A 57,671-nucleotide genomic window follows, 5' to 3' on the forward strand; every position below is an offset into this window, starting at 1 on the left:
GGATTGTGCTTGTAGGACACGCCTTCGTTGCGGAAGGTGCGGCCAAGCTCGAAAACCCGTTCCACTCCCCCGACGCAGAGCCGCTTCAGGTACAGCTCCGGGGCGATCCGCAGGTAGAGCCGCATGTCGTAAGCGTTGATGTGGGTGACGAACGGGCGGGCGTTCGCGCCGCCGTGCACCGGCTGCAGCATCGGCGTCTCGACTTCGAGGTAGTCCCGGCCGAGCAACGTCGCCCGCAGTGCCTGGACCGCCGCGCCGCGAGCGCGCAGCAGCTCACGGGACCGCGGGCGGACGACCAGGTCGAGGTAGCGCTGCCGGACGCGGGCTTCGGGGTCGGTGAGGCCGGAGTGCTTGTCGGGCAACGGGTGCAGGCACTTCGCGGCCAGCGTCCAGCTTTCGGCGAGGATCGACAGCTCACCACGCCGGGAGGTGATCACCTCGCCGCGGACCGCGACGTGGTCGCCGAGGTCGACGTCCGCCCGCCAGCCGCGCAGGGCGTCCTCGGCGGTGTCCGGTGCGGCGAGCATGACCTGGAGGTCGCCGGACCAGTCCCGCAGGGTCGCGAAACACAGCTTGCCGTGGTCGCGCATCAGCATGACCCGCCCGGTGACAGCGACGCGCTCCCCCGTGCGGGTGTCCGGAACCAGGTCCGGAAAGCGCGCCGCCACCGCCGCGAGCGTGGTGTCGCGGGGCACCAGGACGGGATAGGGATCGACGCCGCGGGCCCGCAGTTCGTCCAGCTTGGCCAGCCGGATCCGGGTCTGCTCGGAGGCGGGCACCGGCCGGTCGTCGACGATGCGCTCCGCCGTCTCGGCGTCGCGGACCGCGGCCAGCAGTGCCGGGTCCCTGTCGTGCGCGGGCGTGGTCGAGCCACCGCCGAGGAAGCCTTCGGCGATGGCGGAGGCGAGCCCGACCCGCGCCAGGTCGTGCCGGTCCCCGAAGATCAGGAACCGCGGCTCCCAGTGCGGGCGGTACTTGACGTTCGACCGGTACAGCGATTCGAGCTGCCACCACCGGGAGAAGAACAGCAGCAGCCGCCGCCAGGCCCGCAGGACCGGGCCGGCGCCGATCCGCGCGCCTTCCTCGAAGACCGCGCGGAACACCGCGAAGTTCAACGACACCCGCCGGACACCGAGCGCGGGCGCACCGGCGGCCAGCGCGCTGACCATGAACTCCATCAGGCCGTTGTCGGCGTCGCGGTCGCGGCGCATGAGGTCGAGGGACAGCCCGGTCCGGCCCCAGGGCACGAACGACAGCAGCGCCCGGACGTTCCCGGCCGCGTCGAGCGCTTCGACCAGCACGCACTGCCCGTCCGTGGGATCGTTCAGCCGGCCGAGCGCCATCGAGAAGCCGCGTTCGGACTCGGTGTCGCGCCAGCGCTCGGCCAGGGCGGCCGCGGCGGCGAGCTGCTCGGGCGGGACGTCGGCGTGCCGGCGCACGCGTGCGGTGTAGCCGGCCCGCTCGATCCGGGTGACGGCCTGGCGCACCGGGCGCATGTCCGGCCCGGCCAGGGTGTACCCGGCGACGTCGAGGATGGCTTCGTCGCCGAGTTCGATCGCCTTCAGCCCGGCCCGCACGTATGCCTCGGCGGCTTCTTCCCCGGCCCCCATCACCGCCGGGCTCCAGGTGTACTCGGCGCACATCGCCAGCCACCGCGCGATGGCGGGCTGCCACGCGTCCGGCGCGCCGAGCGGGTCGCCACTGGCCAGGCACACCCCGGCCACGACCCGGTAGGTGATCGCCGCCTCGCCCGAGGGCGCGAACACCACGGCCTTGTCCCGCCGGGTGGCGAAGTAGCCGAGTGAATCGCGCTCACCGTGGGCGGCGAGCAACCGCCGGACGGCGAGCTCGTCCTCGGTCGTCAGCAACGACGTCATCCGCTGCGCGCGCAGCATCCACAGCAGCGCGGCGAACAGGGAAACCACGCCGAACAGCGACACCGACAGCGCGACCCAGCCCGGTGCGTCACCCACCCGGGTGATGTCCAGCTGGATCGCGCCACCGATGACCGTCTCGACCGCCCAGCTCCACCGGTCGCCCGCCGACCGCAGCGAGCCCGGGAACACCTGGACCAGCGCGCCACCGAGCAGGATGGAGACCCCGAGCAGACCGGCGAACAGCACCACGGCCTTGCGCAGGGCGGCCGGCCGCGTCCGCCCGTAGAACTCCCGCTTGGCGGCGACGAGCACCCCCAGCGCGACGACCGCGACCGCGCAGGACTGCCAGAGCGACCACAGGTCCCAGCCGCGCAGCGCGAGCGGCTGCCCGTCGTCGTCGACCAGGAAGCCGTCCGGGTCCAGCGCCACCAGCAACCCGGTCAGCCCGCTGGCCGCCGCCTGGGCCAGCAGCAGGCAGATCGAGATCGTCCTCGCCGCCCGCTTGCGGCCGGCCACCGCGCCCGCCAGCACCGCGAGGAACAGGCCGTAGGCGACGTTGGGCGGGGCGGGGAACACGGCGTCGTCGACGAACTGCCGCACGGGCTGGAAGCCCCGGCCCAGCGCGGCGCTCACCGCCGAGAGGACGCACAGCGCGGCGATCACGCCCAGCGCGGTGGCGAACACCCGGGGCACCGCGCTGAGCCGCGATCGTGCGCCCGGCCCGGGAATCCGGACGGGGACGTCATGCATGAGCTTGCCTGCCACGCGCCGACACTATCCGGCAGCCCGCTGAACTGCGCTGTCGCCCGTGAGCAGCTGGGTGGCGGCGAACTCGGCGTACAGCGGGTCGCTCGCCACGAGCTGTTCGTGGGTGCCGGTCGCCCGGACGGTGCCCTCGTCCAGCACCACGATCCGGTCGGCCCGGGTGACCGTGGAGAGCCGGTGGGCCACCACGAGCACGGTCGTGGTCTCGGCCGCGGCGGTGACGACGTCGCGGATCGCCAGCTCGTTCACCGCGTCGAGCTGCAAGGTGATCTCGTCCAGCAACAGCAGCCGAGGACGGCGCAGGAGCGCGCGAGCGAGCGCGACCCGTTGCCGTTCGCCACCCGAAAGCATGCTTCCGCGGTGCCCGACCGGGGTGTCCAGGCCGGCCGGCAGCCGGTCCACGAGGCCGTCGAGCCGGGTCTGCACCAGCGCCTCCCGGATCTCCTCGTCGGTGGCTTCCGGGCGGCCGTAGGCGAGGTTGTCGCGCAGCGTGCCGGAGAGCAGCGACGCGTCCTGCTCGACGTACCCGATCGAGGCGCGCAAGGCGGCCAGGTCCCAGTCCGCGAGGTCGGTGCCGTCCAGCCGGATCCGGCCCGACGACGGTTCGTGGAACCGTTCGAGCAGCGCGAACAACGTGGACTTCCCGGCGCCGGAGGCCCCGACGAACGCCGTCATGCCCCGGGCGGGGAGCTCGAGGTCGACGCCACGCAGGATTTCCGGGGACTCCGGGCTATACCGGAAGCGGACGTCCTCGAACACCAGCCCGGCCGCGTCCCGGCCGCCGGCGGTGTGCCCGGCCGGAGCCGGTTCGGCGGGCATCTGCTCCACTTCGGACAGCCGGCGCACGGCGGCCAGCCCGATCTGCAGCCTGCTGCCCGCGTGCAGAAGCTGCCCGATCGGCTCCTCCAGGTAGAACAGGTACAGCAGGAAAGCCACCAAAGTGGACAGCGGGATGGCGCCGGTCACCACGCGCGCGCCGCCGACCCCGAGCACCGCGAGGAACGACGCCTGGATCGCGAGCGCGTTGGAGCCGTGCACCAGCGACTCCCAGCGCGCCGAGCGGACACCGGCGCGCCACGCGCGTTCGGCACCCTCTTCGATCGCCCGGGTTTCCCGGGCTTCCGCGCCCGAGGCCTTGACGGTCCGGAAAGCGCCCAGGACCCGCTCCATCCGCGTCCCGGTCTCGCCGACGGCTTCCTGGGCGGCGCGGGTGGCCTTTTCGATCATCGGCATGCCCGCGAGCGCGAGCAGGCCGACCACCAGCAGCACCGCCGCGGTGACCCCGAGCAGGACGAGGTCCATCGTCCCCATCAGCACGACCATCACCACGGTCGTCACCGCACCGGTGACCAGGCCCACCAGTGCGTGGGTGCACACCTCGCGCAACAGGGTCGTGTCGCTGGTGAACCGGGACAGCAGGTCCCCCGGTTCGGTGCGCTGCACGGCGGGCACGCGCAGCCGGAGCACCCGCCGGGCGAACCGCTTCCGCGCGACCAGCACGACCGACTCCGCGGCGCGCTCGAGCAGGTAGTCACCGGCCATCCGGACCGCGGCGCCGGCGAGCGCGAGACCGACCAGCACCGCCAGCAGCCCGGTGATCACCCCGCCGGTGCCGAGCTTGTCGACGAGCGTCTTGGCCGCGAGAGGCTGCGCCGCCGCGGCCAAGCCGCCCAGCAGGACGAGCAACCCTCCGAAGAGGACAGTCCGGCGTTGGGGCCGGACGTAGCCCGCCAGCGTCCGCCAGGTCGCGCGGTCGATCCAGGTGCGCACGGGAAACAGCTCCACATTCCGTCGTCGTCGAAAAAGGCTCTTCGATCGTCGACGACGGCCCGGGCGGGCGGTACCGGTGAACCGGCCGGACGGCCCAGCCGGGTGGCCGGCCCCGCACCGCCACCCGGCGGGCCGGGCCGGGTCAGCCGCGGGTCAGCAGGCGCGTCAGCGGCTTGGCGCCCATCCCGTGCAGGACCACGCTGCCCAGGACGCAGACCACGGTGATGACCAGGATCGTGTCGGCGGCCGGCCCCTCGGGCAGCTTGTTGAAGGCCAGGAGCCCGAACACGATCGTGGTCGTGCCGCGCGGTCCCAGCACGCCGACGAGCAGGCGTTCCCGCCCGGCCAGCTTCGACCCGGTCAGCGAGAGGAGCACCGGGATCACGCGGACCACGGTGAGCACCGCGGCGCAGAACAGGACGACCTGCCACGAAACGCCCAGCGTGAAGGCGAGGATGGCCGCGATGCCGACGACGAACCACATGGTCGTGGTCAGCAGGGTGGTCACGTCCTCCAGCAGGTGCAGGTCCTTGCTCAGGGCGTCGGCCCGGACCTCCGCGCGGTCGGCCCGGCCGTCGCGGACCCGGCGGGCCTTGAGCAGCCGGTGCAGGTAGCGGAAGGCGGTGCCGCAGACGAAGGAGGCGACGAAGCCGTTGCCGTCGATGGCGACGGTCGCGGCGTAGGTCAGCAGCGGGGCCAGCAGCACGACGAGGCGCCCGGACTGGGGCGTCACCCAGCCGGCGTGGTGGGCCCGGTCCAGCAGCCAGGCGAGGAGGCTGCCGAGCACGACGCCGGCGACCAGTGCCTTGGCGGCGAAGGGCAGCGCGGTGGCGAGCGCGTCGAGCGGCGTCCGCTGTTGCGTGTGGTCGCCGGCCAGGATCAGCGCGAAGAGGAACAGCGGCGAGACGATCCCGTCGTTGTAGCCGCTTTCCACGTTCAGCACACTGCGGACCCGCATCGTCAAAGTGCGGTCGCGCACGAGCTGTTCCGCCGGCGCGAAGTCGGTCGGCATGGTGACGCCGGCGATGAGCAGCAGCACGGCCCACGGCAGGCCGGGAAACAGCAACCAGCCCAGCAGGGCCGCCAGCGCGAGGCTCACCGGAAGGGCGACGAACAGCACCCTGGCCACGAGCCCGGGGTAACCGCCCCACAGCCGTCCACCGCGCACCTCGGTGGCGTCGACGAACAGCAGCACCGCGAGGATGATCTCCGCGACGTGCTGCACGGCCTCGGTGTTCAGCACGGCCGCGATGGAGTTCTCGTACAGCAGCCCGACGAGGACCCCGGCCAGCACCATCACCACCGGCGCACCCAGGTTCCACCGGTCGAGCCGGGCCGCCGCCAGCGCCCGGACGACCATGGCGAGCGCGGCGGCGAGGAGCAACAGGTTCATGCGCCCATTCTCACCGACGGTCCTAAAAGGAACGCACCGGGCTCGGCCGTGCTCGGGGAGGAAACCTCCGGTCCACCGGGCACGCTTCCCTCGAGGAGATCGGGTTCGCCGAGCGGCGGCAGCGGACCCACGACCTCGAGGGATCCCGGTCCGCAAGAGTCGTCGAACCGCGTGCGCAGCCGGCGTGCGTCGTCCGGGCTCCCGGCACCGTTTCGCCGCGTTGCCCGGGAGCGCCGATCTGCCGCGCGCGAGCGCCGGCGACGACGGTCGAGCGCGGTCGTGTCACCGAAGCTCCCGCAACGCGGCGACCGGGCACGAAGTCACGGCCGTCCGGGCGGCGGCGAGCTGCTCCGGCGGGATTTCGACGCCTTCGAAGTGGTGGACGAGTTCGGCGTCGTCGTCGAGGTCGAAGATCGCGGGGGCCTGTTCGGCGCACAGGCCGTGGCCTTCGCAGCGGTCGCGGTCGACGGAGATCTGCACCGTTGTCCCCTTTCAGGCCGGGATGAGTTCGATCGGGAGCCGCCCGAGGCGGTGGATGATGTTGTTGGGTGCCCACTCGGGTGGCCCGGCCGGCTCGATCCGGTCGACGCGGGCCACGAGCGCGCGCAGCATCGCCTGGGTCTCCAGGCGGGCGAGGCCCTGCCCGGCGCAGCCGTGCGTGCCGTGCCCGAAGCCGAGCTGGCGGGCGGCGTCCCGGCGGATGTCGAACGTGTCGGGGTCGTCCCACGCCAGCGCGTCGCGGTTGGCGGAGGCGTAGAGGACGAGGACACGGGAGCCCGCCATCAACACGGTGCCTGCCACCTCGGTGTCGCGCGCGACCTTGCGGCTGAAGGCGCGCAACGGGGATTCGTAGCGGACGATCTCGTTGACCGCGTTGGGGATCAGGGCCGGGTCGTCCTTGAGGAGCTGCCACTGGCCGGGGTGGGTGGCGAACAGGTGCAGGGCGCTCGCGATCGCGCTGAGGGTGGTGTCCAGGGACGGCGCCAGGTAGTCGATCATCAGCGCCGGGCACTCGGCGTGGCTGAGCTTGCCCTCGTCGGCCGCGCGCAGCAGGTCGTCGCCCATGCTGCCGGGCAGGACCTTCCGCCGCTTCGCGACGGAGTGCGCGAACCGCGCCATGCCCAGGCCGGCCGGGACCGCCCGCGCCGCCTGGCCGTTGAGGGGACCCAGGATGTCGAAGGTCGCCGCGCCCCACCGCAGCAGGTTCTCCCGCCCCTCCGCCGGCCACCCGACGAGGTCGGGGACCACCGCCGCGGGCAGTGCGGCCGCGACTTCGACGCCGTCGACGGTGCGCCGGGCCACCGCGGCGTCGACGATCTCGGCGGCCTGGCTGTCCACGACGTCCCGCATCGCGCGCAGCGCCCGCGGGGTGAGCCGGTGGGCGACCAGGGCCCGGCGCCGGGCGTGGTCTTCGCCGTCGCTGTTGAGGGTCGTGCCCCGGGAGAGCCGGTTGGCGATCGCGTTGAGCGCGACGCCGTCACCGGAGACGAAGGTCTTGTCGTCCAGCAGGACGGCCTTGCACTCGGCGTAGCGGGGCAGGGCGTGGACGTCGTGGTGGGGCAGCCACACCACCGGCCCGAGTTCGCGCAGGTTCGCGTAGTGCGGGTAGGGGTCCAGGATCGCTTGCGGTGAATAGATGTCCGGCCGGTACACCGGCACGTCGTCGTGTTGGGGCATCGTTGCTCCTTTGTCAGGGGTACCGGCACCGGGAAAGGCTGCTGGCGGCGCTCAGCACCGTGCCGTCCGGGCGGACGACGGCCGCGCCGGTCCGCAGCCACCGGTGCAGCTCGCCGGAGCGCCGGGTGGTGACGAGGACCGCGCCGGACGCCCGGATGGCGGCCCGCTCGGTCTCCGACGGCGTGCTCGTGGTGACGACGGCGAAGCGGCCGCCGGCCACGTCGTCGAACCGGGTTCCGTCGTCGAGCAGGGCGTTGGGGCACAACCGGCCCGCCAGGGACCGTCCGAAACGGGGCCGCACGACCAGGTCCGTGCGGCGCAGCGGCGGCGTCGCGCTGTCGAGGACGCGGCCGTTGAGGTGCGGCGCGACCACCCGGCGGACGAGGTCGCCGAACCGGCCGCCTTCGGTCATGGCCCGGCCGACCAGCACCGCCCGCCGGATCATCGCGCGGGCGTGCGGCTTGCGTTCCGCCTCGTAGGTGTCGAGCACGGTCTCGGGCAGGCTCCCGTCGAGGACACCGGCGAGTTTCCAGGCCAGGTTCAGCGCGTCCCGCAGCCCGGCGCCCATGCCCTGGCCGATGAACGGCGGAGTGAGGTGGGCGGCGTCGCCGAGCAGGAACACCCGGCGGTCGCGCCACCGGTTCGCGAGCTGCGCGCGGAAGGTGTACTCGGCGACGCGGAGGATCTCCAGGTCGGCCTCTCCGGTCCACGGCGTGATCAGGGGGTGCAGCCGGTCCGGATCGTGGAAGCCGGCGCCGGACTCCCCCGGCAGCAGCCGGAACTCCCAGCGGTGGCGGGTTTCCCCGATGCGCATGTAGGTCGCGGCCCGGCCGGGGTCGCAGACCTGGTGCACGCCGTCCCACCGGCCGAGGTCGGCGGTGGTGGCGCCGTCGACCACGAGCCAGCGCTGGTCGAACTTCAGGTCCGCCATCGTCGCGCCGATCGCCGTCCGGGTGCGGCTGTTCGCGCCGTCGCAGCCCAGGACGTAGTCCGCGTGGATCGTCTCGCACGCGTCGGTGCCGCGGTCGGTCATGTCGAGGCGCACGCCGGTCCGGTCCTGCCGGATCCCGGTGACCTCGGCGTTGCCGCGCAGGGTGACGGTGCCGAGCGTCGCCAGGTGGGTGCGGAGCAGGTGCTCCAGGTCGGGCTGGTCGAACATGTTCGCCTCGGGGTAGCCGTGCCGGCCGCCGCCGGGCGACCGGCGGAACTCGGCCAGCACCCGCAAGCCCGGGTCGAGCAGCCGCAGCCCGTGGCAGGGCCGGGCAATGGCGGCGAACGCCCCGGCCAGCCCGAGCCGGCCGAGGATGCGGTGCACCTCGTCGTCCAGGTGCACCGCGCGGGGCTGCGGGTAGACCGACGCCCACCGCTCCAGCACCAGGCACTCGACGCCGTACCGGCCGAGCAGCGCCGCGGCGGTCAGTCCGGCCGGGCCCGCCCCGACGATGACGACGGGCACCCTCACGGCGACACCCCGAGGGCCACGAGGTAGCCGGCGACGAGCCCCGCGCACACCACCGCCGGGACGAGGTCGCGGCCCCGGTCGTGGCTGCGCACGTGCGTGACGAGCGCGCCCACGAGCAGGAGCAGCAGGCCGGCACCGGCCAGGGCGCCCAGCAGCGGCACCGACAGCCCCAGCAGGACACCCGCGGCTCCGGCGATCTCCAGTGCGCCGATGCCGCGGTAGGCCGTGACGGAGAAGCCGGCGTGCGCGGCGCGTTCCCGCATGGGCGCGAGCGCGAACAGCTTGGCCGCGCCGGTGAGGAGGAAGACGGCGGCCACGAGGACGGACAGGACGATCATGGCTTTCCTTCGGTGGTCAGGCGGGCGGGGACGGCGTAGCGGGCGAGCGCCGCGGCCACCTCCGGTTCGTCCACTTCGGACGGAAGGGTGACGACGGCGAGCACGGTGCCGTCCTCGATCACCGCGTCGACGGTCACGCGATCGAACGCCACCAGCGCCTCGGCGATCGCGCGGCGGGTCGCGTCGGCGCGCAAGGCGAGCTTGTAGGGCTTGCCGACGTCGGTCACCGGCAGCGCGTCGAGCACGGTGACGGCCTTCGGCGCGGCGGCGCGCTCGGGCACCCGGCCGGCGGCCCAGGCGAGCAGTTCGGCCTCGCTCGCCGTGGCGCCGGGCGTCAGGGTCACGTAGGCGACGGGCACCTCGCCGGCGTGCTCGTCGGGACGGCCGACCGCGCCGGCCGCGGTCACCTGCGGATGGGCCAGCAGGGCGTCTTCGACCAGCGCCGGGTCGATGTTGTGCCCGCCGCGGATGATGAGGTCCTTGGCCCGGCCGGCCAGGTGCACGAACCCGTCGGCGTCCAGCCGAGCCAGGTCACCGGTGTCCAGCCAGCCGTCGCGGAGCTTGCCGAGGCCGTCGAGGAGGTAGCCGGTCCGGTCCCGCCCGACGACGTAGCCCAGGAACACGGTGGGGCCGCTGATGGCCAGTACGCCGGTTTCGCCGCCGGGCAGCTCCTCCCCCGTTTCCGGGTGCACGACCTTCATCCGCTGGTACGGCAGGCGCTGGCCGACAGTGCCGGGGCGGGGGACGTCCGGGAAGCTGCGTGCGCTGGCGCAGGTGGCTTCGGTCAGCCCGTAGCCCTCGACCAGTGTGACGCCGGTGTGCGCCTGGAAGGCTTCGCGCACGGCGGCCGGCAGCGGTGCAGCGCCGACCATGGCGTAGCGCAGGCTGGTGATGTCGGCGTCGACCGGGCACTGCGCGAGCACCGCGTACACGGTCGGCACCGCGCTCATCGCCGCGATCCGGTGGTGCTCGACGATCTGCCAGAACTGCCCGTACAGCTCGGGTTCCCGGTAGCCGAGCGGGCCGGCCCACACCGCGTGCTGGCCCCGGAACAGCGGCGCGAGCAGCGTGACCACCAGCGCGTTGACGTGGAACAGCGGCAGCGCGGCGAAGACGACCGAGCCGACGTCGAGCAGCGAGTTGGCCGCGATCATCCACGCGTCGGCGACCTCGTTGGCGTGCGTGTGCGCGGCCAGCTTCGGCGCCCCGGTCGTGCCGCCGGTGTGGAACAGCGCGGCCAGGTCCGCCGCCACCGGGGGTTCACCGGCGAAGTCGGCAGAGTCCATTGTGGAGGCGAGCTCGGCGAGGTAGCCGACGCGCACCCCCTCGACGGCGGGCAACGCGGCCGGTGCGCCGGGCGCGCCGGTCGGGCGCAGCACGAGGACGACGTCCAGCTCGGCGGCCAGCGACCGGGCGGTGTCCCAGACCTCCGGCGCGAGTTCCGGCCCGGCGGTGATCAGCACGCGGGCGCCGGACAGGCGAAGCAGCTCGCCGAGGTGGTCGCGGGACAGCCCGCCGTTCAGCGGGGCCGCGACGCCGGCGAGCTGCGCGGCCAGGGTCGCCGGCACCAGGTCGGCGCAGTTGGGCGCCATCAGCGCGACCGCGTCGCCCCGCCGGACGCCGAGCTCGCGCAGCAGGTTCGCGTAGCGGTGGACGTCGGCGAGCAGCTCGCCGAACGTGCGGCAGACAGGCTCGCGCCACCGCGCGGCCTCGGGCAGCACGGTGGTCGCCGGGTGCTCCGGCCACCACGCGGCGGCCCGCTGCAGCAGGGCGTAGGTCGACTCCGGCAGATTCCGGTCGGCGAGCGGGACCGCCTCGATCACGGCCAGGTCGGCCGGCCCGGCGTAGCGCGGCCACAGGGAAGCCCCGCTCATCGCCGGTACCGCACGACCGTGCGCTGGGTGCCGAGGTCGAGGGCACCGTCGTCGGTCGCGACCGACGCCTCGACGACGTCGCCGTCGGCGAGGTACTTCGGGTTTTTGGCCTGTCCCTTGAAGAACAGCTTCCACTTGAGCGCCGGGGGCAGCAGCGCGGCGATCTTCTCCACGACCTTCGGCGGTGCGGACAACGCGGTGCCGGCCGGGGTCCCGGTCAGGACCAGGTCGCCGGGATCCAGCCGCTGGAACCGGGCCAGCGCCCGCAGGGCCTCGAGCGGGCGGTGGATCATGTCGTCGCCGACGACCGCGTCCTGGCGCACCGCGCCGTTGACCGCCAGCCGCAGCCGCAGGTCGGCGAACCGCTTCAGCTCGTGGCCGTCCAGCAGCACGAGGGCGGGCCCGGCCGGGGTGAAGGTCGGGTACGACTTGGCTTCGTAGAACTGCGTCTGGGGCAGCTGGATGTCGCGGGCGGAGACGTCGTTGGTCACGACCAGGCCCGCGACACACTCCGCCACGTCGGTGATCTCGCTGCCGACCGGGATCTCCCGGCCGATGACCAGCCCGATCTCCACCTCGTAGTCGAGCAGGGACACGTGGGCCGGCTTGACGACATCGTCGAACGGGCCGCTGATCGACCCGGACGCCTTGCGGAAGAACGTCAGGGGCACGGTTTCCGGGTCCATCCCGGCGTCCGTGACGTGCGAAGCGAAGTTGGTCATCTGGGCGACCACGCGGCAGGGCGCGGTCACCGGCGAAACCAGGTCGAGCGAGGCGACCGGCACGGTGTCCCCGGTCGCGGCCGTGATCGCCGCCCGGTCGGCGAGCAGTTCGGCGGTGGTCGTCGCCGTCGTGGGGATCTTCGCAGCGCCGTCCGGGGTGGCGAGGTACCAGGCGTCGGCGGTGCGCAGGACGGTGAGGCTCATGCGCACACCTCGCTGGCGCTCGGTGCCGCCTGAGCCGGAAGCGCTGTGTTGAATGATTCACTCGCAAGCTCGTTCATGAACGGGCCACTTTCAGCAGGCCCAGCAGGCGCCGGGCGTCGAATTCGTTGTCTTCGCGAAGCGCCGCGAACACCGCGCGCAGTTCGCGCAGGGACTCCTTGCCGGGCTTGACGCCGAGGAAGTCGGCGGTGGCGGGCGGCCCCCACTGGGCCAGCCCCGAGCTGGTCAGCGGGGCCCAGCCGGGCTCGACGGTGTTGTCGAACAGGTCGCCGTCGCTGAAGTGCTCGACCATGAACCCGTCCGGGTCACGCCAGTAGTCGAACAGCTGGCTGCCTTCGACATGCCTGCCGATGCCCCATGAATGGTGGTAACCGTGCTCGCGCAGGTATTCGCCGCCGGCGGCCAGGGCGTCGAGGTCGGCGACCTGGTAGGCGGAGTGCACGTAGCGGTCGGCCGGGCCGAGCACCATGGCGAGCGTGTGGTGGTCGGCCGGCGTGGCGCCCCGGTCGCACCGGAGGAAGCTCATCACCGGCCCGCGCTCGCGCTGCCCGGGGTAGTACAGGAAGTCGCTGACGATCAGGCCCAGGTGGTCCAGGTACCAGTCCAGCGCCTCGCGGTAGCGGGTCGTCTGCAGCACCACGTGCCCCAGCCGCTGCGCCAGGGCCGGGGCGCGGGGCGGCCGTTGCGCGGCGTTGACCCGCCGGACCTCGTGGCCGAAGTTGAGCGGGTGCGGGTCCTGCGGCGGCAGCGCGGGCAGGACGTGGGTGTCCGCGACGACCCGGACCCGCAGGCCGCTCGGGTCGGGCAGGTCCACGACGACGCCGCCCAGCGTCTCCGGCAGCCTGGTCGCCCGCCGGCCGGTGGCGTCGGCCAGCCGGAGGACGTCGCCCGTGGTCGCGGCCAGGAACGCCGGTCCCAGGAACTTCGACCGGGGACCCTTGCGGATGAGCACGCACGGCGCGCCGGCGTCGGTGCCCCGCAGGTGCAGCTCGCGGCCGGTGCCGAGCACGGTGGTGAACCCGAAGGCACCGGCGAACACCTCCGCCCGCGCCAGGTCCGGCTTCTCGAACTCCAGCCAGGCCAGGTCGTGCACCTTGATCACCGGGTTCGCCGCCCGGCCGGGGTGTTCACGGGCGAGCGCGCCGTGCTCGCTGTGCAGCCCGCTGTGCGGATCTCCCACGGCTCCTCCTTCCACGTTGTTGACGACATCGTCAGTTACGAGCATGTCATCAGTCAAGGGTTTCTGACGAATTCCTCAGCAGTGACGTGATGGGCTACGATGCGGCGACGACCAGCGAAGACGGGAGCACGGATGCCGGAGCAAGCTCCGAGCCGACTGGAACGGCGCAAGGCACGCACCCGCGCGGCCCTGGTCCGGGCGGCCCAGGCGCTCATCGCCGAGGGGAAGACCGCGGTCCCGATCCTGGAGATCACCCAGGCCGCGGACGTCGGAATGGGGTCGTTCTACAACCACTTCGAGACGAAGGAGCAGCTCTACCAGGCGGCGGTCGAGGACGCCCTCGACGTCCACGGCGCCCTGCTGGACGAGCTCACCACCGGCCTGGACGACCCGGCCCAGGTCTTCGCGCAGAGCTTCCGGCTGACCGGTCGCCTGCACCGGCGGCACCCCGAACTCAGCAAGGTCCTCCTGCACCACGGTCTCGAACTCGCCACCTCGCAGAGCGGACTGGCCCCCCGCGCCCGCCGCGACATCGAGGCCGCCGTCCGAGCCGGCCGCTTCACCGTCACCGACCCCGAACTCGCCATGATCACGGTCGCCGGGGCCGCGCTGGGTCTCGGCCACCTCCTGCACCGGCAGCCCGAGCGCGACGACGCCGCCACGACCGACCAGGTGACCGAGGACCTGCTGCGGATGCTCGGCCTCACGGCCGCGGAGGCTCACGAGATCTGTGGTCGTCCACTGCCCGAGCTCGACACCACCACCGCGACCGGCGCCGCCTGATCACGGCGTCCGGCGCCGAGAAACTTACAACCGCTGCCGTGGCGGCTGTGTATCGTATGGGAGCGCTCCCATACGACGGCGTCAGGAGTTCCCCGGTGGCTGCTCAGCGACGGAATCGCCCACGGTCCGGCAAGCCCCTCGCCGCGACCGGTTGCCTGGTGGCGGCGCTCCTGACCACCGCGGCACCACCGGCTTCCGCGGCCGGGCTCAGCCTGTCGGTCAACCTGTTCGCGGCGCGGCACGCGATCAGCCCGGACATCTACGGGATGAACGGCGGCGATCCCGCGCTCGTCGCCGAGCTCGGCATCCCGGTGTCGCGCTGGGGCGGCAACGCGAGCAGCCGCTACAACTTCAAGAACCACACCTACAACACCGGCAGCGACTGGTACTTCGAGAACATCGTGGCCGGGCCGGACAACACCCTCGAGGCCTTCGTCCAGCGCAACCGCGACCGCGGGATGAAGCAGGTGGTCACCGTGCCGATGTCCGGCTGGGTGGCGAAGGATTCGCCCTCGTCGCACCCGTTCGCCTGCGGGTTCCCGGCCACCCGCTTCCCCGCCCAGGACTCGTTCGACCAGTGGGACGCCAACTGCGGCAACGGCCGCCTGAACAACACCGATCTCACCGGGGCCGAGCCCACGGACACCTCGATCCCGGCGGACGCGTCCTTCGCCGGCGAAATGGTCTCGCACCTGGTGAGCCGGTTCGGCCCGGCGGCGCGGGGCGGCGTCCCGATCTACGAACTCGACAACGAACCGGTGCTGTGGAGCTCCACCCACCGCGACGTCCACCCGCAGCCGGTGAGCGACGACGAACTGGGCAGCAAGAGCACGGCGACCGCCGCGGCCATCAAGGCCGCCGACCCGCGGGCGGCGGTGCTCGGCCCGTCGGGCTGGGGCTACTGCGAGTGGGTCGCGTCCGGAGTGGACGGTTGCGGCCCCGGTCCCGACTCGGCCGCGCACGGCGGGCTCAACCTCTCCCAGTGGTTCCTGAAGAACATGAAGGACTACAGCGACGCCCACGGCGGCAAGCGTTTCCTCGACTACTTCGACCAGCACTTCTACCCGCAGATCAGCGGCGACAAGACCCCCGAGGCCAACGCGCTGCGGCTGCGGTCCATCCGGTCGCTGTGGGACCCGAGCTACGTCGAGGAGTCCTGGATCGGCCCCAGCGGCGTCAACGCGCCCCCGCTGCAGTTCATCCGCACGATGAAGCAGTGGATCGCCCAGTACAACCCCGGCACCAAGACGGCCATCACCGAGTACAACTGGGGCGCCCTCGACGACATCAACGGCGCGCTGGCCGAAGCCGACGTCCTCGGCGTCTTCGGCCGCGAAGGCCTCGACCTCGCCACGATGTGGGGCGAACCCAAGCCGACCGACCCGGCCGCGTACGCGTTCCGGATGTACCGCAACTACGACGGAGCCGGCAGCCAGTTCGGCGACGTGAGCGTCTCGGCGGCCAGCACCGACCAGGGACAGCTCGCGATCTACGGCGCCCAACGCCGCTGCGACGGCGCACTCACCCTCATGGTGATCAACAAGACCGGCACCGACCTGAACTCCCCGCTGTCGATCACGGGCACCGGCACCGGCAAGGCCCAACGGTTCACCTACAGCCCGGCCGACCTCTCGTCGATCGTGCGAGGCGGCGATCTTCCGGTGAACCGCGGCCGGGTCACCACGACGTACCCGGCGAATTCGATCACCCTGCTGGTCCTGCCGCAACACCGCGGCTGAGAGCCGGGCTAGGTTGGTGCGGTGGGCCTGTCGGTGCAGTTCGGTACGGTCGCGGCCGTGGTGGCCGACGTCGCGCGGCAGGAGGTGCTGAGCCGGTTCCGCCGGTTGCGGGCGGCGGAGATCTGGGAGAAGGCCGCGGGCGATCTCGTCACCGCCGCGGACGTGGCGGCCGAGCGGCGGCTGGCCGAAGAGCTCCGCGGCCTGGTCGCCGGGTCGGTCTTCGTGGGGGAAGAGGGCGTCGCCGCGGACGGGCGGCTGCTGGAGCTGCTGCGGGGTGACCGTCCGGTGTGGATCGCCGACCCGCTCGACGGGACGGCGAACTTCGTGCGCGGGAACGAACGGTTCTGCGTCATGGTGGCGCTGGCCCTGCGCGGAAGCGTGCTCGGCGCGTGGCTGTGCGCCCCCGCGCTCGGCCTGAGCGCGATGGCGCGCGCGGGCGGCGGCGCGGTGGCCGGCGGCCGCCCGCTGCGGCTGCCGGACCGCGACCGGGACCCGCTCCGGGTCGTCGTCACCGATCCGGCGTACCGGACCGCCGAGGACGACGCCGTGATCGCGCGGCTCGCCGGGGCGGGCCTGAGCCTGGTGCCGTGCAGCGGAGCCGGCGTCGTGTACCTCGAGCTGGCGCTCGGACGGCACGACGCGGCCGTGTTCGGCTGGACGAACGTGTGGGACCACGCCGCCGGCGTCCTGTTGCACCAGGAGGCCGGCGGCTACGCGGCCACGGCGGACGGGCCCGGGTTCCCGGCCGCCGCGGGCCGGCGGCCGCCACTCGTGCTGGCGAGGACCGCCGCCACGGCCGCGCGGCTGCGCCGGATCGCCGCCGGCTGACCACCGGGAGCGTCAGCCCCGGTCGCCGGTTCCGGCACCCGGGCGGTGCGGGCCGGCCACGATCCGTCCACAGTGGACGACGACGCGCCGCGGGTCGCGGTCGGCCACCGCGCCTCGCACGTCCCGCGCCGGGATGGCCAGCAGCTCGGCGGGGAAGCCCGGCGCTATCCGGACCTCCGGCAGTCCCAGCACCCAGCGGGCCTTCTCGCTGACCGCCGCGTACGCCGCGTCGACCGGCAGGTGGCCCGCGAGCACCAGCAGGACGGCGGTGTCGAGCGGGTCGCCGCGGCCCAGCGGGTTGAACGGGTCCTGGATGTTGTCCCCACCGCCGGCGACGGTCACCCCGGCCGCCGCCAGCGGCCCCAGCGCCGTCAGGCCGCGTGGGGTCGCGACCGGGTGGTCGCGGCCCTGCAGGTAGAGGTTGGTCGCGGGGCAGCAGACCACGCCGATCCCCGCCGCCGCCAGCCCGGCCCCGATCCGCCGCACCCGGTCGGGCGCCTGCACGCCGAGGCTGACGCAGTGGCTCGCGGTCACCCGGTGCGGGAATCCCGAGCGGGTGACCTGCGCCGCCAGCTCCCCGAGGCACGAGACGGACTCGTCGAGCGTCTCGTCGGTGTGCAGGTCCACCGGCGCACCGTGCCGCGCGGCCACGGCGAGCAGCTCTTCCTGGCACGCCACCGGGTCCGGGTCCCGGTACGGCGCCCCGCCGACGACGTCGGCGCCGCGTTCCATCGCCTCGGCCAGCACCGCCAGGTTGCCCGCGCCCGCCTGCCCCGAGGAGGGCACGTCGACGAACGCGGCGATCTCCAGGTGCAGCCGCCCGCGCAGCTCCTCCCGGGCGGCCACGACCGCGTCGAGGAAGCGCAGGCCGGTCCGGGTGCCGACGTCGAGGTGGGTGCGCACCGCGGTGCAGCCGTGCCCGAGCATCCGGAGGCAGGCCTCGAGCGCCCGGTCCGCGATGTCCCGGAACGGCGCCGTCGCGCGGAAGCGGTACCAGGAGTCGACGGCGCCTTCGAGGTCGCCGGTGGCGTTGTCGATCAGGCCCGCGGTGAGCACCTTGTCGAGGTGGGCGTGCGGCTCGGCCGGCGCCGGGAGCAGCAGGTGATCGCGCAGCTCGACCCGGACGCCGGCCGGCCCGGCAGCCGGTTCGGCCGGCTCGGTGACCGCGCTGATCCGGTCACCGCGGACGGCCACGTCGGCCCGGCGCCCGTCCGGCAGGGTCACGCCGCCGAGGACGAGCGAGGGCGGCTCACCCATGCGGCCGCCGTCCCACGGCGTCCCCCGCCGGCTCGGCGACGGCGCCGCCGTCCGCGAACACCTCGCCCGCGTCGAGCCGCCCGAAGTCGGGCGCGACGACCCCGCTCGTCTCGGCCTCGTCGAGGCTGAAGCCGATCACCTGCAGCCCCGCCGCGTGCAGGGCCCGCGTCGCGGTCGTCGCGGCGCAGACCACCGCCACGACCTCTTCGGCGGCGTGGCAGCTCGGCGTGATCGTCCGGCGCGCCGCGAAGACCGTGCGCCCGGTCGCGGCCACGCAGTCGAGGTAGACGATGCGGTCGTAGGCGCCGCCCGGGACTTCGGTGCGGTACTCGGTGACCACGTCGCCGCCGACGCGGCGCAGCCCCAGCATGCAGAACGCGGCGTCGCCGAACTCCTCGGCGAACGCCGGGTACAGCAGCGCCCCACCTCGCAGCACGACGACGCAGAGCACCCGCTCGCCGGGCCTGCCCGCGGCACGGACGGCACGGGCCAGTCCGCGGCCCAGCAGGCCGATCCGCCGGCGCAGCAGCGCTTTCGGGATGTCCGCGACGGTGATCGCGGCGTACAGGCCTTCGCTGTCGGGGAGCTCGACGACCCGGGCCGTCACGCCGTCTCCCCCGCGATCGCGTGGCGGCACGCCCGGACGAGCTCCGGCTCCGGCAGCAGGAGCTCGTGCCCGGGCGGGAGGCCGTCGACGCTCAGCCTGTCCTCGCCCAGCAGCCGGTGCAGCGCGACCAGTGTCACGGCGAGCCGGACCGCCGGGGCCGCCAGCAGGTCCTCCACCAGCGAGGCGACGTCGTTCTTGGCCACCGCGGCGGTGCAGCAGAGCGGGTCGAGCTCGGCGACGACGTCCGAGAGCGCCCACACGCCGTCGTCGACCAGCAGACGCGTGATCGGGTCGGCGAAGAAGTACTCGATGGCGCCCGCGAAGTCCGTTTCGCCGAGCATGAGCCGCCGGTCCGGGGCGGTGCCGCAGAAGATCCAGAAGCTGCCGTCGCTGTTCATGGTGATCGCGAGCCCGCCGGTGTCGGTGTAGCTGCCGCGGATCGCGTCGTTGACCGCCGTCGCCAGGACCAGCTGCCCCTGGCGCTTCTCGAACGGCCCGTAGTACTCCCGGATCGTCTTCGAGTGCGTGCTGAGTTCGGCGCCTTCGACGAGTTCGCCCGCCTTGCCGCTGAGCCGGAACACGTTGAACGTCAGCGGCGCCGACCGGCCACCGGGCAGCGTCAGCCGCCGGTTCCACTCGTCGATCTCGGTCAGTTCGCCCCCGACCTCGTCGGCGAGCAGGCGGTCGACGTGCCCGAGGTCCGGCTGGATGCCGCGGAAGCCGAGCAGCATGTCGTGGCCGCCCCGGTCCCAGGCGCGGGCGATGTTGCCGTAGTGCTCGATCAGCACCGGGTACGGCGCGTTGAGGTGGTAGCGGTCGAGGCTCAGCCGCAGCATGAGCTCCGGTTTCCGAGGGTTCTTCGCCAGCGCCCCGACGAGCCGGTCGAGCATCCGGTCGGCCGCGGCCTGCGTCTTCGCCCAGTAGCCGGCGGTGACCAGCTCGATCCGCGGCACCCGCACGGTTTCCAGGAGCCGGAGGATGCTGGGCAGCTTGAGGAAGGGCTCGCCGCCGCCGGTGATGTTGAGCTTTTCCGACCCGGTCTCGTCGATGAAGGCGATCGCTTCTTCCAGCTCCTCCGGGCTCAGTGAGTCCTTTTCGGACTTGCGTTCCAGGTCGGAGGAGTACATGCAGTGCTTGCAGGCGACCGGGCACAGCTCGCTGAGGTGGATGAAGAAGCTCGAACCCCGGTCCGGCAGCGGGCCGGGACGCCAGCGGGTCCGCCGGATGAGGTCCGCCCGGGCTTCGCCGGGAGCCGCGAACAGCTCTTTCACGCTGGGCAGGGTCATCGGTTCCCTTTCTCCTCGGTGATTTCCGCGTGCTCGGGGTGTCCGGCACCACGGGGACGCCGCGCGGTGGCGCGGGCGAGCAGGGCAAACCCGGCCACGGCGGCGGGCAGCACCAGGAAGGCGGCACGCTCCCACTGCGCAAGCCCGGTCACGGCGGCGAACAGCGGCGGCGCGAGCAGGGTCCCGGCACTCCCGAGCTGGACGAGAACGCCATTGGCGGCGGGCAGGGCATCCGCCCGCACCACGACGGACGGCAGCGCACCGTACGCGGCGCCCACCCCGATCCCCGCCGCGAAGAGCAGCAGGACCGCCAGTGCGACCGCGCCGCCCGGCGGCAAGGCGCCACCGAAGACGAGGCCGGCGAACACCGGACAGGAGAGGGCGGCCGCGCCAACCGCGCGGGGAGTGGCGCCCCGACGCAGGAGGGCACCGGCCAGCAGGCTGCCCGGCACACTCGCAACGGCAACGGCCGAGGTGAGCGCGCCGGCCGTACCCGGCGGAAGGCTGAACCTCGAACTCAGGTAGAGGGGGAACAAGGAGAGGACCGCGACGCTGATGAGAGCGGTCAGCGCGAAGCCGGCTCCGAGCAGCAGCGGCCCGGCTGTGACCCGGCGCCCCGGCGGACTGGGCGGCGGCGATCCGGCCGACCCCCGGTCTCTTGGCGGGCTGGGCAGCCCGGCTGTCACCCGGCGCCCCGGCGAGCTGGGCGGCAGGGACCCGTCCGCTACCCCGCGCCCCGGCGGGCTGAGCGACGGCGCGGCCGCCACCCGGCCTCCCGGCGCGCTAGGCGCCCCGTCCGCCACCCCGCGCCCCAGCGGGCTGAGCGACGGCGCGGCCGCCACCCGGCCACCCGGCGCTTTAGGCGGCCCGTCCGCCACCCCGCGCCCCGGCGGGTCGGGCGACACTGCCCCGTCCGTCACCCCGCGCCCCGGCAGACCGGGCGGGCTGGGCGGCGACGTCCGGCTCGTGCCCGCCGCGGCACCAGCGACAACGGCCAGCACCGCGCACACCACAGCCAGCAGCAGGAACCAGCCGCGCCATCCCCAGGCCGAGCCGAGCACTCCGCCCGCGACCGCGCTCAGTGCCAGCCCCGCCGGGACGCATGCGCCCCACACCGCCAGCGCCGGTGCCAGCCTGCGCGGGGACACCTGGGACGCCAGCACGACCGGGGCACCGACCATCACCAGCAGGTAGCCCGCTCCTTCGGCAACGCGCAGCCCGACGAGCACGCCCGTGGCCGGCGCCACGGCGACCATCAGCCCGCCGGCCACCGCGAGCACGGCCAGCCCGGCGGCCACCCACCCGCCCACCGCCCGTGGCCGCAGCCATTCCCCGGCGGGCAGCGCGAACAGGGCGGCGACGAACGTGATCGTCGAAATCACCAGCCCCAGCCACGTGGCCGACAGCCCGAACGCCCCGCGCACCGCGTCGGAAACGGGCGCGACCTTCCCCAACGCGGCCGCCGCCGCGACGCCGGCCGCGATCGTCGTCGCGGGCGGCACCCACCCTCGTCCTCGCACCATTCCCCCGCACAACCCCGGCAGCCTGCCGCGGATCCGCCAGTCGACCCCGGCCCGTGACGCTACGCAATTTCCACTGCCGCCGGGACCGCCAGGCGGGTAAACGATTCACCGGCACCGCCGGTGAGGCCGCCGGACTGAGGAAAACGTTGTTGCGGCGGAAATTCGACCCGCTTTTCCCACCGATCGCCGCCGGCGCCTCACTGTCCTCTGTAGACTATGGCCGGAGAAATCAGCGGGTTGGGTGCGCAATCCCGCCGCCGTCGTGCGCGTTCCGCAGCAGGTAGACCGCGCTGATCGGTCCCCGTCGTTCACGGACACCTCCGCTCGTAGGCGCCGATGTCGAAGCCCGCGCCGGCCGGCCGGGCGACGCCGTCGAGGTCGAACGCGGGCGCGTGCTCGGGGCTGCCGGCGTCGACCGCCGGCGAACCCGCGGCGAGGTGGTAGTCGCCGCGGGCCGGGTCGGCGAAACCCGGGTCTCCGGTGAAGTTGTGGTCGGCGGCGAACGGGCCGGCCTCGACCGGACCATCGCCGAACACGTTGTTGCGCAACGTGTTCCGGCCGGCGAACCGGTCGGCGTCGATCAGCACCGAGCCGCGGGCGTTGCCGGCGAAGGTGTTGTTGACGATCTCCAGGTTCCGCATCGTCCCGGTCGACTCGACCCACAAGCTCAGCCCGGCCTGCGCGTTGCCGGTGGACAAATTGTCGAAAACCCTGACCTCCGAGAGCAGCCGGGTTTCCGAGTAGTCCTCGACGGCGAGCCCGATCCCGGCCTTGCTGCCCTCGCGGGTCCCGCCGACCACGTTCGCGTAGACGTCCACCGCGGACGAAGAGTCGACATAGATGTTCGGACCCCGGTTGCCGGTCACGACGTTGTGGTGGATCTTCACCCGGGCGGCGGAGTTGTACTTGACGTCGATGCCTTCCTCGCCGTTGCCGTGCACCCGGCAGCCGGACACCTCGACGTCCGACGAGCCCGAGGCGATGCTCAGCGCTTCGTGGTCGGCCGAGGTGCCGCGGGCGTTCGTGCCCCGGATGTCGCAGTGCGTGACGCGCACCCGCCGGGTGCCGACCAGCACGAGCCCGCCGTCGCGGGAGCCGTCGACGCCGAACCTGTCGAACACGAGGTCGTGTGCCCCCGCGGCGTACACGCCGAAGCCGGTCGAGCCGGCCACGGTCACGTCGGTGAACTCCAGCCAGCCGTGCCCGCCGACGGCGAGGCCCCCGGCGCCGGTCAGCACGGCGGTTCCGCCGGTGCCGGCGAACCGGATCGGGCGCCCCGGGGCGCCGTCACGGCGGATGGTCAGGCCACCCGGGTACACGCCGGCCTCGATCGCGACCGTGTCCCCGGGCCGCGCCACGTCGGCCGCGGCCTGGACGGTGGCGTACTGCCCGTGCGGTCCGACACGCCACGTGCGCGGCGCGGGCCCGGCAGCCCCCTCGGCAGCCGGGCCGCCGACGGCCATGACCAGGAGCGCCACGCCGGCCACCATCCGCATCGCCACGTCCCGTCCCGTCTCCTCCGGCCCGCGAGCCCGGCCGGGCTCGCGCCTTTCTAGCCGGGGCCGGCCGGGGACCGGTCCCCGGCCGGCGTCACCCGATCGGCGCAACTACCCCCTCTTCGGGATTCGTGCATGTCTTGTCGTGCCCTGATGCCGCCTCCTGGGAGATGAGGCAGGATCCGCCCGCTTCCTAGCATCCAGTGACGGCAACGGGAACTAGCGGCGAGGGGCGGGCTTGCGGTGGTCAACGTCGCGGTCATCAACTACGGGCAGCTCAACGACTACGCAGCCATGCTGCCCGAGCACGTCAGCGGCCTCCACGTCTTCAGCCACAACCCCCTCGAGAGCACCGCCGGGTTCGCGCACTACGAACACGTGCCCGACTGCGAGTTCGTCCCCTACGCCGAACTCCGGCTGCGGGAGCTCGCCCGCGATCGCCTCTTCGACTACGTCGTCACGGACAACGAGTACGACCTCGAACGCGTGGCCCGGCTTCGCACCCACCTCGGGGTGCACGGGCAGACTCCGGACAGCGCACTGTCCTTTCGCGACAAAGTCGTCATGAAAGAAGTGGCGGGCAAGCGGGTCCGCACGCCGCGCTTCGCCGGGCTCGACACCTTCGCCGACCTGCTCGACTTCATCGACGACGTCGGTTATCCGGTGGTGGTCAAGCCGCGGAAGCAGGGTGGCTCCCGGGACATCACCGTGCTGCGGGACGCCGGCGAGTTGACCGCGTTCAGCCGCCGGCACTGGCGGGACGACCTGCTGGCCGAGGAGTTCGTCGACGGGGAGGTCCACCACGTCGACGCCGTGCTTGCCGACGGCTTCCGGTTCGTCTCCTGCTCGCGGTACCTGCGTAGCTGCCTCGGCGTCTTTTCCGGGCAGAACAACGGATCGCTGCAGCTGCACCCCGACGACCCGGTCGCGGTCGAGCTGACCGCCTTCCTCGACGAGTGCCTCGCCGCCTTCGACACGCCTGCCGTGTCCGCCTACCACCTCGAGGTCTTCCGCACCGCGGACGGGGAGCTGCTGCTGTGCGAGATCGCGTCGCGGGTGGGTGGCGCCCGGATCCCCGCGCTCACCCGCGCGACCTACGGCCTCGACCTGCTGCCCACCTGGCTGCGGCTGTCCACCGGGCTGCCGGTGGCCGACCCGCCCCGGGCGGCGCCCGACCGGCTGCACGGCGCCGTCGCGATCGTCCCCCCGGGCCGTGCCGTGCGCGCCCCCGGACGGCCGCCCTTCGAGTGGGTCACCGAGTACGAGGTCAACACCGCCCTCGCCGCCGGGGCCGTCGCGCAGAACAGCACCTCCCACGTCTGCTGGGCCATGGTCGAGGGCCGGGACACCGCCGAGGTCGAGGCCCGGCTGTGGGAAACCGAGACGTGGCTGACGGCGAACCTCGTGGCGGACACGCCGTGACAGCGTGGCGCGAGACCTCCCCGGACGGGCGGGCCCTGCTGGTCACGGTGCTGCTGACCGGGCTGACCACGTTCATGTTCCTGCCGCTGCTGGCGATCGAGCTCACCGGCCGCGGCGTGGCGGCGGCCGAGGCCGGGTTCCTCGTCGGCCTGCTCGCCTTCTCCAGCCAGGCCTTTTCGCTGCTCACCGGATTCCTGGTCGACCGGCTCGGCACGCGAGCGGTGCTGGCCGCCGGGTTCGCGCTGCGGATCGCCGGGTACGTCCTGCTCGGCCTCGGCGGCCCCGGCCTGGTCGCCGGGGTGGTGGCCGTCGGGGTCGGCGGCTCGCTGCTGGGCCTGGCCATCAAGACCCGGCTGGTCTCCGAAGACGGTCCCGGGCCGCGGGCGATGCTGGCCCTGCGCTCGACGTTCGTCAACATCGGCGTCGTCGCCGGGCCCGCGCTCGGCGCGGCCGTCTACCCGCTCGGCTTCCGGTACATCCTGGGTGCCTGTGTCCTGTCCCACCTCGTGCTCGGCATCCGGCTGGTGGCCCGCGCGGGACGCCGGGCCGCGCGGCCCGGCCCGGCCGTCGCGGTCGCCGAGCCGCCGCCGGAGAACCGGTGGGGCCGGGCGCACTGGCTCACGCTGCTCGTGCTCGGCGTGGCCTACTGGGCGATCTACAGCCAGCTCAACGTCGTCGTGCCGATCGCGGCACTGGCCATGACCGGGAGCACGGCGGCGATCGCGGTCGTCTTCACGGTCAACGGCGTGCTCGTCGTGCTCTGCCAGTACGCGCTGCTGCGCCACGTCTTCGCCCGCGCCGCGAACCGCACCCTGCTCGCCCTCGGCTTCCTCTTCTTCGCCGGCGCCTACGCGGTCCTGCTGGCCCACGCGGGGTGGTTCTCCTTGCTGGTCTTCGCGTTGCCGGTCACCGTCGCCGAGATGCTCATCGGGCCCAGTCTCGACGAGCAGGCCATCCGCGCGAGCTCGGTGCGCCGCACCGGGATCGCCCTCGGCGCGATGAGCGCGGCCGGGGCCGTCGGCAGCCTCGCCGGCGCCAGCCTCGGCGGCGTTCTCGTGCAGCTGCTCAGCGGCGACGGCGTCTGGCTCGTGCTGATCAGCGTGTCCGTCGCCGCGGCCGCCACCAGTCTCCTCCTGCCGAAAGCGCGGGTCCGGCATGCCTGAAACGGTCGTCCTGCTCAACCCCCGTGACCTGGTCGTCGACGCCGCGCGCCGGCTCGGGCTGACGGTGGTCGTCGTCCTCGCCCCCGGCGGGGCCGACCCCGGCCCCGTGCCGGGCCTGCTCCTGCACAGCCCGTGGACCACCGATCCGGGCGGGCTGGTGGCCCGCCTGCGGGAACTGGACCTGCCCGGGCCGGTCTCCTGCTTCGGGTTCGGCGAGGCCGGCTCCTCGGTGGCGGCGGTGGTCAACGAGCGGCTGGGCTGGCCGGGCACCCGGCCGGGTGCGCTGGAGACGTTCCGGGACAAGGCGAAGCTGCGCGCCGCGGTCGGCGACCGGGCCGGCGTCCCGGTCGCGCACGCGGTCTGCGACACCCTCGCCGAGCTCGGCCGGGCGATCGCGCACATCGGGTTCCCCTGCATCGTCAAGCCGGCCGACGGCACCGGCAGCGCGGGCGTGACCCGGCTGGACGGCCCGGCCGACGCCGCCGCGCGGCTCGCCGGCCCGGAGCTCGAAAGCCCGCACCTGGTCGAGGAGTTCCTGCAGGGCACCGAATACAGCGTCGAGGCGATGAGCTCGCCCCGGGGCCACCGCATCCTCGCCGTCACCGAGAAGGCGACGACCGGTGCCCCGCACTTCGTCGAGACGGGCCACACCCTGCCAGTGGACCTCGGTGCCGGGCCGGCCGCGGCCGTCGCGGACCTCGTCGCCGCGACGCTCGACGCCGCGGGGTACCACTACGGCGTCTCGCACACCGAGGTGATGCTGACCGGCACCGGTCCCCGGCTGATCGAGTCGCACGGCCGCCCGGGCGGCGACCGGATCAGCGACATGCTCCGCCTCGCGCTCGGGGAAGACGTCTTCGAGCAGTCGATGGCGGTCGTCTTCGGCCGTCCGACGCCGGACGGCCCGGCCCGGCGCCGCGTCGCCGGAATCCGCTACGTCACGTTCCCCGGCGACGCACCGGTGCCCGAAGTCGACGTCGCGGCGATCGCGGCGCTGCCCGGGGTCGTGGAGGCCCACCTGTCGGCCACGCCCGGCGCCCGCCCGCCGTCGGTGCGCCAGTCGCGGGACCGGCACGGGTTCGTCGTCGCCGCCGGCGACACCCGCGAAGAACTCGAAACCCACCTCGCCCGCGCTGTCGCGGCGTTCACCCGCGGGTCGTGAAACCCGCCACCCGAAAGGACCGGCTCGTGCCCTACAAGATCCTCGTCCTGGTCTCCGAAGTCGCGAAGTTCCGGCTGGACAACCACTCCATCATCCCGAGCGCGTTGCACCGCGAGGGGCACGACGTCCACATCGGCGACATCGACACCCTGTCGATCCACGATTCGGTCGTCGTCTGCGACCGGGTCCGGCTGACCGAGGAGTACCTGACCGGGCACGACTTCCCGGCGCTGTCGGAAAGCTACGCCTCGGCCGAGGACTTCGACCTCGTGTGGGTGCTCGCCGGCACCAACCCCGAAGTGCAGGCGGACAACTTCCAGCTGCTGTGGGTGCTCAACCAGCGGGTGCCGTTCGTCAACGAGGCCGCCGCCCTGTTCTACCTCAACTCCAAGACGGCGCTCGGCTCCGTCGTGCCGCGGGAAAACCTGCCCGCGTCCTACGTCTCGAACGACTTCGACTTCCTGACCGGGCTGGTCGAGTCGGACGCCGGGCGCACCTGGGTGCTCAAGCCCACCAACGAGGGCTGCGGCGCCGACGTCTACTTCCTGTCGAAGAACGAGCGCAACCGGGCCGCGCTGCTGCAGTCGGCCACGGGCAACGCCGTGCCGCGGTACGAGATGTACAGCCGCGAGATCATCGGCCTGGCCAAGCGGTACGCCGCCGTGCAGGAGTACATCCCCAACGTGCGGGAGAACGAAAAGCGCGTGATCATCGCGGGCGACGTCCCGGTGTGCGGCTTCCGCCGGTTCCACTTCGAGCACGACGACCGCGCCAACGTCACCCTCGGCACCAGGTTCGAGGGCCTGACGCTGACGCCGGAGGAGGACGGCTTCGTGCGCCGGCTCGGCAAACGGCTGATGGAGCACGGCGTCTTCTACTCGGGCATCGACCTGGCCTACCCGTACGTGATGGAGTTCAACCTGGTGAACCCGGGTGGGCTGAACTACTCCTTCCGCGCCACCGGCGTCGACCAGTCCTCGGAGGCGGTCACCACGGTGCTCAACGCGCTGCGCGCCCAGGGCCGCCTGCCCTGACGGCCAGGCGCCGCCCGGCACCCCTGCCGGGCGGCCGCCCGGTCACGCGGCCCGCGGTACCTGGCGCCATTCGGGCAGGTCGTCCTGGACGTGGAACGGCCGCCGGGCCCAGTCCATCGTGGCCCACGGCCCGGCGAGGTCGTCGAGCGAGCTGACCCGCACCGGCCGGTAACCGGGATCGGGGGCGTCCGCGGCCTCCACCGGGTAGACGAGTTCCACGTACCGGTGGCCGGGGTCGGCGGCGAGGAAGACCACCGGTCCGCCGCCCGGCTCGGTCTCGCGCACGTGCCGCGCCACCTGCCAGCCGGCCCCGCCGGACAGCCCGGCGAAGACGCCGGTGGTGGCCAGTAGGTGCCGGCAGCCTGCCGCCGCGACGTCGAAGTCCAGCCAGTGCACGGTGTCGTAGATCCGGTAGTCGATGTTCGCGAACCGGATCCCGCTGCCGATGCCGGCGATGATGAACGAGTCCATCGGCGCCGACTCCGCCCCGAACGACCGGCTGCCGAACGGCTGGATCCCGGCCACCCGCACATCCGGTGAGGCTTCCCGCAGGTAGCGGCCCATCCCGCTGGTGGACGCCCCGGTGCCGACCCCGCCGACCAGGGTCAGCCCCTCGACGCCCAGCTCCTCGACGACGGTGCGGGCGACCCCGCGGTAGCCGAGGTAGTGGACGTCGTCGTGGTACTGCTGCATCCAGTAGGCGTCCGGGTTCGCCTCCAGGTACTTGTGCACCAGCCGGACGCGGATCTCCTGGTCGTGCTTGAGGCTCGCCGACGAGGGCACCTGCTGGAAGGTGGCCCCGAGGTAGGTCAGCTGGGTCCGGATCCCGGCGTCGACCGAAATCGACGCGAAGATGTGGCACTTGAGCCCGAATTCGCGGCAGACCAGGGCGAGCGCGTGCCCGTAGATGCCGCTGGAGCTGTCGACGAGCGTCTGCCCGGGCCGGACGACCCCGCGGTCCAGCAGATCCTGGACGGCCGCGCGGACCGAAGCCACCTTCATGACCTCGAACCGCAGGACGTAGATTCCTTCGCCGAGATCGATGAGGTCGGGATCGGCGAGCTTCTCCGAAAAAGACCGGTACACGTGCAGCCCTTCCGTCGACGGCGCCGGCGCGGCGGTGCCGGTGTCTGAGTGCGGGCCCCACTGTAGGACGGAAAAGGCGCGAGTCTCCCAGCCCGCGGCAGAATCGTCAATGCAGAAGAAAGCCTTTCTTCTGCACGATCGAAGTTGTTCTCCGGAATTGCCGGATGTGCATCGCGCACCCCGGACCGTGCAAACCGCACGGGCGCCGGAGGTGATTCGCCCCCGGCCCGTGCGGCCCGCGCCGCTTTAACAGTCGTTTCAGGTTCGCTCGATACGAAGTAAGCGAAGCGGGTTCACGGCCTCGCCGCCGGCCCCACGCGACCCTGAAAGGCAGCCCTTCATGATCTCCGTGCTCGTGGTGGACACCCAGCCGCTGCAGCGCCTCGGGTTTCGCATGCTGCTGGAGCGCACCTCCGACACCGAGGTCGTCGGCGAGGCCGAGACCGGCGCCGAGGCCGTCCGGTGCACCGCCGAACGGCGGCCCGACGTGGTGCTGATGGGCCTCCGCACGCCGGGCGCCGACGGGATCGAGGCCACCCGGCGCATCGTCGCCGCCGGGGGGCGTTCGCGGGTCCTGGTGCTGACGGCGTTCGACGTGGACCGGTACGCGCTCGCCGCGCTGCGGGCCGGGGCGAGCGGGTTCCTGCTGACGGACACCCGCCCGGAAGAGCTGCTCGCCGGCATCCGGGCCGTCGCCGCCGGGGACGCGGTGATCGCGCCGGCGCTGACCCGGCGGTGGCTCGACGCGTTCGCCGACCGGCTCGGCGACGACCTCGGCGGGCCCGTGCGGGAGGATCCCCGGCTGGGCGCCCTGACCGGCCGCGAGCGCGAGGTGCTCGTCGCCATCGGCCACGGCCTCACCAACGGCGAGATCGCGCACCGCTTCACCCTGTCGGAGTCGACGGTGAAGTCCCACGTCGGGCGGGTCCTCGCCAAGATCGGCGCCCGGGACCGGATCCAGGCTGTCATCCTCGCCTACGACATGGGACTCACCCGGCCGGTCAGCGCGTCGGCCGGGGCGCGACCGTAGTTCCCGGCCGGGCCCGGTCATGCGGTGGTGACCTGCCCGTCGACGACTTGCACCGGCACGCTCGTCAGAGCTCTCGTGGCCGGCCCGCCGGTGACCTGGCCGGTGCCGTCGAAGCTGGAGCCGTGGCAGGGGCAGCGGAAGCCGGCGCCGGCGGGCGTGACGGGGCAGCCCTGGTGGGTGCAGGTGGCGAGGAAGGCCAGGAAGGTGTCGGCCGAAGGGCGCACCAGGTATGCGGCGGAACCGTTCGGCGTGGTGAAGCTCGTCGACGAACCCACGGCGACGGCCGAGACCGCGGCGATCACGGTCCGGGAGTTCGGTCCCGGGTCGGCCGGCCGGCTCGGTTTCGGATCGGTGGTGGTGAGCCGGGAAAGGATTATGACGCCACCGCCGAAGGCTGCGGCCGTCGCGGTGACCAGGCCGCCCCAGAGCAGAATGCGCCGCTCGACGCCGTCCGGCACGTGGTCCGGCGGGCGACGACGCCGGATCGCGGCGCGCAGGCGGTCCGTCGTGGAGAACAGGCCCGCGTCGCCGGCGACCAGCAGCGGGGTCCAGGCGGCCGCGAAGACGATGTCGGCGCCGAAGTAGTACGGGCGGGTCGTCCAGCTCACGGTGAGGAAGAAGCTCAGCGCAAGGAGAAACCCGCCGAGCGCGGCGACGCGGGCGAACAGCCCGAGCAGCGTCCCCACCCCGACCGCGACCTCGGCGAAGGCGATGGCCAGGCCGACGACGGTCGGGTGGCCGGCCGCGAACGACACCAGCGGGCCGATCGGCGAGGTCGTCGCGGCGTGCAGCATCTGGGCCTGGACGCCGAGGGGTGAGGCGGGGTCGAGGTAGTGGGTGTCGAAGAGCTTGGAAAGGCCGGCGTAGAGGAACGTGCCGCCGAGGAAGACGCGCAGCGGCAGGAGTGCCCAGAGCTCGCCACGACAAGGCTTGGAGAACAAGGGAAGTCGCCTTTCAGGTCGCAACAGTGCGGACGTGTGTGAGCTCGGAGCTCACACACGTCCGGCGATTCGTCAGGACTTGCGGGGAGACACCGTCATGATTCCCGCGCACATCTCGTCGCTGGTGCCGTCGCCCCACACCACGTAGCGCGGCGGCAGCTTGCTCAGCTGCGGCAATCGTTTGCGCAGCCCCGCGTCGTGCGTGCACGTCACCCGCAGCGTGTCCCCCGGACCGATCTCCACCGGCGACGGCAGTTTCACCAGCCGCTGGTTGTCGAAGTCGAACTGCGGCACGTCCAGCACGACCTTGGCGCTCGGCGTGCCCGGGTTGAGTTCGACCTTGATGGCCCGCCCGAGCAGGTGCATGTGGCCGAAGCCGGCGAACAGCGTCATCGGCGCCTCCACCTTGTGGTCGCACGTCTGGGTGTCGCCGGGCTTCGGCGCGCTCTGGCCGCACTCCGCCAACTGCTCGTCCGCGGTGCCGCCGACCTCCGGCCCGAACCGCTTCGTGACGTCCGCGATCGAGGCCGCCCGGTCACAGAGCGGACCCGACTCCTCGGCGGTGCACGGCAGGTCGGTCGGCGCGTCGAGCGGGAAGGTGTCGAACTCCCTGGTCTGCGGCGTGCCGTCGGTCAGCCGCAGCCGCATCGCCGTGCGGTCCGACCCGCCCGGCCTGCCGTCGGTCGCGAGCAGGTTGTAGTGCATCTGGAGGACGACCAGGCTGCCCGGTTCGAGCTTGAAGCCGGCGTCCTCGGTGAACAGCGTCTCCGTGGCGCCCGGCGCCCAGGTGTCCGCCCACGTCGCCTCCCCCTCTTCGACTTCGGCGCCCTTCACGCCTGTCCCGCCGAAGCACTGCCAGCCGGGGCCGGGGGTCTTCGCGTCCTGCTCGCGCACCGCGGCGGCGCCGCCCGGCGGCACGACGTACACGATGGCGTGGTGCGCGAGGGCGACGTTCTCCGGCATGACCTGGGTCCCGGTCAGGAAGGCCGTCTTGGTCAGGCCCGGATCGATCACCTGGCACCGGTACTCGTCCGTGCCGCCGCCCGCCGGCGGCGCGGGTGTGTAGGCCTCGGCCATCTTCAGGTCGACGAACCGCTCGCCGGCGCGCAGCGGCTGCGGTGGGGCCGACGGCCGGTCCGCGTGCGCGCCGTGCGAACCGGGCGCGGCGGGCGCCGCACTGTTGTCGGCCTTCGCCCCGCAGGCGACGACGGCGAACGCCGTCGCCAGCACCGTGGTGGCCGCCGCGAACGTCCGCAGTGGACTGTCAGGTTTCGTCATGACCTGAACGCTAGGCCGGATTCCGTCCCGTTTCGTCGTACTGCGGTCGTCATTCCCGGAAGGGGAGTGGTACCACGGTACTTCAGCTCGGCGCCGAATTCTCCGGTTGCCTCACCGCGGCCGGAAGGTCGACCCGGAGCAGCGCGCCACCGCGTGCGGACCGGGCGACGGTGACCCGGCCGCCGTGGGCGTCGACGACCCGCTGCACGATCGACAGCCCCAGCCCGGATCCCGGCAACGCCCGGGCGCTGTCGGCGCGGTAGAACCGGTCGAACACCCGCGGCACGTCGGCGGCGTCGATACCCGGCCCGGCGTCGTCGACCTCGAGCACCGCCCACGCGCCCTCGGCCCGGAGCCGGACGCCGACCGGCTGGTCCGCGGGAGACCACTTGCCGGCGTTGTCGACGAGGTTGAGCACCGCCCGCTGGAGCGCGGCGGGCCGCCCGCTCACCCACACCGACGTCACGTCGAGCGCGACCTCGATGTCCGGTACTCGTGACCGCGCCCGGGTCGCGGCGGCCACCACGACGTCGGCGAGGTCGAGCACCTCGGTGCTCTCGTCGCTGACGTCACCGCGCGCGAGGTCGGTCAGCTCGGCGGCCAGGGTGCTCAGCTCGGCCACCTGGGCGCCGAGGTCGTTGAGCAGCCGGGTCCGGCTCTCCGGCGGCAGCGCGCTGTCCAGGGTGCCGCGCCGGTCGAGCCGGATCAGCAGCTCGGCGTTGAGGCGCAGGCTGGTGAGCGGGGTCTTGAGCTCGTGGGCGGCGTCCTCGGCGAGCAACCGCTGGGCCTGCCGGGATTCCCGCAGTGCGGCGAGCATGTCGTTGATCGACCGGATCAGCCGCCGGATCTCGCCGCCGCCCTCGTCCGGGATGTCGGCGTCGAGATCCCGCGTGTGCGCGACCCGGACCGCGGCGGCGGTCAGCCGGTCGATCGGGGCCAGCCCGGCCCGCGCCACGGTCCGCCCGACGAGCGCGCCGCCGGCCACGCAGACCAGCCCGATCAGCAGCATGCCCCACCCGAACCGGTTGTTCTGGCTGCCATCGGCGACGCGGGCCGCCTGGACCGCGCCGTCGCCCGCCCGCAGCGTGTAGACGAGGTAGCCGTCGTCGTCGCTGCCGGTCGACTCCATCAGGTCGGCCGACGCGCCCTGCGCCACGCGCCCGGCGGCCTCGCTGACGGCGGGCAGCGCGGGCTGGCCGGCCGGCGTCCGGGTCGAGCCGTCGGGCAGGATGACCCGCACCAGCCCACCGGATCCGGGGTACGGCGGTAGCGGGACCTGCGCCAGACCGCTGCGCTCCGCGTTCGTCGCCAGGACGCGGGAGTCGGCGCGCAGCTGGTTCCGGGCGGTGTCCTGCAGCTCCCGGTCCAGTAGCTCGATGGCCACCTGGAAGGCCACGAACACGCTGACCGCGATGGCCGTCGCCGCGATCACCGTCAGCCTGGTCCGCAGGGACCGGCGGCGCCACCACCGGGTCAGCCGGCCGGCGGGCCTGCTCACGGAGGCGTCTCCCGCAACGTGTACCCCAGGCCGCGCAGCGTGTAGATCAACCGCGGCTCCCCCTCGGCCTCCATTTTGCGGCGCAGGTAGCTCACGTACACCTGGAGGTTGTTGGCCGTGACGCTCATGTCGAAGCCCCAGATCGCCTCGAACAGCGCGGCGCGGGTCAGCACCCGGGTCGCGTTGCGCACGAGGACCTGCAGCAGCGAGAACTCGGTGCGGGTCAGGCGCAGCGGCCGCTCGCCCCGCCACGCCTCGAACCGGTCAGGATCGACCCTGACGTCCGCGAACGTCAGGATCGGCGACTCGTCGTCGCCCGGCGCGCGGCGGCGCAGCAGGGCCCGCACCCGGGCCAGCAGTTCCTCGGTGGCGAACGGCTTGGGCAGGTAGTCGTCGGCGCCCGCGTCCAGCCCGGCGACCCGGTCGACGACCTGGTCCCGGGCGGTCAGCATCAGCACCGGCAGCTCCCGGCCCGCCGCCCGCAACCGCCGGCATGTCTCCAGCCCGCCGAGGCGGGGCATCATCACGTCGAGGATCAGCAGATCCGGCGCGTCGGCACCCACTCCGTCGAGCACGGCGAGACCGTTGGCGACGGTGCTGGTGTCGTACCCCTCGACCTGGAGCACCCGCTCCAGCGACTCACGGATGGCCGCCTCGTCATCCGCGATCATGATCCGCACGCCTGCTCGTCCCCCTTCGGTCTGCCGCCCATCCTCCCGGACCAACCTGAAACGAGGATTAAAGCGTCGCCGTCCGCAACGTCGGAGAGAAGTTCGCCGCCGGGCGGGTCTACCGTCGATCACATGCGCCTTCTGTTCACGTCGCTGGCCGCCTACGGTCACGTCTACCCGCTGCTGCCGCTCGCCGTCGCCGCGCGGGAAGCCGGGCACGAGGTCGTTTTCGCCACCGCCGAAGGCTTCCTCCCGCACCTGCGAGCCGCCGGGGTCGAGCCCGTCGCGGCCGGCGTGGACGTCCGCGTCGCCTTCGACCGGCTCTTCGCCGAGGCCGGCGCGGCGCCCGGCGCGGAGATGCCGCTGGAGCTGATGACCGAGCTGACGGACCGGGTGTTCGGCGAAGTGCTGCCGCGCAGCTACTTCGCCGGGCTCACCGAGCTCTTCGCCCGGCGCCGTCCCGACCTGGTCGTCTACGAGGCATCCAACATCGCCGGCTCGTTCGCCGCGCGGGCGGCCGGGATACCCGCGGTCGGCCACACCTTCGGGCACGTCATGCGCGTGGCGCCGGACGAGGACAAGCTGGCTCCCCTGAGCAGGCTCGCGGCCGAGTTCGGGCTCGAATGGCGCGGCCTGGCCGAGCTGGGCCACCCGTTCGTCGACATCTGCCCCGATTCGGTGCAGCACCGGGGTTTCCGCGACCTGGTGCCGCGGCTGCCGGTCCGGCCGGTCGGCTGGAGCGCCGACGGCGAGCTGCCCGACCTGCCGGCCCGCGAGCGGCCGTTGGTCTACCTGACGCTCGGCACGGTGATGGGCAGCGCGGACGTCCTGCGCACGGCGATCGACGGCCTCGCCCCGCTCGACGTGGACGTGGTGGTGGCATCCGGGCCGACGGTGGACCCGGCCGCCCTCGGCGAGCTGCCGCCAAACGTCCGGAGCGTGCCGTGGGTCCCGCAGGCGCGCCTGCTGCCCCACGTCGACTTCGCCGTCCACCACGGCGGCAACGGAACGATGCTCGGCTCGTTCGCCGCGGGCGTCCCCCAGCTGGTCCTCCCCCAGGGCGGCGACCAGTTCGCCAACAGCGAGGCGGTGGTGGACTCGGGCGCGGGGGCCCAGCTGGTGGGCGAAGAGGTGACGGCGGAGGCGATCACCGAGCAGGCAGCCGGGCTCCTGAAGGACACCGCGGCCCGCGACGCGGCCCGGGAGGTGGCGGCGGAGATCGCCGCGATGCCGTCCCCGGCCGAGGCGGTGGCCACCCTGGTCGGCTGTGTTTGACCGGCTGGTGATCTCGGACCACCGGACGGCTCAGGGCTGGTAGGTGCAGAGGGCGCCGACGCTGTTGTGGTGTTCGACGACGATTTTGCCGTCGACGGTGATCTTGCAGGTGTTGTCCTTGCTGCCCACCTTGAACTCGACCGGGGTGACGGTGACCGACGTGAACGCCAGGTCGTCCATCGTCAGGGTCTGGTTCCAGGTCTTGCCCTTCTCCAGGACCTCCTGGGAGTTCGTGGTGAATCCGCTGCTCCACTGCACGTTTGACTTCGCCGCCGTCGTGACCTCGAGGACAACGGTGTGCTTCGCCGTTGCCTGCCCGGTCGGGGCCGCCGCGGCGGGCTGGGATCCGGCGTCCGCCACGGCGGGCGGCGCGGGTGCGGTGGGCAGGCTGTTGGCGGCGTCGTTGACGACCTTGCCGAACGCCGCTGTCCAGATCACGCAGATGACCAGTCCGATCGCGGACAGCACGACAGCGGTGATGGCCATGCCCTTGTTGCTCGCCTGGCCCCGGTTCGCCCGCAGCGTCCCGACGATGCCGAAGATCAGCCCGAGGATCGTCAGCGGCCACGCGATGATGCCGATGAGCGGAATGAACGCGAAGATCAGGCCGACCAGGCCGAGGACGAACCCGGCGGTGCCGAGGCCGTTCTTGTACGGAACGGGAGCTGCCATCGGCTGCGGCGGCATGGGGGCGTAGGACACGGTTGCCTCTTTCAGTCCAGCGGCGCGACCGACCTCGGTCACGTTCTGCCGCATCCGTCGCGTCACGATCCACGCGCGTAACAGCGCCCAAAAGCCGTTTTCGGTCACAGAAAGGCCTCACGCACCCACATCTGCGATCATTTCCGCAGGTAATCGCAGTCAGCGACTGACACACCGTCGTTACCTAGGGTAAGAAATTGAAAATTCAAATTCACTCGGACGGGCTAATCGCGGCGTCGGGCTCACGCAGCCAGGCTTCGTGGTCTCCCTTGTCCGCCGAGAACGCGTCAGCGCCATACCTCGGATTGAGAGCGCTCCCAAACAGCACCTTGCTTCACCGCCCCCGGCTCTTTACCCTCACTCTGGAAGCGCTCCCAGACCTGAGGAGGCGGAGTGCGCACTTCGACGACGAAGTCGATTTCCCAAGCGGTCGTTGCCCTGCTGGTGCTCGGTCTCAGCCTGGTGGTCCCGGGAGCACCCGCGAGCGCGGCCGGGAAGTTCAACTACGGCGAGGCGCTGCAGAAGTCGGTCTGGTTCTACGACGCCCAGCGCTCCGGTGCGCTGCCCGCGGGCAACCGCGTTTCCTGGCGCGGGCAGTCCGCGCTCGATGACGGGAAGGACGTCGGCCTCGATCTCAGCGGTGGTTTCTACGATGCCGGTGACCACGTCAAGTTCGGGCTGCCGTTCGAGTTCAGCATGACCATGCTCGCCTGGGGCGCGCTGGAGAACCGGGCCGCCTACCAGAGCTCCGGGCAGTGGCCGCACCTGCTGTCGAACCTGCGCTGGGGCGGCGACTGGCTGCTCAAGGCGCACCCCCAGCCGAACGTGCTCTACGGTCAGGTCGGCCGGGGCGACGACGACCACAAGTGGTGGGGCCCGGCCGAGACGATGACCATGGCGCGGCCCGCCTTCCGCGTCGACACCTCCTGCCCCGGCTCGGACCTCGCCGGCGAGGCCGCCGCGCAGCTGGCCGCCGGCTCGATGGTCTTCAAGGCCGACGACCCCACGTACGCGGCCACGCTGCTCACCCACGCCAAGCAGCTCTACGCCTTCGCCGACAACTACCGCGGCGTCTACTCCGACTGCATCACCGACGCCAAGAACTTCTACAAGTCCTGGAGCGGCTACCAGGACGAGCTCGTGTGGGGCGCGATCTGGCTCTACAAGGCCACCGGCGACACCGGCTACCTGACGAAGGCGCGCACGGCCTACGAGAAGCTGGCCACCGAACCGCAGACCACCACCCGCTCCTACCGCTGGACGCTGGCCTGGGACGACAAGTCCTACGGCGCCTACGTCCTGCTCGCCCAGCTCACCGGCGACCCCCAGTACCTCGCCGACGCCAACCGCTGGCTGGACTGGTGGACCACCGGCGTCAACGGCCAGCGCGTGCCCTACTCCCCCGGCGGCCAGGCCGTGCTCGACCAGTGGGGTTCGCTGCGCTACGCGGCGAACACCGCCTTCGTGGCGCTCACCTACTCGGACTGGCTGCGCACCACCGATCCCGCGCGTGCCACCACGTACCACGACTTCGCCGTCCGGCAGATCAATTACGCGCTCGGCGACAACCCGCGTGGCGCGAGCTTCGTGGTCGGGTTCGGCGTCAACCCGCCCCGCAGCCCGCACCACCGCACCGCGCACGGCTCCTGGGCGGACAACATCACCGAGCCCGCGCTGAACCGGCACACCCTCTACGGCGCGCTCGTCGGCGGCCCGAGCTCGGCCAACGACGCCTACACCGACGACCGCAGCAACTACACGATGAACGAGGTGGCCCTGGACTACAACGCCGGCTTCACCGGCGCGCTGGCCCGCCTCTACGGCGAATACGGCGGCACGCCCCTGGCCACCTTCCCGCCGACGGAAACCCCGGACGGCCCGGAGATCCTGGCGCAGGGCGCGCTCAACCAGCCCGACGGCGGCTCGTTCACCGAGGTGAAAGCCTACGTGCTCAACAAGTCGGCGTGGCCGGCCCGCACGTTCACCGGCTCGCTGCGTTACTACTTCACCCTCGACGGTGCCACCACGCCCGGCCAGATCTCGGTGACGTCGGCGTACAACCAGTGCGACGCGCCGGCGGTGCGCCAGTTCTCCGGCGCCGTCTACTACGTCGAAGTGTCGTGCTCCGGCGGCGTCGCCCCCGGCGGCCAGTCCCGCTACCGCAAGGAAATCCAGTTCCGGATCACCAGCGCCGGCACGTGGAACCCCGCCGACGACTGGTCGCACACCGGCCTCGCGCCCAGCGGCAGTGCCCCGGCGAACGCCTCGCGGCTGGTGCTCGCGCAGGGGTCCACCGTGCTGTGGGGCACCCCGCCGGGACCGTCCACAGGGGACACCACGCCGCCGTCGGCGCCCACCGGGGTCACCGCCACCCCGGGCAGCACCAGCGTCGGCCTCACCTGGACCGCCGCCACCGACGACGTCGGCGTCGCCGGGTACGACGTGCTCAACGCGGCCGGGGCGACGATCGGCAGCACCACGAGCACCGGCTACCAGGTCACCGGCCTCACCCCGGCCACCGCGTACACGTTCTCGGTCCGCGCCCGGGACGCCGCCGGCAACCAGTCCGCGGCCAGCAGCCCGGTGTCGGTCACCACGACCACCGGCGGCGGCAACCCCGGCACCGGTTCCCTCGCCGTGCAGCAGCGGTCCGGCAGCGGCGCCACCGACAACCAGATCCGCACCGGCCTGCAGATCGTCAACCGGGGCAGCACCGCGGTCGCCCTGACCGGTGTCACCGCGCGCTACTGGTTCACCGGCGACGCCACCAACCCGGGCTACCAGATCTGGTGCGACTACGCGGTCGTCGGCTGCGGCAACGTCACCCTGCGCGTCGTGAAGCTGAGCACGCCGCGCCCGGGCGCCGACGCGTACGTCGAAGTCGCGTTCAGCGGCGGCAGCCTCGCGGCCGGCGCGAACACCGGCGAGCTCCAGATCCGCGTGGCCAAGGCCGACTGGTCGCCGTTCAACCAGGCCGACGACCACAGCTACCGCGCGGCGACGGCGTTCTCCGACCTCGCCACCGCCACCGCCTACCAGGCCGGCACCCTCGCCTGGGGCACCGAGCCCTGATCAGCCGACGCGGGCCAGCCACCCGGCGACATCGGAGACCACCGCGGCGTCGACGTGGCCGGGCCGGGTGTAGTCCGCCGGGGCCGAGGGGCCGTCGCCCGGCAGGAAGAGGTGGTCGAGCCGCTCGTAGACCTCGATCGTCACGCCGGGGCGGCCGGCGAGGCCGGTGCGCCAGCGGGTGAGGTCGTCGGCCACCGTCACCTGGTAGTCGCGGCCGCCCTGGCCGAGGAAGACCGGCTGGGGCAGGCCCGCGGTGGCCGCGACCGGGTCGTAGCCGCGCAGGTCGAGCCAGTAGGACGCGGGCAGGCCGAACGGCAGCTCCGCCGATGGGGTCTCCGGCGTCAGCCGGTCGCTGTCGACGAGCGCCGCCTGCTGTTCGAACGTGGCCGGGTCCAGCCCGAGGTGGCGGGCGACGCGGACGGCGGCGTGGTGCATCGGCTGGGCGTCGCCGGCCAGGATCACCAGCCCGGCCACCGCCGGGTCCGCCTCGGCCACCCGCGGCGCGACCTTGCCCCCCATGCTGTGCCCGGCGACGAACACCCGCTCGACCCCCGGTTCGCCGCGCAGCACGGCCAGCGCCGCGAGCGCGGGCGGCAGGTACTCCTCGGTCATCGTCGGCGCCGGCGTCTTGTCGAAGCGCACGACGGTCACCCCGCGCGTGGCCAGGCCCCAGGCGAGGTCCTTGAGGGGCTTGTTCGGGCCGCTGCTCTCGTCGCGGTCGAACGGGCCGCCGCCGGCCAGCAGGACCACGCCCGCGCCCCCGGCGGTCACCGGGGAGGTGACGGTGGCGCCCGTCGTCCCGCCGAGGGTGATCTCCCGTTCGGCGAACACCCGCGGGTCCGCATAGGACGGTGCCGTCCACAGTGGATCGGACGCGGGCGCGAACCGCAGGCCGTGCACCACACCGCGGTCGTCGACGGACATCACGACGGTGCAGCCGCCGACCGGGAGGTGCACCCGCGTCAGCCCGGCCTGCCCCGGCTCGGTCACGGCCGGGCCGGTGACGGCCGTCGGCGCCACGGCGGCCCACGCACTCCGCAGGGCGTCCGCCGGGACGGCCTTGCGCAGCGGCCGGGAGAACCGGCGCACCACCTCTTCGAAGCGCTCCCCGAGCAGCATCTCCACCACGGTCCTCGCCACCGCCTCGGCATCCACGGCACCCACCTTTCTCAAGTTTTGCGAACGATAGCAGAACATGAGAACGTTGGGCGGTGGACACGTTGAAGCTCCTCGCGCACCCGGTCCGGGTCCGCATCGTGAACGCCCTGCGCGGCGACCGCACCCTCACCACGGCCGGCCTGGCCGGCCGGCTGCCGGACGTGTCGAAGGCGACCGTCTACCGGCACGTCGAGCTCCTCGCCAGCGCGGGCGTGCTGGAAGTGGCCGGCGAGCAGCGCGTCCGCGGCGCGGTCGAGCGCCACTACCGCCTGCGCCAGGACCGCGCGGTGATCGACCTCGAGGCGGCCCGGAAGATGACGCCCGAGGACCACCGCCGCGCCTTCGCGAGCGCGGTCGCGGCCCTGGTCGCCGAGTTCGACGCCTACCTCGGCCGCGAAGAGTCGGACCCGGTGGCCGACCAGGTCGGCTACCGCCAGCACGCGGTCTGGCTCGACCCGGCCGAGCTGCAAACCCTGATCGCCGAGCTGCGCGCGGCGATCGCCCCGAGGCTGGCGAACGAGGCCGGCCCCGGCCGGACGCGGTACCTGCTCAGCCCGATCCTGTTCCCGAGCGAACCACCCGCGGAGTAGTGTCGCGCGTCGCAAACCGTTTGCCGTCCGGCGCGGCCGAAGCCGTGTGTCCCGAGCGCCCCAATGTGGCGTTGGTTGCGTCCAACGCACCGAACGCCACATTGGGTGCGCCCAACGCACCGAACGCCACATTGGGGCGCACCGCCCGAGCCGTTGGCGAGGAACCTCGGACGCGCGACACCAGCGCGGCTCACCTCGCCAGCAGAGCCAGCAACCGAGCCACCTCGTCCCGCACCGCGGCCCGGCCGGGTGCCAGGTAGCGGCGGGGGTCCGTGAGCGTCGCGTGCTGCCCCAGCGCCGAGCGCACCGAGGCCGTCAGCACCTGGTTCAACCGGGTGCCGATGTTCACCTTGGCGATGCCGCTCGCCACCGCGCCGCGCAGGCCCTCGTCGGACACGCCCGAGGACCCGTGCAGCACCAGCGGCACTCCTGCACTGTCCGCGAGCGCCGCGATCAGCGGCTCGTCGAGCACCGCGCTGCGGTCCGCCATCGCGTGCGACGAGCCGACGGCCACCGCGAGGGAGTCCACGCCCGTCGCGGTGACGAACTCGCGGGCCTCGGCCGGGTCCGTGCGGACGCCGGGGGCGTGGGCGCCGTCCTTGCCGCCGATCTCGCCGAGTTCCGCCTCGACGCGGCAGCCCGCCGCGTGGCAGCGTTCGACCACCGCCTTCGTCCGAATCACGTTCTCCGCGTACGGCAGCGCGGCCGCGTCGAACATCACCGACGTGATGCCCAGGTCGAGCCCCTCGCGGATCAGGTCCTCGTCCTCGATGTGGTCGAGGTGGACCAGGACGGGCACGGTCGCGCTCTCCGCCAGCCGCAGGCAGGCGGCCGCGAACGGCGCGAGCGCACCGTGGTAGCGGACGGCGTTCTGCGAGATCTGCAGGACCACCGGGAGCCCGCACAGCTCCGCCCCGGCCACGACGGCCTCGGCGTGCTCGATCAGGATCGCGTTGAACGCCCCGATCGCGCGCCGCCGCGTGCGCAGGTCGTCCAGCAAACCGGCCCAGTTCATCGCACCCTCTCCACCTTGATCTCCCGGATCCACCGGTCGCGGGCCGCGACGTCGATCTCGCCCGCGACGGGCCGCGCCACCGCCGCGGCCGACGTGGCGACGACGTCCGCGAGCGCCCGCGGCCAGTCCACTTCGGACGCCGCCAGCCGCAGGGCCAGCGCCGCGGCTCCCGCGTCTCCCGCACCGGCGGAATTGCCGGTGACGACTTCGGCGGGCCGGGCCCGCCAGGCACCCTGCGCGGTAACGGCGATCGCGCCGGCCCGGCCGAAGGTCGCCACCACCGCCGGGGTGCCCGCGGCCACGAGCTCCCGGCACGCTTCCCGGCCGCCCAGTTCCGTCAGCTCGTCTTCGTTCGGCATGAGCACCGCGCCGCTCCCGGCGGCCTCGTGGAGGGCGGCGCCGGAGACGTCGGCGATGACCGGCACGCCGGACCGGGCGCACAGCCGGGCCAGCTTCGCTGGGACGTCGGCGCCGAGCCCCGCGGGCACGCTCCCGGAGATCACGACGGCGCCGGCCGGCAGCTCGGCCCGGAGCGCGGCGAGGATGCCCGCCTCCGCGGTCCCGCCGGCCGGCGGGCCGGCCTCCTGCAGCATCGTCGTCCCGCCGGCGGAGGTCACCACCGCCACCGTCCGGCGCACCTCGGGAAGGGCCGGGACGAGCCGGTGGGCCAGGCCCAGCCGGTCGAGCCCGGCCCGGAACTCGTCCGGCGCCCCGGTCGTGGTCAGCGCCAGCACCAGGCTCTCGCCACCCAGCTCGCGGACCACCGCCGCGACGTTGACGCCCTTGCCGCCGGCCCGGGACCGGACGTCCGGCACCCGCGTGGTCCCGCCCAGGCGCAGCTCGTCGACCCGGTAGGTGACGTCGACGGCGGGGTTGAGGGTGACGGTCACGATCCGCGGCGTCATGACGCCGCGCTGCCGGCCACCGGCTCGCTGCTCTTCTCCGAGCGGTACACCATCAGCGTCGAGCCGGCCAGGGCCAGCACGATGCCCGCGAGCTGGAACCCGGTCGGTGCCGCCCCGAAGAACAGCAGCGACAGCACGATGGTCAGCACCGGCGCGAGCGCGTTGGTCACCGGCGCCACGATCGACGCCTTGCCGCGGCTCATCGCCATCACGAGGAACAGCGCGCCGACCGCGTTGAGCAGCTGGGTGCCCGCGGTGAGCGCGGGCGCCTGCCACGGGAAGCCCAGCGGCAGCCCGCCCATCATCAGCACGGCGACCGGGATCAGCAGCAGCCCGCTGATCGTCATCCAGCCGAACGTCGCAGCGTCGTCGACGCCGGCGAGCGCGGCCTTGCGCATGAAGAACGCCTGCACGCCCCACGCCACGCAGATCAGTACGGCCAGCACGAGGTAGAGCCACCCGTCGGCGCCACCGTCCCCTGTGGACACGGAGAACAGCACGATCGCGACGAGCGCGAGCACCACACCGGCCCACGACCACCCGCCGAGGCGTTCCCGCAACGCGGCGAAGGCCAGCAGCACCGTGATGGCGGGCGACAGCGCGACGATCGGGAAGATCACGTACGCCGGGCCGATCGTGAGGGCCTTGAACAGCAGCAGCTGCCCGCCCGCCCCGGTGAGCCCGATCAGCAGCCCGTACCCCGCGGCGGCCCGGCCGCGGTCGAACCTCTTGCCCCGCAGGGAGAAGTACGCGGGCACGAGCATGGTCAGCGCCCAGACCACGTACACCATCGGGTCGGGGTAGGCGTAGAGCTTGGTGGGCAGGCTGGACAGGGCTCCCCACACACCCCAGAACACCACCAGCAGTCCCGCGTACGGGATCCAGCCGTTCGCACGCGTGAAAGACATCTCGGGCTCCTCAGCGAGGCAGGGACGCGGTCGAGTGGACTTGCTCGGCCCGCAGCGGGTGTCCGTGCAGGCGCGCCGCGTAGAGCGCGGCACCGACGTGCGGTTCCAGCAGCGGCGCGCGGAGGTCGTACGCCGAGGCGAGCGCGTCGCGGAACGACGACAGCACGTGCGCCGAACCGAACACCCCGCCCGAGTACGACAGCGGAACCCGGTGCGTGGCGTCGAATCCCAGCGCCGCCCGGCCGACGTCCACGAGCAGCGCGAGCTCCCGGCCGGCTTCCCGCAGCACCCCGGTCGCGACCGCGTCGCCGGCGTCGGCGGCCCGGACCACGACCTTGCTCAGCGCGGCGATCCGGCCCCGGTCGCCGTGCCACCGGTTGACGACGACGTCGATCGCGTCGAAGTCGACGGCGAGGCCGAGCGCGCGGCGCAGCTCGTCGACGAGCGGGCCGGGCGGCAGCCGCCCGTCGACCATCCGGCTGAACGCGTTCAGGCCCTGGATCGCGACCCAGTAGCCGGAGCCTTCGTCGCCGAACAGCTCGCTCCAGCCACCCCCGCGCCACTGCCTGCCGTCGTGCTCGCCGTAGGCGATCGAGCCGGTGCCGGCGACGACGTTGATGCCGTCGACCGCGCCCAGCGACCCGGCCCAGCCGCAGACCATGTCGTTGCCACAGCGGTAGTTCCGCGTCCCGAGGATCCGGGCGGGGACCGCGTCGAGCTCCGGCACGTCGGCACTGACCTCGCCGTAGGCGGGCAGGCCGAAGAAGGCGTACGCGATGTCCGAGACCGCCATGCCCGCGGCGAGGCAGGCTTCGCCGATCCCCTGGCGCAACAGGGGTTCCACGATCCGCAGCCCTTCGCTCAGGTAGTAGACGCTCGCGGTCCTGGCCTCCGCCACGACCCGGCCGCCGGGCTCGACCAGGCAGAACGCCGTCTTCGTCCCCCCGCCGTCGACACCGAGGTACACGTCAGCCCACCTCCGCGGGATCGAACTCGTGGATGACCACGCCCCGCACGACGCGGTTCACTTCCCCGTCGGGGAACGGGTTGTCCGGGGTGACGCCCAGCGCGAGCGAACAGGCGAGCGCGGTGGCCTGCGCCGCGATGACGGCGAGCAACGCGTGCCCGGCCAGGGGTGAGCCGGGCAGCGCGGGCACGGGCCAGACCCGGGCACCCCCGCACTCGGTGGCGTCGCCCACCACGACCACCCGCTCCTCGCCGAGGGACTGCACCAGCTCGCGCGCGATGTCCACGTCGTACTGCCGCGCGTACGGATCGGTGGAGAGGAAGACGACGGCGATGGTGCGCTCGTCGAGCACCGACTTCGGTCCGTGCCGGAAGCCCAGCGCGGAGTCGGCGAGGCCGACCACCTGGCCCCGGGTCAGCTCGAGGCACTTGAGCGCGGCCTCCCGCGCCAGCCCGCGCAGGGGCCCGGAGCCGAGGAAAACCAGCCGGGCCGGCTTGGCGCCGGCGATCGCCGGCGCGTGTTCGGCGGCACCGTCGAGCACAGTGGACCCGGCCCGCGCCAGCGCCTCGACGTCGATGTCCACGCCGAAGGCGAGCAGGGCGGACAGGGCCATCCCGGTGAACGACGACGTCATCGCGAACCCGCGGTCGTTGACCTCGTCGGGGAGGGCGACCACGACCGCGTCCGGTGCGCCGGACCACCGCCGGGCCAGCTGTCCCTCCGGGTCGCACGTGATCACCAGGTGCCGCAGCCCGGGCGCCAGCCGCCGCAGCAGGTCCGCCGCCGCGACGGACTCGGGGCTGTTCCCGCTGCGCGCGAAGGACACCAGGAGGATCGGCCGGTCGTCCACGACCGCGGCGGCCGGGTCGGCGACGATCTCCGTGGTGGCAATCGCCTCGACCGGCCGGCCCAGGTGCCGCGCGAGGTCGCGGGCCACGACTTCGCCGACGAACGCCGAAGTCCCGGCACCGGTGAGCACGATCCGCGCGCCCGGGAGGTCGAGCAGCCTCTCGATCTCCGGCCGGGCCCGCCGCACGGCGTCCGCCACCCGGAGCCAGGTGGCGGGCTGCTGCCCGATCTCCCGCGCGGTCCGGCTTTCCCCGGGCCACCGCCCGTTGCTGTGCATAGGTTGCTGCCTCCGATGTCCGGGACGTACTCCCGGAGACTCACCCGCGCCCGTACGAGCGGGCAAGGCCGGGTGGCCAAATGCGCATTCGGAGTGAGCGTTTCGCCCGCTGTCGTAAGCTCGGCCCATGCCCCCGCGGAAACGGCGCACCACCCGGGCCGAACGGCTCTCGGAGCTGTTGCGGGTGCTCGCGGACACCGGCGAGCTGCACGTGGGTGAGCTCAGCGCCCGGCTCGGCGTCTCCTCCGCCACGCTGCGGCGCGATCTGGCCAAACTGGAGGAACAGCGGCTGCTGACCCGCACCCACGGCGGCGCGCGGCCCCGCGGGCGCACGAACGAGGTGCCGCCGCCCTACCGGGAAAGCCGGTCGCGGGACGCGAAACGCGCCATCGTGCAGGCGGCGATCCGCACCTTGCCGATCGGGCCGCACGTGATCGCCCTGACCGGCGGCTCGACCACGAGCGAACTCGCCAGGGAACTGCCGGGCCGGGCCGACCTGACGGTGGTCACGAACGCGTTGAACATCGCGATGGACCTGGCCCTGCACCCCCGGCTGAAGCTGGTCGTCGTCGGCGGCGTGGCCCGGCCCCAGTCCTACGAGCTGGTCGGGCCATGGGCCGAGCACGTGCTGGCGTCGATCAGCGTCGGCACGGCGTTCGTCGGCGTGGACGGCATCGACGTGACGGCGGGGATCACCACGCACGACGAGAACGAGGCGCGGACCAACCGCGCCATGCTCGGCCGCGCGCAGCGGGTGGTCGTGCTGGCCGACGGCAGCAAGCTCGGGCGGACCACCCTCGCGCGCATGGGCGACCTGCAGGACGTGCACGAGGTGATCACCGACTCCTCCGCCGAGCCCGGCGCGGTCGCGGCGATCCGCCGGGCCGGGGTCCGGGTCACCGTGGTCGCGGTCGGCTCCGGCAAGGACCGCTGAAACGCGCAACGCGAATGCGCGTTTCGTTGACCGCGGTGGCCGTCCTGCCTACCTTTCGCCGACAACAGCCCCCGAGGATGACGGAGTTTCCGGATGCAGCGATCTCACGGCAGGCGATTCGCTTCTTTCACGGCGGCGGGTGCGCTGACCGCGGGCATGCTCGCCGCGGTCGCCGCACCGGCGTCGGCCGCGATCACGCTTCCCCCGCAGGCCGCCGGGTTCGACTACCAGATCGGCGGTGCCTACACCCCGCCCTCAGGCGTGCAGATCGTCAGCCGTGACGTCTCGGCGGCGCCGGCGAGCGGCAAGTACAACATCTGCTACCTCAACGCTTTCCAGGCGCAGGAGGGCGCGGACGGCGACTGGCCGAGCGACCTGCTGCTGCGCGACGCGAACGGCACCAAGGTCGTCGACCCCGACTGGAAGGAGACGCTGCTCGACCTGCGCACGGCCGACAAGCGCAGCCGGGTCGCGGCCAAGGTCGGCAGCTGGATCGACACGTGCGCGGCGAAGGGGTACCAGGCGATCGAGCCGGACAACTACGACAGCTATTCGCGGTCGAAGAACCTGCTCACCACCACGCACGCGCAGGAGTACATCAAGCTCCTGTCCGCGTACGCGCACAGCAAGAACCTCGCCATCGCCCAGAAGAACACCCCGGAGCTGGCCGGCAACCGGGTCGCCAACGGCCTCGACTTCGCCGTCACCGAGGAATGCGGCGAGTACGAGGAATGCGCCGACTACGCCGGCCCCTTCAACAACCGCGTGGTCGACGTCGAGTACACCGCCTCGGGCATGAGCAAGGGCTGCCCGGAGTGGAGGAACAAGATCAGCATGGTCCGGCGTGACCTGTACGTGGTGCCCCAGGGCACGAGCGGGTACGTCCGCAAGACCTGTTGACACGGTCGATCGCGCTCGCTTTACTGCTGTCCACGTCGGGCACACCGACGTCAGAGGTACGCCCAGCCGGTATGTCGGTTCCACCGCGAGCCCGGACCGAGTCGCCAGGACCCCGCGGGTCCGAGGCGGGGTCGTGCCCACCATCATCCGGAGTACCGATGATGTCTTTTTCGTTCGCCGGCAAGACAAGCTGATGGACCGCCGCGGATTCCTGCGCGGCGCCGGTGGTCTGGCCCTCGGTGCCGCGCTCGCCGGCTGCGGCCCGGCGCGCGCCACCGGGGACCCGGTCACGGTCGAGGTCTGGCACGGCCAGACCGACACCGGCAAGAAGGTCCTGGACGAGCTCGTAGCGGACTTCCACCGCACCCACCCCGGGATCCGGATCGACCTCGGCGGCGGCGTCCTGGCCGACGCGATGCTCCAGAAGATCACCGCGGCACTCGCGGCGGGGTCGTTCCCGGACATCGCCTACGTCTTCGGCTCCGACCTCGCCAGCGTGGCGCGCAGCCCCAGCGTCGTCGACGTCACCGACCTCGTCGACGCGGGCCCCGGCTTCTGGGCACCGGCCCGGGAGGCGGTCACCGTCAACGGCCGCGTCCGCGCGGTCCCGGCGCTGCTCGACTCCCTCGCCGTGGTGTGCAACAAGGAACTCTTCGCGGGCGCCGGGATCCCGCTGCCCACCGCGGGCTGGACGTGGGCCGACTTCGTCGCCACGGCGAAGAAACTCACCGACCCGGGCGCCGGCACCTTCGGCACCGCCTGGCCCGCCACCGGCGACGAGGACACCGTGTGGCGGCTGTGGCCGATGGTGTGGGACCTCGGCGGCGACGTCGTCGGGGCCGGCGGGCGCGGCATCGGGTTCGCCGACCAGGGCGTCCGCGCCCTCGAAGTCGTCCGCGACCTCGCCGCGGCGAAGGCCGTCTACCTCGACCCGAAAACCGGCAGCGAGCAGATGTACCAGGCGTTCCAGGCCGGGCACATCGGCATGGTCCCGACCGGCCCGTGGCAGCTGCCCGACATCGCCGACGCCGGGATCGACTACGCGGTCGTGCCGCTGCCGAGCTTCAGCGGCCGTCCGGTCACCATCTCCGGCCCGGACACCTGGACGCTGTTCGACAACGGCGAAGAACGCGTGGCGGCGGCCCGCACCTTCCTGGCCTGGCTGGCGGACCCGGCCCAGGACGTCCGCTGGGACGACGGCGCGGGCAGCCTCCCGCTGAGCCGCCGGACGCGGCAACTGCCCGCGTGGCAGGAGAAAACCGCCGAGACCCCCGGCCTGCCGGTGTTCGTCGACGCGCTGGACCACGCCCGCGTCCGGCCGGTGCACCCGGCCTACCCCCAGGTGTCGGCGGCGCTCGGCACCGCGATCGTCGCCGTGCTGCTCGGCCAGGCCACCCCGGCCGACGCCATGCGCGACTGCGCCGCGGCCGCGAACGCCGCCCTGATCATTCCGCGATAGGGAGCCGCCATGCCCGGACTGCCGAGGCCCATCACCGTCACCCCCGTACAACGGCAGCGCCGCGAATCCGCGGCCGCGTGGGCCTACATCTCCCCCGCCGTGCTCATCATCCTCGGCCTCGGCGTGGTGCCCGTGGCCTGGTCGCTCGTGCTGTCCTTCCAGGCCGACGACCTGGTGACACCCAGCCGTTGGGTGGGCCTGGACAACTACGCCGCGCTCGCCCAGGACCCGCACTTCGCCCAGGCCGTCGGCAACACCGTGCTGTACACGGTGTTATACGTTCCGCTCAGCATCCTGGGCGGGTTCCTGCTGGCCCAGGCGCTGAACCGGCGCATCCGCTGGGTCGGCGTCTACCGGACGCTCGTGTTCGTCCCGTTCGTGCTCTCGGCGACGGCCCAGGGCGTGCTGTTCTCGTTCATCCTCGACCCGCAGTTCGGCGCGGCCAACTCGCTGCTGCACCACCTCGGCGTGTCGCCGCAGGGGTTCCTGACCGACCCGGCGCAGGCGCTGCTGGTGCTGGTCGGCATCACGTTGTGGAGCGGTACCGGCTTCTGCGTCGTGGTGTTTCTGGCCGCGCTGCAGGACGTGCCGCCGTCGCTGGTCGAGGCCGCGCGGCTGGACGGCGCCGGGACGTGGCGCGTGCTCCGGCACGTGACGCTGCCCGCGGTCACGCCGGTGACGGCGTTCCTCGTGCTGTGGCAGCTGATCACGTCGCTGCAGGTGTTCGATCTCGTGTACGTGACGACCAAGGGCGGACCGCTCGGCTCGACCACGGTCATCGTCTACTTCGTGTGGGAACAGGCGTTCAAGAACTTCACCGCCGGCTACGGCGCGGCGTCGGCCTACGTGCTCGCGCTGGCCCTGCTGGTCGTCGTGGGCGTCCTGCGTGTGCTGCGCCGGCCGGGGAAGGCGCTGCGATGACCGCCCGGCTCGAAGCGGCCGCCCCGCGCGCCGCGCTGCCCGCGCTGCGCCGGCCCCGGTTGCCCTTCAGTGCCTGGCACCTGCTGCTCGTGCCGCTCGCGCTGGTGTTCGCGGCGCCGCTGGTCTGGCTGCTGCTCAGTTCGGTGATGAGCAACGCCGAGATCAACCGGTTCCCGCCCGCGCTCTGGCCGTCCCATGTGGACTTTTCGGGGTACCGCTATGTCCTCGAGAACGCGTTGTTCCTCCGCTGGTTCACGAACTCGCTGATCGTGTCGGCGGTGACCGTCGTGTCGAACCTGCTGTTCGGCACGCTGGGCGGGTACGCGTTCGCACGGATGCGGTTCACCGGCTCACGGGCATTGCTCGCGCTGATGGTCGCGACGATGGCGATCCCGTTCCAGCTCACCATGATCCCGACGTTCCTGGTGATGAAGAAGCTCGGCCTGATCGACACCCTCGGCGCGCTCGTCGTGCCGTCGCTGGTGACGCCGTTCGCGGTGTTCCTGCTCCGCCAGTTCTTCCTGTCCCTGCCCCGGGAGCTCGAAGAGGCGGCGTGGATCGACGGCTGTTCGCGGCTGCGCGTGCTGTTCACCATCGTCGTGCCGCTGTCGCGGCCCGCGCTGAGCACGGTCGCCGTGCTGACGTTCCTGAGCACCTGGAACGACCTGACCTGGCCGCTCATCGCCGTCAACCACGACACGACGTACACGCTGCAGCTGGGGCTCACCACGTTCCAGGGCCAGCACCACACGAACTGGGCCGCGGTGATGGCGGGCAACGTCATCACCGTGCTGCCTGTGCTGCTGGCCTTCCTCGGCGCGCAGAAGACGTTCGTCCAGTCGGTCACCTCCAGCGGGCTCAAGGGCTGACCCGCGTTCACCGGATCGGATCTCCATGACTGCCAAGATCACTTTCGTCGGCGCGGGCAGCGTCGTGTTCACCCAGGGCCTGCTCGCCGACCTGTTCGCCTACCCGGAGCTGGACGGCGTGCACGTCGCCCTGCACGACATCGACCCGGACCGGCTGGCCACGGCGCTGGCCGCGGCCCGGCGGATCGCGGCCGTGCGCGGCGTCAAGCCGGTGCTCACCGCGCACGCCTCGCGGCGGGAAGCGTTGTCGGGCGCGGACTTCGTCGTCAACATGGTCCAGATCGGGATGGCCGCGGCGACGCGCACCGACTTCGAGGTCCCGGCGCGCTACGGCCTGCGCCAGACGATCGGCGACACCCTCGGCATCGGCGGGATCTTCCGCGCGCTGCGGACGTTCCCGTTCCTGAAGGCGCTCGGGGCGGACATCGCCGACGTCTGCCCGGAGGCGTGGCTGCTGAACTACACGAACCCGATGGCGATGAACGTCCAGTACCTGGCCGAGGCCACCGGGCTGACCCGGGTCGTCGGGCTGTGCCACTCGGTGTACTGGACGGTGCACGGGCTCGCCGCGCTCGTCGGGGTGCCGTTCGAGGAGGTCACCTACGTCGCGGCCGGCGTCAACCACCAGGCGTGGGTGCTGCGGTTCGAGCACGCGGGCGAGGATCTGTACCCGCGGCTGCGGGAGCTGGCGGAGTCCGACGGGCAGCTGCGGCGGCGCGTCCGGTTCGACATGCTGCGGCGGCTCGGCTACTACCCGACCGAGACCAGCGAGCACTCCGCCGAGTACGTGCCCTGGTACCTCGGGCACGACAGCGAGGTCGACCGCCTGCGCCTGCCGATCGGCGCCTACCTCGAGATCGTCGCGGAGAACGAGGCCGAGTACGAACGGACCCGGCGCGCGATCGCGGCCGACGAGCCGCTGCCCGTCGAAGGCACCGGCGAGTACGCGCCGCAGATCGTCCACAGTGTCCTGACGGGCACCCCGCGGACGGTCTACGGCAACGTCGTCAACCGGGGCCTGATCGAGAACCTGCCCTCCGGCGGCGTGGTCGAGGTGCCATGCCTGGTCGACGGCACCGGCGTCCGGCCGACCCGGATCGGCGCGCTGCCGCCGCAGCTCGCCGCGCTGAACCGGACGTACCTGAGCGTCGACGACCTGGTGGTGCGCGCGGCCGTCGAGGACGACCCGCACCACATCCGGCACGCGGCGCTGACCGACCCCGCCACGGCGGCGACGCTGCCGGTCGAGCGGATCTTCGAGCTGTGCGACGACCTGGTCCGCGCCCACGGCGACCGGCTCCAGCCCGGCCTGCGCGCGCTCCTCGGCGCCTGACCGGGAGTTCGGCGAACCGCGCCCGCGGCACGGGCGAACCTGGCACGATTGCGGCATGCCCGACGACACCGAGCTGCGCCTGCGCGTCACCGGCGAGGACGCCATCCCGCGGCTGCGTGCCCTGCACCGCTGGCTGGGCCGCGAGGACGACCTGCGCGGCCTGGTCGAGCTGCGGAACCGGCCGATCGCGCCCGGCGAGATGGGCGGCGCCGTGGACGTGCTCACGGTGGCCCTCGGTTCCAGTGGTGCCGGGGCCGTACTGATCCGCTCGCTTGCCCGGTCGGTGTCGACGTGGCTGACCCAGTCGCGGGCCGACGTGAGCGTCACGGTGACGACCACCGGCGAGACGCGGGAGGTCAAGGTGGACGTCCAGCGGGCCCGCGATCCCGAGGCGGTCCTGCGCAGCGTCGAGGAGCTGCTCGGACCGGGCCGGTCCGGCCAGGGGTGAGCCGCGCCCGGTTCCCGGCCGCGGCCGCCTCGCGCGCGGTGCTGATCGGCGTCAGCCGCTACGAGTCCGCGGCGCTGCCCCCGCTGCCCGCGGTCCGCACCAACCTGTCCGACCTGCGGGCGGCGCTCACGGATCCCACCACGGGCACCCTCAACCGCAGCGGCTGCCGCACCCTGGGCGACAACGCAACCCCGGCCGAGGTCGGCCGCGCCCTCGCCGAGGCCAGCAGGGAGGCAAGCGACCTGCTGCTGGTGTACTACGCCGGCCACGGCGTCCTCGACGAAGACGGCACGCTGCACCTGGCCCTGCGCACGACGAGCGAGGACCACCCCGGCTGGACGGCCCTGCCGATCACCCTGGTCAAGCGCGAGCTCGCGAGGGCAAGGGCCCGCGCACGGGTACTGGTGGTGGACAGCTGTTTCTCCGGCCAGGCGATCGAGGCGATGGCCGCCCCCACCGGCCTGGTGGCGGGCCAGCTGCGGTTGACGGGCACGTACACGCTGACATCGGTCCCGGCCAACGAGCCGGCGAAGGCCCCGATCGGCGCCCGCCACACGGCGTTCACGGGGGCGTTGCTGGACGCGTTGGCGAGCCCGGAGCCGTTGACACTGGACGAGATCTACCGGCACACGGACGAGACGCTGGCCGGGCTCGGGCTGCCCCGGCCCCAACGGGGGGCGGTGAACTCGGCCAGTGATCTGGCGCTGGTCCGCGGCCCCTTGGCGCGACTGAAGGCGGTTGGCGCCGGGGCGCACCTGGCTGCGGCGCCGCTGCCCGGACGCACGCCGGACGTGGTCGTGCCGGCCCCGCATCCCGAGCCGACGCCAGGCACAGCCGCACCGCGCCCGAACCAGCCCGAAGCCGCGCCGGCCCCGCAACCCGAGCCTACGCCAAGCACAGCCACACCGCGCCCGAACCAGCCCGAAGCCGCGCCGGCCCCGCGCCTCGAACCCCCGCCAAGCCCGGCCGCGGCCTCCGAGCCGGCCCCCGGACCGCGAACCGCCGCCTTGCCACCGCGCTCCACCCCGTCGGCCACTCCGGAACCCGGCTCGACCTTCGCCCTCGGGTCCGGCGGTGTTCCGGCCGTGGCCAAAGTCGTTCTGCGCGTCGTCGCGAGCGTGGTGGCTGCGGTGCTCTCCTGGATCAGTTTCACCGACCCGTTCCGCAACGCCGGCCCAGACCTCTGGGAAATCGTGGTCGGCGTGGTGTTCGGGCTGTTCTTCGCGGTGGTCGCCGTCGCGGCCGCGGTCGCGGCGATCGCCGGCCTGCGCACGATGTCTGGCGGCTGGAGCGCGGTGGAAGTCACCCGGGCCGGGATCGTACTGCTCGGGCCCGGCCGTCGGCACGCACTGCCCTGGCCCCAGATCGAACGCCTGACTCAGCGCGCGACCGAACCGCCGACCGTCGTGCTCACCGTCCGTCCGGATGCCGTGCTGCCGGCCGGTGTCAAGGCCAGGAACGGCCGCCTGGTGCTCGGCCGGTGTGGGCAGTGGCCGGCCCTTTCGGCCGCCGTGCGGCGCGTGGCCCCGGCGTCCGTGGCCGTCGATCGCCAGGTTCGCAAGCTGCCACGCTGAATCAGCGCATCGCGGCCGGGAGGTCCGGGCAGATCGCCGTCGCCAGGATCAGCGTGCCCTCGCGACGCCGAAGTGCTCGGGCACGCTGTCGCACTCCTGCTGGACAACCGGTCGATTCGGACAAACGAGTGATCACGACACACGTCGCGATCATTTCCGGCAGAGGCCCGGCAGCCCGTTGCCCCGGCGCCGGTCACCGCCGGGCGATCTGGAACGTGAAATCGAGCCGGCGCCATTCGCCGTCGATGGCTCGGCCGTCGGGTGTCGGGCCGGTTCGGGGGGCGAAGTTCACGATCAGCTCGTCCTTGACGCCGAACACCGCGTCGGAGTCGAGGTACTTGCCGCCCGCGACGAAGAGCTGGGTGATCAGGTGCTGGTGGCCCTCGGCCGCGATCATGAAATGCAGGTGCGGCGCGCGGTAGGGGTGCCGCTCGGTCGCGGCCAGCATCGCGCCGACCGGGCCGTCGGACGGGATGGGGTACTCCGAGGGCAGGATGGACCAGAACCGCAGGCGGCCGTCGCGGTCGGTGCGGAGCCGTCCGCGGAGGACCGGGCCGTCGAGGTCGGGCAGCTGCACGTCGTAGAATCCGTCCTCATTGGACTGCCAGACGTCCACGATCGCCGCCGCCACGGGCTTGTCGTCCGTGTCGGTGATCCGCACGTCCACCCACAGCGGGGTGCCGGGCATCCCCGCGGCGATGTCGGCGCCCTGCTCCACTTCGGGCGGGCCGTCGACGTAGAAAGGGCCGAGCACCGCGGACGGCGTGGTGTCGGGGGTGCGGGAATTGGTCAGGACATCGACGACGCTGGACAGGCCGAGCGTGTCCGACAGCAGCACGAACTCCTGCCGTGTCGTGTCGCAGATCTGGCCGGTGCGGGTCAGGAAATCGATGCCGTGCTGCCATTCGTCCTGGGTCAGGTCGTTGTCGATCGCGAAGGCGTGCAACCGCGGAACCAGGTCCTGCAGCAACGCGCGCAGCCGCGGATCCGGGGTGCCGGCGAACGTCGACACGACCTGGGCGGTGAGCCGGTCCAGCACCGACACGCCGGTGGGCGCGGGACGCTCCCCGGCCCAGGCCCGGCGCAGCAGCCGCGCGATGCCGTCCCGGGTCGGCTCGGCGGGATTCGGGTACGGGGCCGCGGTCGCGAGTCCGGCCGCGCGGTCGAGGTCGGACTCGGCCAGGCCGAGTTCCCGCAGTGACGTCGGCCCGCCGGCCGCGACGACCAGGTCGTACACGGCCGTCGGGGCGTCGGTCGCGCCGAGCGCGTCGGCGATGCGGCGCATCGCGTCGGGTGCCGCGGCGGCGTTGTAGGCCATGACGTGCGGGAGCACGACCGTGTGCATCGGCGCGTGCGGAAGGCCGAAGCTGCCGCCGAGGGTGTGACAGAGCTTGTGGTGCAGGCCCATGCCGACCGCGCCGAGGCAGGTGCCGGCGAGCCAGGCGCCCTGCAGCAGTTCGGTCCGCGCTTCGAGGGTGTCTTCGGCGAGCCCGCGGAGGCCGCGTGCCAGCCGCCTGATGGCGTCGAGCGCCATCCCGTCGATGACGGGGTTGGCGTCGGGCGAGTAGAGCGCCTCCACCGCGTGCGCGAGCGCGTTCACGCCACTGGTCACCGCGATCGGGACGGGAAGTTCCCGGGAAAGCTCGACGTCGTAGATCACGGTCTCCGGCAGGATGTCCGGCGACGAGCGCGTCGTCTTGACCCCGTCCACCGTCTCCCCCAGGACCGGGGTGACCTCCGATCCGGCGTACGTGGTCGGCAGGATCACCTGGTCGACGCCGGTGCGCACGGCGAGCGCCTTGGCCAGCCCGGTCGTCGAACCGCCGCCGACCGCCACCACGCAGTCCGCTCCGGCCTCCCGGAGCAGCGCGACGGCCTGCTCCGTGACCTCGACCGGGGTGTGCATGGCGGCGCCGTCGAAGCGGCCCACGGCGAGCGGGCCGAGGGCCTTTTCGACCCGGTCGCCCGGTTCCGCCAGGTCCGGGCTCGCCAGGACGAGCACCCGGGACCGGCCGAGCCGTTCGACCTCCTCACGGACCTGCTCGAGGGTGCCGGGCCCGAAGACGATGTGGGCGGGCCGAGCCGTGTAGGTGAACATTTCCGGTCTCCTCAGGCGCGGTCGAGCAGGCGGGCGAGTGCCTCGGTGAGCTCTTTTTCCGGATCGGCGGGCAGTTCGCGGGCCCGCCAGCCGACGTGGGCGTCCGGCCGGACGAGCACGCAGCCGGACTCGGTGACCTCGCGCAACCGCGACCAGTCGTCGTAGACGTCGGTGTACTCGCGGCCGGGGCCGATCACGTGCGCGTCGATCTCGATGCCGAGCGACCGGGCGGCGCCGGCGGCCGCCTGCGCCCACGCCTGCCCGGAGATGCCGGTGAGCACGGCGAACCGGCCCTTGCCGGTGATGTCGTGGGTGCTGACGCGGTGTCCGCCGTGGCCGAGCCAGCAGTGCGGCAGGCGCGCCCCCGGCCAGGTGGTCGGGTGGTAGTACAGCTCGGGATCGCGGGTGAACTCCGGCTCGGGCGTGTCGTCGCCGGCCACCGCGCCGGAGACGTACCGCTGGCCGAGTTCGACACCGTGGGCGTTGAACTCGTAGTCCTTCAGCTCCAACGCCTCCCGCAGCGCGGCCCGCTGCGCGGCCGCCTCCGGGGTGTCCTCGGTCCGGGCCCGCATGTTCGCGATCTGCTCGGCCGGGTCGCCGGTCGTGGTGAACCCGAGTGCGTCGAAGATCGGGCCGAACTCCTCGATGGACTTGTTGGCCCGCAACACGATCTGCTTGCCGACCGGGGCGCGTTCGGCGTCGTAGCTGTCGAGCAGCCCCTCCCCCGCCTGGCCGGACAGCACCGCGGCGAGCTTCCAGGCGAGGTTGTAGGAGTCCTGGATGGAGGTGTTGGAGCCCAGTCCGTTCGACGGCGGGTGCCGGTGCACGGCGTCGCCCGCGCAGAACACGCGCCCGGTCCGGTACCGGGTGGCGTACATCTTGTTGTTGCCCCACAACGAGGTGGAGCGGATGGTGACCGGGATCGTGTCGTCGCCGACCAGATCGTGCACGATCTTGGTGGCCATGGCGTCGTCGACCTGCGGGGGCGGCTGGTTGATGTCGTAACCCCAGACGACCAGCCACTCGTCCCACGGCCGGACCATGCGCACCAGGCCCATCCCGATGCCGCCGATGTCCGAGCCCGGCTGCAGCACCCAGTACAGGACGCTCGGCCGGTGCTCGACGTACTTCGTCAGGTCGGCGTGGAAGACGATGTTCATGCTCCCCGCCAGGTCCATCTGTCCTTCGAAGGGCAGCCCGATGTCGCGGGCCACCTGGCTGCGGCCGCCGTCCGCGCCGACGACGTACTTCGCGCGGATCGGGTAGGTCTGGCCGGACAGCCGGTCCCGCACGGTGACGGTGACGCCGTCGTCGTCCTGCTCCAGCGACAGGT

Annotated in this window: 48 protein-coding genes (2 of these 48 running past the window's edge); 19 read left to right on the plus strand and 29 right to left on the minus strand. The window is 72.9% G+C overall.

The window, feature by feature from the left end; all coding sequences use genetic code 11:
• From lysX to BLW76_RS31295, 10 genes are all read right to left on the minus strand, one after another.
• Positions 1 to 2,627 carry the 5' portion of a bifunctional lysylphosphatidylglycerol synthetase/lysine--tRNA ligase LysX gene (gene lysX / locus BLW76_RS31250; protein WP_091320106.1) on the minus strand. The gene continues 679 nt to the left of window position 1, outside the view, so only the first 2,627 of its 3,306 coding nucleotides appear in the window; it begins with the start codon at positions 2,625 to 2,627; its stop codon lies off the left edge, out of view.
• A gap of 24 nt (positions 2,628 to 2,651) precedes the next feature.
• Complete coding sequence (locus BLW76_RS31255) at positions 2,652 to 4,412, minus strand: ABC transporter ATP-binding protein (protein WP_244170402.1); 1,761 nt, start codon at positions 4,410 to 4,412, stop codon at positions 2,652 to 2,654.
• A 142-nt stretch (positions 4,413 to 4,554) separates the two neighbouring features.
• Complete coding sequence (locus BLW76_RS31260) at positions 4,555 to 5,805, minus strand: cation:proton antiporter domain-containing protein (protein WP_091314150.1); 1,251 nt, start codon at positions 5,803 to 5,805, stop codon at positions 4,555 to 4,557.
• A 282-nt stretch (positions 5,806 to 6,087) separates the two neighbouring features.
• Entirely contained in the window at positions 6,088 to 6,285 is a 198-nt protein-coding gene (locus BLW76_RS31265) for a ferredoxin (protein WP_091314152.1), read from the minus strand.
• A gap of 12 nt (positions 6,286 to 6,297) precedes the next feature.
• Positions 6,298 to 7,482: a cytochrome P450 gene (locus tag BLW76_RS31270; RefSeq protein ID WP_091314156.1), complete on the minus strand. Its 1,185-nt coding sequence runs from the start codon at positions 7,480 to 7,482 to the stop codon at positions 6,298 to 6,300.
• Positions 7,483 to 7,495: 13 nt separating this feature from the next.
• Complete coding sequence (mhpA, locus tag BLW76_RS31275; RefSeq protein ID WP_341866512.1) at positions 7,496 to 8,944, minus strand: bifunctional 3-(3-hydroxy-phenyl)propionate/3-hydroxycinnamic acid hydroxylase MhpA; 1,449 nt, start codon at positions 8,942 to 8,944, stop codon at positions 7,496 to 7,498.
• Positions 8,941 to 9,282 carry a DoxX family protein gene (locus BLW76_RS31280; RefSeq protein WP_091314161.1) on the minus strand — a complete coding sequence of 114 codons (342 nt, stop codon included), beginning with the start codon at positions 9,280 to 9,282 and terminating at the stop codon, positions 8,941 to 8,943. Before BLW76_RS31280 ends, mhpA begins: the two co-directional genes overlap by 4 nt.
• Positions 9,279 to 11,156 (minus strand): acyl-CoA synthetase, encoded by a 1,878-nt coding sequence (locus BLW76_RS31285; RefSeq protein ID WP_091314162.1) that lies wholly within the window; start codon positions 11,154 to 11,156, stop codon positions 9,279 to 9,281. The genes BLW76_RS31280 and BLW76_RS31285 overlap by 4 nt, the downstream gene beginning before the upstream one ends.
• Entirely contained in the window at positions 11,153 to 12,082 is a 930-nt protein-coding gene (locus tag BLW76_RS31290; RefSeq protein ID WP_091314166.1) for a fumarylacetoacetate hydrolase family protein, read from the minus strand. The genes BLW76_RS31285 and BLW76_RS31290 overlap by 4 nt, the downstream gene beginning before the upstream one ends.
• A gap of 73 nt (positions 12,083 to 12,155) precedes the next feature.
• Entirely contained in the window at positions 12,156 to 13,280 is a 1,125-nt protein-coding gene (locus BLW76_RS31295) for a VOC family protein (RefSeq protein WP_244170403.1), read from the minus strand.
• A 132-nt stretch (positions 13,281 to 13,412) separates the two neighbouring features.
• Between BLW76_RS31295 and BLW76_RS31300 the strand changes: the two genes are divergently transcribed.
• The 3 genes from BLW76_RS31300 to BLW76_RS31310 all read left to right on the plus strand — a co-directional run bounded on the left by BLW76_RS31300 (position 13,413) and on the right by BLW76_RS31310 (position 16,630).
• Positions 13,413 to 14,063 carry a TetR/AcrR family transcriptional regulator gene (locus tag BLW76_RS31300; RefSeq protein WP_091314171.1) on the plus strand — a complete coding sequence of 217 codons (651 nt, stop codon included), beginning with the start codon at positions 13,413 to 13,415 and terminating at the stop codon, positions 14,061 to 14,063.
• Positions 14,064 to 14,221: 158 nt separating this feature from the next.
• The gene (locus BLW76_RS31305; protein WP_244170404.1) at positions 14,222 to 15,802 is read left to right on the plus strand and encodes a glycoside hydrolase family 44 protein; all 1,581 of its coding nucleotides are present in this window, start codon (positions 14,222 to 14,224) and stop codon (positions 15,800 to 15,802) included.
• A 21-nt stretch (positions 15,803 to 15,823) separates the two neighbouring features.
• Entirely contained in the window at positions 15,824 to 16,630 is an 807-nt protein-coding gene (locus tag BLW76_RS31310; protein WP_091314173.1) for an inositol monophosphatase family protein, read from the plus strand.
• 12 nt (positions 16,631 to 16,642) lie between these two features.
• Here BLW76_RS31310 and BLW76_RS31315 read toward each other — a convergent pair whose 3' ends face one another.
• The 5 genes from BLW76_RS31315 to BLW76_RS31335 all read right to left on the minus strand — a co-directional run bounded on the left by BLW76_RS31315 (position 16,643) and on the right by BLW76_RS31335 (position 22,799).
• Positions 16,643 to 17,887 (minus strand): amidohydrolase family protein, encoded by a 1,245-nt coding sequence (locus BLW76_RS31315; protein ID WP_091314176.1) that lies wholly within the window; start codon positions 17,885 to 17,887, stop codon positions 16,643 to 16,645.
• On the minus strand, positions 17,880 to 18,494 hold the full coding sequence (locus BLW76_RS48830) for a uracil phosphoribosyltransferase (protein ID WP_091314178.1): 615 nt from the start codon (positions 18,492 to 18,494) through the stop codon (positions 17,880 to 17,882). The genes BLW76_RS31315 and BLW76_RS48830 overlap by 8 nt, the downstream gene beginning before the upstream one ends.
• On the minus strand, positions 18,491 to 19,780 hold the full coding sequence (locus tag BLW76_RS31325) for a radical SAM family protein (RefSeq protein WP_091314181.1): 1,290 nt from the start codon (positions 19,778 to 19,780) through the stop codon (positions 18,491 to 18,493). Before BLW76_RS31325 ends, BLW76_RS48830 begins: the two co-directional genes overlap by 4 nt.
• Entirely contained in the window at positions 19,777 to 21,282 is a 1,506-nt protein-coding gene (locus BLW76_RS31330; protein WP_167384789.1) for an MFS transporter, read from the minus strand. Before BLW76_RS31330 ends, BLW76_RS31325 begins: the two co-directional genes overlap by 4 nt.
• A gap of 329 nt (positions 21,283 to 21,611) precedes the next feature.
• Entirely contained in the window at positions 21,612 to 22,799 is a 1,188-nt protein-coding gene (locus BLW76_RS31335) for a right-handed parallel beta-helix repeat-containing protein (RefSeq protein ID WP_244170691.1), read from the minus strand.
• A gap of 243 nt (positions 22,800 to 23,042) precedes the next feature.
• Here BLW76_RS31335 and BLW76_RS31340 point away from each other — a divergent pair, with 243 nt between their 5' ends.
• The 4 genes from BLW76_RS31340 to BLW76_RS31355 are packed head-to-tail and all read left to right on the plus strand — an operon-like array spanning position 23,043 to position 27,580.
• Positions 23,043 to 24,221: an ATP-grasp domain-containing protein gene (locus BLW76_RS31340; RefSeq protein WP_091314187.1), complete on the plus strand. Its 1,179-nt coding sequence runs from the start codon at positions 23,043 to 23,045 to the stop codon at positions 24,219 to 24,221.
• Positions 24,218 to 25,384 carry an MFS transporter gene (locus BLW76_RS31345; RefSeq protein WP_091314190.1) on the plus strand — a complete coding sequence of 389 codons (1,167 nt, stop codon included), beginning with the start codon at positions 24,218 to 24,220 and terminating at the stop codon, positions 25,382 to 25,384. Before BLW76_RS31340 ends, BLW76_RS31345 begins: the two co-directional genes overlap by 4 nt.
• Positions 25,377 to 26,546: an ATP-grasp domain-containing protein gene (locus tag BLW76_RS31350; protein WP_091314192.1), complete on the plus strand. Its 1,170-nt coding sequence runs from the start codon at positions 25,377 to 25,379 to the stop codon at positions 26,544 to 26,546. The genes BLW76_RS31345 and BLW76_RS31350 overlap by 8 nt, the downstream gene beginning before the upstream one ends.
• Before the next feature lie 26 nt (positions 26,547 to 26,572).
• The gene (locus BLW76_RS31355) at positions 26,573 to 27,580 is read left to right on the plus strand and encodes an ATP-grasp domain-containing protein (RefSeq protein WP_091314195.1); all 1,008 of its coding nucleotides are present in this window, start codon (positions 26,573 to 26,575) and stop codon (positions 27,578 to 27,580) included.
• 42 nt (positions 27,581 to 27,622) lie between these two features.
• On the opposite strand, the gene BLW76_RS31360 is transcribed toward BLW76_RS31355, so the two are convergent.
• Positions 27,623 to 28,666, minus strand: a complete 1,044-nt coding sequence (locus BLW76_RS31360; protein WP_244170405.1) for a pyridoxal-phosphate dependent enzyme — start codon at positions 28,664 to 28,666, stop codon at positions 27,623 to 27,625.
• Positions 28,667 to 29,006: 340 nt separating this feature from the next.
• Between BLW76_RS31360 and BLW76_RS31365 the strand changes: the two genes are divergently transcribed.
• Positions 29,007 to 29,696, plus strand: coding sequence for a response regulator (locus BLW76_RS31365; protein WP_091314198.1), 690 nt, complete (start codon positions 29,007 to 29,009; stop codon positions 29,694 to 29,696).
• Between the two features lie 17 nt (positions 29,697 to 29,713).
• Here BLW76_RS31365 and BLW76_RS49275 read toward each other — a convergent pair whose 3' ends face one another.
• The 4 genes from BLW76_RS49275 to BLW76_RS31385 all read right to left on the minus strand — a co-directional run bounded on the left by BLW76_RS49275 (position 29,714) and on the right by BLW76_RS31385 (position 34,093).
• Positions 29,714 to 30,637 carry a Rieske 2Fe-2S domain-containing protein gene (locus BLW76_RS49275; protein ID WP_143060716.1) on the minus strand — a complete coding sequence of 308 codons (924 nt, stop codon included), beginning with the start codon at positions 30,635 to 30,637 and terminating at the stop codon, positions 29,714 to 29,716.
• Positions 30,638 to 30,709: 72 nt separating this feature from the next.
• The gene (locus BLW76_RS31375) at positions 30,710 to 31,915 is read right to left on the minus strand and encodes a monooxygenase (protein ID WP_091314203.1); all 1,206 of its coding nucleotides are present in this window, start codon (positions 31,913 to 31,915) and stop codon (positions 30,710 to 30,712) included.
• Positions 31,916 to 31,997: 82 nt separating this feature from the next.
• On the minus strand, positions 31,998 to 33,413 hold the full coding sequence (locus BLW76_RS31380; protein WP_091314205.1) for a HAMP domain-containing sensor histidine kinase: 1,416 nt from the start codon (positions 33,411 to 33,413) through the stop codon (positions 31,998 to 32,000).
• The gene (locus BLW76_RS31385) at positions 33,410 to 34,093 is read right to left on the minus strand and encodes a response regulator transcription factor (protein ID WP_091314206.1); all 684 of its coding nucleotides are present in this window, start codon (positions 34,091 to 34,093) and stop codon (positions 33,410 to 33,412) included. The genes BLW76_RS31380 and BLW76_RS31385 overlap by 4 nt, the downstream gene beginning before the upstream one ends.
• Before the next feature lie 123 nt (positions 34,094 to 34,216).
• Here BLW76_RS31385 and BLW76_RS31390 point away from each other — a divergent pair, with 123 nt between their 5' ends.
• A complete protein-coding gene (locus BLW76_RS31390; protein WP_091314208.1) occupies positions 34,217 to 35,359 on the plus strand; it encodes a glycosyltransferase in 1,143 nt (380 codons plus the stop codon).
• Between the two features lie 30 nt (positions 35,360 to 35,389).
• Here BLW76_RS31390 and BLW76_RS31395 read toward each other — a convergent pair whose 3' ends face one another.
• Positions 35,390 to 36,061: a DUF4190 domain-containing protein gene (locus BLW76_RS31395; protein WP_341866513.1), complete on the minus strand. Its 672-nt coding sequence runs from the start codon at positions 36,059 to 36,061 to the stop codon at positions 35,390 to 35,392.
• Positions 36,062 to 36,454: 393 nt separating this feature from the next.
• Between BLW76_RS31395 and BLW76_RS31400 the strand changes: the two genes are divergently transcribed.
• Positions 36,455 to 39,133, plus strand: coding sequence for a glycoside hydrolase family 9 protein (locus BLW76_RS31400; RefSeq protein WP_091314210.1), 2,679 nt, complete (start codon positions 36,455 to 36,457; stop codon positions 39,131 to 39,133).
• Here BLW76_RS31400 and BLW76_RS31405 read toward each other — a convergent pair whose 3' ends face one another.
• The gene (locus tag BLW76_RS31405) at positions 39,134 to 40,288 is read right to left on the minus strand and encodes an alpha/beta hydrolase family protein (protein ID WP_244170406.1); all 1,155 of its coding nucleotides are present in this window, start codon (positions 40,286 to 40,288) and stop codon (positions 39,134 to 39,136) included.
• Positions 40,289 to 40,344: 56 nt separating this feature from the next.
• Here BLW76_RS31405 and BLW76_RS31410 point away from each other — a divergent pair, with 56 nt between their 5' ends.
• Positions 40,345 to 40,881, plus strand: a complete 537-nt coding sequence (locus BLW76_RS31410) for a helix-turn-helix domain-containing protein (RefSeq protein ID WP_091314212.1) — start codon at positions 40,345 to 40,347, stop codon at positions 40,879 to 40,881.
• 190 nt (positions 40,882 to 41,071) lie between these two features.
• Here the strand turns inward: BLW76_RS31410 and BLW76_RS31415 are convergent, their stop codons facing one another.
• Genes BLW76_RS31415 through BLW76_RS31435 form a run of 5 tightly spaced genes read right to left on the minus strand, consistent with a single transcriptional unit; the run spans position 41,072 to position 45,802 of the window.
• Entirely contained in the window at positions 41,072 to 41,896 is an 825-nt protein-coding gene (locus BLW76_RS31415; protein ID WP_091314214.1) for a class II fructose-bisphosphate aldolase, read from the minus strand.
• A complete protein-coding gene (locus tag BLW76_RS31420; RefSeq protein WP_091314217.1) occupies positions 41,893 to 42,801 on the minus strand; it encodes a 1-phosphofructokinase family hexose kinase in 909 nt (302 codons plus the stop codon). Before BLW76_RS31420 ends, BLW76_RS31415 begins: the two co-directional genes overlap by 4 nt.
• Complete coding sequence (locus BLW76_RS31425; RefSeq protein WP_091314220.1) at positions 42,798 to 43,709, minus strand: DMT family transporter; 912 nt, start codon at positions 43,707 to 43,709, stop codon at positions 42,798 to 42,800. Before BLW76_RS31425 ends, BLW76_RS31420 begins: the two co-directional genes overlap by 4 nt.
• A gap of 10 nt (positions 43,710 to 43,719) precedes the next feature.
• Positions 43,720 to 44,676 (minus strand): N-acetylglucosamine kinase, encoded by a 957-nt coding sequence (locus tag BLW76_RS31430; RefSeq protein WP_091314221.1) that lies wholly within the window; start codon positions 44,674 to 44,676, stop codon positions 43,720 to 43,722.
• Between the two features lies 1 nt (position 44,677).
• Positions 44,678 to 45,802, minus strand: coding sequence for an SIS domain-containing protein (locus tag BLW76_RS31435; protein WP_091314224.1), 1,125 nt, complete (start codon positions 45,800 to 45,802; stop codon positions 44,678 to 44,680).
• A gap of 127 nt (positions 45,803 to 45,929) precedes the next feature.
• Here BLW76_RS31435 and BLW76_RS31440 point away from each other — a divergent pair, with 127 nt between their 5' ends.
• From BLW76_RS31440 to BLW76_RS31470, 8 genes are all read left to right on the plus strand, one after another.
• Positions 45,930 to 46,736, plus strand: a complete 807-nt coding sequence (locus BLW76_RS31440; protein WP_091314226.1) for a DeoR/GlpR family DNA-binding transcription regulator — start codon at positions 45,930 to 45,932, stop codon at positions 46,734 to 46,736.
• A 93-nt stretch (positions 46,737 to 46,829) separates the two neighbouring features.
• A complete protein-coding gene (locus BLW76_RS31445; RefSeq protein WP_091314229.1) occupies positions 46,830 to 47,636 on the plus strand; it encodes an endo alpha-1,4 polygalactosaminidase in 807 nt (268 codons plus the stop codon).
• A 193-nt stretch (positions 47,637 to 47,829) separates the two neighbouring features.
• The gene (locus BLW76_RS31450) at positions 47,830 to 49,095 is read left to right on the plus strand and encodes an ABC transporter substrate-binding protein (RefSeq protein WP_167384790.1); all 1,266 of its coding nucleotides are present in this window, start codon (positions 47,830 to 47,832) and stop codon (positions 49,093 to 49,095) included.
• A 9-nt stretch (positions 49,096 to 49,104) separates the two neighbouring features.
• Entirely contained in the window at positions 49,105 to 50,016 is a 912-nt protein-coding gene (locus BLW76_RS31455; RefSeq protein WP_167384791.1) for a carbohydrate ABC transporter permease, read from the plus strand.
• Positions 50,013 to 50,885 carry a carbohydrate ABC transporter permease gene (locus BLW76_RS31460; protein ID WP_091314234.1) on the plus strand — a complete coding sequence of 291 codons (873 nt, stop codon included), beginning with the start codon at positions 50,013 to 50,015 and terminating at the stop codon, positions 50,883 to 50,885. The genes BLW76_RS31455 and BLW76_RS31460 overlap by 4 nt, the downstream gene beginning before the upstream one ends.
• A 25-nt stretch (positions 50,886 to 50,910) precedes the next feature.
• The gene (melA, locus tag BLW76_RS31465; protein WP_091314236.1) at positions 50,911 to 52,218 is read left to right on the plus strand and encodes an alpha-glucosidase/alpha-galactosidase; all 1,308 of its coding nucleotides are present in this window, start codon (positions 50,911 to 50,913) and stop codon (positions 52,216 to 52,218) included.
• Between the two features lie 55 nt (positions 52,219 to 52,273).
• Positions 52,274 to 52,666: an effector-associated constant component EACC1 gene (locus tag BLW76_RS48840; protein WP_167384792.1), complete on the plus strand. Its 393-nt coding sequence runs from the start codon at positions 52,274 to 52,276 to the stop codon at positions 52,664 to 52,666.
• A complete protein-coding gene (locus BLW76_RS31470) occupies positions 52,663 to 54,240 on the plus strand; it encodes a caspase, EACC1-associated type (RefSeq protein ID WP_167384793.1) in 1,578 nt (525 codons plus the stop codon). The genes BLW76_RS48840 and BLW76_RS31470 overlap by 4 nt, the downstream gene beginning before the upstream one ends.
• A 193-nt stretch (positions 54,241 to 54,433) precedes the next feature.
• Here BLW76_RS31470 and BLW76_RS31475 read toward each other — a convergent pair whose 3' ends face one another.
• Together BLW76_RS31475 and BLW76_RS31480 are read right to left on the minus strand one after the other, a co-directional pair.
• Positions 54,434 to 56,338 carry a maleylacetate reductase and hydroxyquinol 1,2-dioxygenase domain-containing protein gene (locus tag BLW76_RS31475; RefSeq protein ID WP_091314241.1) on the minus strand — a complete coding sequence of 635 codons (1,905 nt, stop codon included), beginning with the start codon at positions 56,336 to 56,338 and terminating at the stop codon, positions 54,434 to 54,436.
• A gap of 11 nt (positions 56,339 to 56,349) precedes the next feature.
• A protein-coding gene (locus BLW76_RS31480) for an FAD-dependent oxidoreductase (RefSeq protein ID WP_091314243.1) crosses the window boundary here: on the minus strand, positions 56,350 to 57,671 show its 3' portion. 448 nt of this gene lie beyond the right edge of the window; the window shows 1,322 of its 1,770 coding nt (coding positions 449-1,770); the start codon falls outside the window, past its right edge; it ends in the stop codon at positions 56,350 to 56,352.

It is taken from the genome of Amycolatopsis tolypomycina (assembly GCF_900105945.1).
GTDB classification, from domain to species: Bacteria; Actinomycetota; Actinomycetes; order Mycobacteriales; family Pseudonocardiaceae; genus Amycolatopsis; species Amycolatopsis tolypomycina.

Excerpts from the sequence above, each read along its gene's own strand:
- BLW76_RS31260 (WP_091314150.1), bottom strand. The coding sequence starts at position 5,805 with ATGAACCTGTTGCTCCTCGCCGCCGCGCTCGCCATGGTCGTCCGGGCG.
- BLW76_RS31270 (WP_091314156.1), bottom strand. The coding sequence starts at position 7,482 with ATGCCCCAACACGACGACGTGCCGGTGTACCGGCCGGACATCTATTCA.
- BLW76_RS31280 (WP_091314161.1), bottom strand. The coding sequence starts at position 9,282 with ATGATCGTCCTGTCCGTCCTCGTGGCCGCCGTCTTCCTCCTCACCGGC.
- BLW76_RS31285 (WP_091314162.1), bottom strand. The coding sequence starts at position 11,156 with ATGAGCGGGGCTTCCCTGTGGCCGCGCTACGCCGGGCCGGCCGACCTG.
- BLW76_RS31290 (WP_091314166.1), bottom strand. The coding sequence starts at position 12,082 with ATGAGCCTCACCGTCCTGCGCACCGCCGACGCCTGGTACCTCGCCACC.
- BLW76_RS31300 (WP_091314171.1), top strand. The coding sequence starts at position 13,413 with ATGCCGGAGCAAGCTCCGAGCCGACTGGAACGGCGCAAGGCACGCACC.
- BLW76_RS31315 (WP_091314176.1), bottom strand. The coding sequence starts at position 17,887 with ATGGGTGAGCCGCCCTCGCTCGTCCTCGGCGGCGTGACCCTGCCGGAC.
- BLW76_RS31325 (WP_091314181.1), bottom strand. The coding sequence starts at position 19,780 with ATGACCCTGCCCAGCGTGAAAGAGCTGTTCGCGGCTCCCGGCGAAGCC.
- BLW76_RS31335 (WP_244170691.1), bottom strand. The coding sequence starts at position 22,799 with ATGCGGATGGTGGCCGGCGTGGCGCTCCTGGTCATGGCCGTCGGCGGC.
- BLW76_RS31350 (WP_091314192.1), top strand. The coding sequence starts at position 25,377 with ATGCCTGAAACGGTCGTCCTGCTCAACCCCCGTGACCTGGTCGTCGAC.
- BLW76_RS31365 (WP_091314198.1), top strand. The coding sequence starts at position 29,007 with ATGATCTCCGTGCTCGTGGTGGACACCCAGCCGCTGCAGCGCCTCGGG.
- BLW76_RS31375 (WP_091314203.1), bottom strand. The coding sequence starts at position 31,915 with ATGACGAAACCTGACAGTCCACTGCGGACGTTCGCGGCGGCCACCACG.
- BLW76_RS31390 (WP_091314208.1), top strand. The coding sequence starts at position 34,217 with ATGCGCCTTCTGTTCACGTCGCTGGCCGCCTACGGTCACGTCTACCCG.
- BLW76_RS31415 (WP_091314214.1), bottom strand. The coding sequence starts at position 41,896 with ATGAACTGGGCCGGTTTGCTGGACGACCTGCGCACGCGGCGGCGCGCG.
- BLW76_RS31420 (WP_091314217.1), bottom strand. The coding sequence starts at position 42,801 with ATGACGCCGCGGATCGTGACCGTCACCCTCAACCCCGCCGTCGACGTC.
- BLW76_RS31425 (WP_091314220.1), bottom strand. The coding sequence starts at position 43,709 with ATGTCTTTCACGCGTGCGAACGGCTGGATCCCGTACGCGGGACTGCTG.
- BLW76_RS31435 (WP_091314224.1), bottom strand. The coding sequence starts at position 45,802 with ATGCACAGCAACGGGCGGTGGCCCGGGGAAAGCCGGACCGCGCGGGAG.
- BLW76_RS31440 (WP_091314226.1), top strand. The coding sequence starts at position 45,930 with ATGCCCCCGCGGAAACGGCGCACCACCCGGGCCGAACGGCTCTCGGAG.
- BLW76_RS31445 (WP_091314229.1), top strand. The coding sequence starts at position 46,830 with ATGCAGCGATCTCACGGCAGGCGATTCGCTTCTTTCACGGCGGCGGGT.
- BLW76_RS31450 (WP_167384790.1), top strand. The coding sequence starts at position 47,830 with ATGGACCGCCGCGGATTCCTGCGCGGCGCCGGTGGTCTGGCCCTCGGT.
- BLW76_RS31455 (WP_167384791.1), top strand. The coding sequence starts at position 49,105 with ATGCCCGGACTGCCGAGGCCCATCACCGTCACCCCCGTACAACGGCAG.
- BLW76_RS31460 (WP_091314234.1), top strand. The coding sequence starts at position 50,013 with ATGACCGCCCGGCTCGAAGCGGCCGCCCCGCGCGCCGCGCTGCCCGCG.
- melA (WP_091314236.1), top strand. The coding sequence starts at position 50,911 with ATGACTGCCAAGATCACTTTCGTCGGCGCGGGCAGCGTCGTGTTCACC.
- BLW76_RS48840 (WP_167384792.1), top strand. The coding sequence starts at position 52,274 with ATGCCCGACGACACCGAGCTGCGCCTGCGCGTCACCGGCGAGGACGCC.
- BLW76_RS31475 (WP_091314241.1), bottom strand. The coding sequence starts at position 56,338 with ATGTTCACCTACACGGCTCGGCCCGCCCACATCGTCTTCGGGCCCGGC.